Source organism: Desulfovibrio litoralis DSM 11393, assembly GCF_900143255.1.
In the GTDB taxonomy this organism is placed as follows: domain Bacteria; phylum Desulfobacterota; class Desulfovibrionia; order Desulfovibrionales; family Desulfovibrionaceae; genus Frigididesulfovibrio_A; species Frigididesulfovibrio_A litoralis.
This window is the reverse complement of record NZ_FRDI01000010.1, coordinates 1-57,671: the sequence shown is the minus strand read 5'-3', so window position 1 is coordinate 57,671 and position 57,671 is coordinate 1. Positions and strand designations below refer to the sequence as shown.

General features: G+C 37.8%; 49 protein-coding genes and 1 rRNA gene (1 of these 50 running past the window's edge). 21 read left to right on the top strand and 29 right to left on the bottom strand.

What is annotated here, in order from left to right:
• The 10 genes from BT999_RS09540 to queA form a co-directional block, all read right to left on the bottom strand.
• Window positions 1-923 carry the 5' portion of a catalase gene (locus BT999_RS09540; protein WP_072697565.1) on the bottom strand. 508 nt of this gene lie to the left of the window's left edge, so the window shows 923 of its 1,431 coding nt (coding positions 1-923); its start codon is at window positions 921-923; the stop codon falls past the left edge of the window.
• Window positions 924-1,192: 269 nt separating this feature from the next.
• On the bottom strand, window positions 1,193-1,567 hold the full coding sequence (locus BT999_RS09535; protein WP_143145539.1) for a hypothetical protein: 375 nt from the start codon (window positions 1,565-1,567) through the stop codon (window positions 1,193-1,195).
• Window positions 1,568-1,747: 180 nt separating this feature from the next.
• A complete protein-coding gene (locus BT999_RS09530; protein ID WP_072697563.1) occupies window positions 1,748-2,437 on the bottom strand; it encodes a hypothetical protein in 690 nt (229 codons plus the stop codon).
• A 111-nt stretch (window positions 2,438-2,548) separates the two neighbouring features.
• Window positions 2,549-3,253, bottom strand: coding sequence for a hypothetical protein (locus tag BT999_RS09525; protein WP_143145538.1), 705 nt, complete (start codon window positions 3,251-3,253; stop codon window positions 2,549-2,551).
• Between the two features lie 178 nt (window positions 3,254-3,431).
• Entirely contained in the window at window positions 3,432-6,095 is a 2,664-nt protein-coding gene (gene alaS, locus BT999_RS09520) for an alanine--tRNA ligase (protein WP_072697561.1), read from the bottom strand.
• A 174-nt stretch (window positions 6,096-6,269) separates the two neighbouring features.
• The gene (gene recA / locus BT999_RS09515) at window positions 6,270-7,373 is read right to left on the bottom strand and encodes a recombinase RecA (RefSeq protein ID WP_072697560.1); all 1,104 of its coding nucleotides are present in this window, start codon (window positions 7,371-7,373) and stop codon (window positions 6,270-6,272) included.
• Window positions 7,374-7,565: 192 nt separating this feature from the next.
• Entirely contained in the window at window positions 7,566-8,717 is a 1,152-nt protein-coding gene (gene mqnE, locus BT999_RS09510) for an aminofutalosine synthase MqnE (RefSeq protein ID WP_072697559.1), read from the bottom strand.
• Between the two features lie 373 nt (window positions 8,718-9,090).
• Window positions 9,091-9,912, bottom strand: a complete 822-nt coding sequence (truA, locus tag BT999_RS09505) for a tRNA pseudouridine(38-40) synthase TruA (protein ID WP_072697558.1) — start codon at window positions 9,910-9,912, stop codon at window positions 9,091-9,093.
• Window positions 9,913-9,935: 23 nt separating this feature from the next.
• Entirely contained in the window at window positions 9,936-10,706 is a 771-nt protein-coding gene (locus tag BT999_RS09500; protein ID WP_072697557.1) for a ParA family protein, read from the bottom strand.
• Between the two features lie 166 nt (window positions 10,707-10,872).
• Window positions 10,873-12,033 carry a tRNA preQ1(34) S-adenosylmethionine ribosyltransferase-isomerase QueA gene (gene queA / locus BT999_RS09495; RefSeq protein WP_084650676.1) on the bottom strand — a complete coding sequence of 387 codons (1,161 nt, stop codon included), beginning with the start codon at window positions 12,031-12,033 and terminating at the stop codon, window positions 10,873-10,875.
• A gap of 340 nt (window positions 12,034-12,373) precedes the next feature.
• Here queA and BT999_RS09490 point away from each other — a divergent pair, with 340 nt between their 5' ends.
• From BT999_RS09490 to BT999_RS09445, 10 genes are all read left to right on the top strand, one after another.
• A complete protein-coding gene (locus BT999_RS09490) occupies window positions 12,374-12,910 on the top strand; it encodes a hypothetical protein (protein WP_072697556.1) in 537 nt (178 codons plus the stop codon).
• Window positions 12,910-14,145, top strand: coding sequence for a bifunctional phosphopantothenoylcysteine decarboxylase/phosphopantothenate--cysteine ligase CoaBC (gene coaBC, locus BT999_RS09485; RefSeq protein ID WP_072697555.1), 1,236 nt, complete (start codon window positions 12,910-12,912; stop codon window positions 14,143-14,145). The genes BT999_RS09490 and coaBC overlap by 1 nt, the downstream gene beginning before the upstream one ends.
• A complete protein-coding gene (locus tag BT999_RS09480) occupies window positions 14,127-14,954 on the top strand; it encodes a hypothetical protein (protein ID WP_072697554.1) in 828 nt (275 codons plus the stop codon). The genes coaBC and BT999_RS09480 overlap by 19 nt, the downstream gene beginning before the upstream one ends.
• A 135-nt stretch (window positions 14,955-15,089) precedes the next feature.
• Window positions 15,090-16,001, top strand: a complete 912-nt coding sequence (locus tag BT999_RS09475) for a cell division protein FtsX (protein ID WP_072697553.1) — start codon at window positions 15,090-15,092, stop codon at window positions 15,999-16,001.
• A gap of 60 nt (window positions 16,002-16,061) precedes the next feature.
• Complete coding sequence (gene purN, locus BT999_RS09470; protein ID WP_245791005.1) at window positions 16,062-16,811, top strand: phosphoribosylglycinamide formyltransferase; 750 nt, start codon at window positions 16,062-16,064, stop codon at window positions 16,809-16,811.
• 45 nt (window positions 16,812-16,856) lie between these two features.
• Window positions 16,857-17,693, top strand: coding sequence for a hypothetical protein (locus BT999_RS09465; protein WP_072697552.1), 837 nt, complete (start codon window positions 16,857-16,859; stop codon window positions 17,691-17,693).
• A 66-nt stretch (window positions 17,694-17,759) separates the two neighbouring features.
• Window positions 17,760-18,614 carry a hypothetical protein gene (locus BT999_RS09460; RefSeq protein WP_072697551.1) on the top strand — a complete coding sequence of 285 codons (855 nt, stop codon included), beginning with the start codon at window positions 17,760-17,762 and terminating at the stop codon, window positions 18,612-18,614.
• Between the two features lie 180 nt (window positions 18,615-18,794).
• Window positions 18,795-19,577: a restriction endonuclease gene (locus tag BT999_RS09455; protein ID WP_072697550.1), complete on the top strand. Its 783-nt coding sequence runs from the start codon at window positions 18,795-18,797 to the stop codon at window positions 19,575-19,577.
• Window positions 19,578-19,582: 5 nt separating this feature from the next.
• Complete coding sequence (locus tag BT999_RS09450) at window positions 19,583-20,635, top strand: DNA methyltransferase (protein WP_072697549.1); 1,053 nt, start codon at window positions 19,583-19,585, stop codon at window positions 20,633-20,635.
• Window positions 20,636-20,800: 165 nt separating this feature from the next.
• Window positions 20,801-21,892 carry a DUF3829 domain-containing protein gene (locus BT999_RS09445; RefSeq protein ID WP_072697548.1) on the top strand — a complete coding sequence of 364 codons (1,092 nt, stop codon included), beginning with the start codon at window positions 20,801-20,803 and terminating at the stop codon, window positions 21,890-21,892.
• A gap of 44 nt (window positions 21,893-21,936) precedes the next feature.
• On the opposite strand, the gene BT999_RS09440 is transcribed toward BT999_RS09445, so the two are convergent.
• Window positions 21,937-23,070 carry a glycerate kinase family protein gene (locus BT999_RS09440; protein ID WP_072697547.1) on the bottom strand — a complete coding sequence of 378 codons (1,134 nt, stop codon included), beginning with the start codon at window positions 23,068-23,070 and terminating at the stop codon, window positions 21,937-21,939.
• Window positions 23,071-23,244: 174 nt separating this feature from the next.
• On the opposite strand from BT999_RS09440, the gene BT999_RS09435 reads away from it, so the two are divergent.
• A complete protein-coding gene (locus tag BT999_RS09435) occupies window positions 23,245-24,489 on the top strand; it encodes an FkbM family methyltransferase (RefSeq protein WP_072697546.1) in 1,245 nt (414 codons plus the stop codon).
• A gap of 295 nt (window positions 24,490-24,784) precedes the next feature.
• On the opposite strand, the gene BT999_RS12545 is transcribed toward BT999_RS09435, so the two are convergent.
• The 13 genes from BT999_RS12545 to fliR form a co-directional block, all read right to left on the bottom strand.
• Window positions 24,785-25,993, bottom strand: a complete 1,209-nt coding sequence (locus tag BT999_RS12545) for a tRNA dihydrouridine synthase (protein ID WP_072697545.1) — start codon at window positions 25,991-25,993, stop codon at window positions 24,785-24,787.
• Window positions 25,994-26,065: 72 nt separating this feature from the next.
• Window positions 26,066-26,665 (bottom strand): HEPN domain-containing protein, encoded by a 600-nt coding sequence (locus BT999_RS09425; RefSeq protein WP_072697544.1) that lies wholly within the window; start codon window positions 26,663-26,665, stop codon window positions 26,066-26,068.
• Window positions 26,665-27,870 carry a DUF262 domain-containing protein gene (locus BT999_RS09420; RefSeq protein WP_072697543.1) on the bottom strand — a complete coding sequence of 402 codons (1,206 nt, stop codon included), beginning with the start codon at window positions 27,868-27,870 and terminating at the stop codon, window positions 26,665-26,667. The genes BT999_RS09425 and BT999_RS09420 overlap by 1 nt, the downstream gene beginning before the upstream one ends.
• A gap of 127 nt (window positions 27,871-27,997) precedes the next feature.
• Entirely contained in the window at window positions 27,998-28,420 is a 423-nt protein-coding gene (locus tag BT999_RS09415) for a hypothetical protein (protein WP_072697542.1), read from the bottom strand.
• A gap of 13 nt (window positions 28,421-28,433) precedes the next feature.
• The gene (locus BT999_RS09410; protein WP_072697541.1) at window positions 28,434-28,772 is read right to left on the bottom strand and encodes a hypothetical protein; all 339 of its coding nucleotides are present in this window, start codon (window positions 28,770-28,772) and stop codon (window positions 28,434-28,436) included.
• Between the two features lie 40 nt (window positions 28,773-28,812).
• Window positions 28,813-29,589 (bottom strand): flagellar basal body-associated FliL family protein, encoded by a 777-nt coding sequence (locus tag BT999_RS09405; protein ID WP_072697540.1) that lies wholly within the window; start codon window positions 29,587-29,589, stop codon window positions 28,813-28,815.
• A 116-nt stretch (window positions 29,590-29,705) separates the two neighbouring features.
• A complete protein-coding gene (locus tag BT999_RS09400; RefSeq protein ID WP_072697539.1) occupies window positions 29,706-30,086 on the bottom strand; it encodes a chemotaxis response regulator CheY in 381 nt (126 codons plus the stop codon).
• 24 nt (window positions 30,087-30,110) lie between these two features.
• The gene (locus BT999_RS09395; protein WP_072697538.1) at window positions 30,111-30,908 is read right to left on the bottom strand and encodes a FliA/WhiG family RNA polymerase sigma factor; all 798 of its coding nucleotides are present in this window, start codon (window positions 30,906-30,908) and stop codon (window positions 30,111-30,113) included.
• A 225-nt stretch (window positions 30,909-31,133) separates the two neighbouring features.
• Window positions 31,134-31,949 (bottom strand): MinD/ParA family protein, encoded by an 816-nt coding sequence (locus tag BT999_RS09390; RefSeq protein ID WP_072697537.1) that lies wholly within the window; start codon window positions 31,947-31,949, stop codon window positions 31,134-31,136.
• 62 nt (window positions 31,950-32,011) lie between these two features.
• Complete coding sequence (locus tag BT999_RS09385; protein ID WP_072697536.1) at window positions 32,012-33,196, bottom strand: flagellar biosynthesis protein FlhF; 1,185 nt, start codon at window positions 33,194-33,196, stop codon at window positions 32,012-32,014.
• Window positions 33,196-35,304, bottom strand: coding sequence for a flagellar biosynthesis protein FlhA (flhA, locus tag BT999_RS09380; RefSeq protein ID WP_072697535.1), 2,109 nt, complete (start codon window positions 35,302-35,304; stop codon window positions 33,196-33,198). Before flhA ends, BT999_RS09385 begins: the two co-directional genes overlap by 1 nt.
• A 68-nt stretch (window positions 35,305-35,372) precedes the next feature.
• The gene (flhB, locus tag BT999_RS09375; protein ID WP_072697534.1) at window positions 35,373-36,446 is read right to left on the bottom strand and encodes a flagellar biosynthesis protein FlhB; all 1,074 of its coding nucleotides are present in this window, start codon (window positions 36,444-36,446) and stop codon (window positions 35,373-35,375) included.
• A 37-nt stretch (window positions 36,447-36,483) separates the two neighbouring features.
• On the bottom strand, window positions 36,484-37,269 hold the full coding sequence (gene fliR / locus BT999_RS09370; RefSeq protein WP_072697533.1) for a flagellar biosynthetic protein FliR: 786 nt from the start codon (window positions 37,267-37,269) through the stop codon (window positions 36,484-36,486).
• Between the two features lie 255 nt (window positions 37,270-37,524).
• Here fliR and BT999_RS09365 point away from each other — a divergent pair, with 255 nt between their 5' ends.
• The 5 genes from BT999_RS09365 (at window position 37,525) to BT999_RS09345 (ending at window position 43,296) form a co-directional block, all read left to right on the top strand.
• Complete coding sequence (locus BT999_RS09365; RefSeq protein WP_072697580.1) at window positions 37,525-38,121, top strand: IMP cyclohydrolase; 597 nt, start codon at window positions 37,525-37,527, stop codon at window positions 38,119-38,121.
• A 145-nt stretch (window positions 38,122-38,266) separates the two neighbouring features.
• Window positions 38,267-38,614 (top strand): polysaccharide biosynthesis protein, encoded by a 348-nt coding sequence (locus BT999_RS09360; protein ID WP_072697532.1) that lies wholly within the window; start codon window positions 38,267-38,269, stop codon window positions 38,612-38,614.
• Window positions 38,615-38,621: 7 nt separating this feature from the next.
• Window positions 38,622-40,274 (top strand): lipopolysaccharide biosynthesis protein, encoded by a 1,653-nt coding sequence (locus tag BT999_RS09355; protein ID WP_072697531.1) that lies wholly within the window; start codon window positions 38,622-38,624, stop codon window positions 40,272-40,274.
• Window positions 40,275-40,304: 30 nt separating this feature from the next.
• On the top strand, window positions 40,305-42,146 hold the full coding sequence (locus BT999_RS09350; protein ID WP_072697530.1) for a triose-phosphate isomerase: 1,842 nt from the start codon (window positions 40,305-40,307) through the stop codon (window positions 42,144-42,146).
• The gene (locus tag BT999_RS09345) at window positions 42,139-43,296 is read left to right on the top strand and encodes a pseudouridine synthase family protein (protein WP_072697529.1); all 1,158 of its coding nucleotides are present in this window, start codon (window positions 42,139-42,141) and stop codon (window positions 43,294-43,296) included. Before BT999_RS09350 ends, BT999_RS09345 begins: the two co-directional genes overlap by 8 nt.
• 424 nt (window positions 43,297-43,720) lie before the next feature.
• Here BT999_RS09345 and BT999_RS09335 read toward each other — a convergent pair whose 3' ends face one another.
• Both BT999_RS09335 and BT999_RS09330 read right to left on the bottom strand, forming a co-directional pair.
• The gene (locus tag BT999_RS09335) at window positions 43,721-43,981 is read right to left on the bottom strand and encodes a DUF3795 domain-containing protein (protein ID WP_072697527.1); all 261 of its coding nucleotides are present in this window, start codon (window positions 43,979-43,981) and stop codon (window positions 43,721-43,723) included.
• Between the two features lie 28 nt (window positions 43,982-44,009).
• Entirely contained in the window at window positions 44,010-48,287 is a 4,278-nt protein-coding gene (locus BT999_RS09330) for an AAA family ATPase (protein ID WP_072697526.1), read from the bottom strand.
• A gap of 472 nt (window positions 48,288-48,759) precedes the next feature.
• Here BT999_RS09330 and BT999_RS09325 point away from each other — a divergent pair, with 472 nt between their 5' ends.
• The 5 genes from BT999_RS09325 (at window position 48,760) to ade (ending at window position 56,380) form a co-directional block, all read left to right on the top strand.
• Window positions 48,760-51,228, top strand: coding sequence for a DMSO/selenate family reductase complex A subunit (locus tag BT999_RS09325; RefSeq protein ID WP_072697525.1), 2,469 nt, complete (start codon window positions 48,760-48,762; stop codon window positions 51,226-51,228).
• Window positions 51,229-51,318: 90 nt separating this feature from the next.
• On the top strand, window positions 51,319-51,936 hold the full coding sequence (locus BT999_RS09320) for a DMSO/selenate family reductase complex B subunit (protein ID WP_072697524.1): 618 nt from the start codon (window positions 51,319-51,321) through the stop codon (window positions 51,934-51,936).
• Window positions 51,936-52,730 (top strand): dimethyl sulfoxide reductase anchor subunit family protein, encoded by a 795-nt coding sequence (locus BT999_RS09315; RefSeq protein WP_072697523.1) that lies wholly within the window; start codon window positions 51,936-51,938, stop codon window positions 52,728-52,730. Before BT999_RS09320 ends, BT999_RS09315 begins: the two co-directional genes overlap by 1 nt.
• Window positions 52,731-52,748: 18 nt before the next feature.
• Window positions 52,749-53,429: a TorD/DmsD family molecular chaperone gene (locus BT999_RS09310; protein ID WP_072697522.1), complete on the top strand. Its 681-nt coding sequence runs from the start codon at window positions 52,749-52,751 to the stop codon at window positions 53,427-53,429.
• 1,232 nt (window positions 53,430-54,661) lie between these two features.
• Complete coding sequence (gene ade / locus BT999_RS09305; RefSeq protein ID WP_072697521.1) at window positions 54,662-56,380, top strand: adenine deaminase; 1,719 nt, start codon at window positions 54,662-54,664, stop codon at window positions 56,378-56,380.
• Between the two features lie 184 nt (window positions 56,381-56,564).
• Here the strand turns inward: ade and BT999_RS12615 are convergent, their stop codons facing one another.
• The 3 genes from BT999_RS12615 to rrf all read right to left on the bottom strand — a co-directional run bounded on the left by BT999_RS12615 (window position 56,565) and on the right by rrf (window position 57,519).
• Entirely contained in the window at window positions 56,565-56,837 is a 273-nt protein-coding gene (locus BT999_RS12615) for a hypothetical protein (RefSeq protein WP_218587512.1), read from the bottom strand.
• 65 nt (window positions 56,838-56,902) lie between these two features.
• Window positions 56,903-57,160, bottom strand: coding sequence for a PQQ-binding-like beta-propeller repeat protein (locus tag BT999_RS12610; protein WP_218587511.1), 258 nt, complete (start codon window positions 57,158-57,160; stop codon window positions 56,903-56,905).
• Between the two features lie 244 nt (window positions 57,161-57,404).
• A 5S ribosomal RNA gene (gene rrf / locus BT999_RS09295) occupies window positions 57,405-57,519 on the bottom strand.
• Between the last annotated feature and the right edge of the window lie 152 nt (window positions 57,520-57,671).

Here is a 57,671-nt window from a genome sequence, read left to right as displayed (position 1 = left end):
ACTTCTGAAAAGTAATTTTCCGGATTGCGATTTAGCTCTAACACTCCGACTTCCTGCAAGGGAGCATCACTATGAAACCACACTTTGGTCAAGTCAAAAGGATTATATGGTAATGTTGCGGCCTTTTCTTCTGTCATAATTTGTACGAACAACTTCCATTTTGGGAACTGTTTATGCATTATGGCATCATAAAGGTCTCGTTGAGAGCTTTCCCTATCTTGTGCGATAATATGTGCGGCTTCTTCATTAGTTAAGCACTGAATGCCTTGTTGGGTTTTAAGATGAAACTTTACCCAAACTCGCTTATTTTCTTTAGAAATAAAACTAAAAGTATGACTGCCAAAGCCGTGCATATGGCGATATGATTTTGGCAAACCACGGTCTGTAAAATCAATGGTGAGTTGATGCAAAGCTTCCGGCAAGTGAGAGAAAAAGTCCCATTTATATTCTGCGTTGCGTAGATTTGTGCGTGGATCACGTTTGACTACATGATTCAAATCAGGAAACTTAAGCGGATCACGCAGGTAAAAAACAGGAGTGTTATTGCCTACTAGATCCCAGTTACCTTCCTCTGTATAGAATTTAATAGCAAAACCACGAATATCACGCTCCGCATCGGCGGCACCACGTTCACCAGCCACTGTGGAAAAGCGAATAAATAAATCGGTTTTCTTCCCTATTGCTGAAAACAACTTGGCAGAAGTAAATTGAGTAATGTCATGAGTTACCGTAAAAGTGCCATACGCACCGGAACCTTTTGCGTGCATACGACGCTCAGGAATGACCTCTCTGTCAAAATGGGCGAGTTTTTCTAATAGCCAGATGTCTTGTAAAAGAACCGGGCCTCGTGGTCCGGCTGTAGCACTATTGTTATTATCCGGAACAGGTACGCCTGCTGCCGTTGTAAGCTTCTTGAGAGACATAGGAACCTCCAATAGAAAGTGTTACAGGTGTTGCATACATACTATATATATTTATATATAGATAGCTTTATCAAGGAAATGTGTCAACACTTTTACTACGCTTATATCTCTTGCTTGCTTATATAGATAACAACCATTTATTTTGTAAGCATTTAATTAAAACAATATTTTTTTGTAGCAAGGTTGATAATATTATTCAGAGGCAACACAACGAATTCTTTCCATTTATATGCCATGTGACACTATGTTAAATAGACTATTTAATATCATTATGCCCCGCTACTACCCATTCTCCTTGCCTTTATCTTCATCTTTATCTTGTTCCACAGCAAAGGCAGGAATATAAACCACTGAGCATAACCGGCAGCAAAAAAGACCACCCACATCACAGAAAACACCACATAGTTTGATTCGAGCAAGCTAAGCAAAGGTACCCCAGAGTATTCCTCAAGCAATATCAACAAAGCAAACAACCACGCAACAAGGATACCGATTGGGAAGGACAAAGACAACATGCCATACATAAAGACAATGTAAACGTCGTTCGATTGATTCGGTTCAGTATAAACAAGCGTTATTGCTAAGACTGCCAGCGAACAGAGAATCCAAAGGATTTTTAGAACTTTTACCAATATACCTTTCATATATCCCTTCTTTGGGTCTTTTTTTCGATAGTTATGCAACACATGATGAAACACTCTTGGCAGTGTGTTTTTAACCATTTATTTGGTAAGCATATCCTTCACGGAATATTATAATCTGATCAAATTTAAAGGGTTCATAATAGCCTTTAGTGTTTTTTAATATGCTTATTTATATTTAGCTTATTTTTTTATGCGTTTAAGCTTTGCTCTAGATACGCCTGTAGGCAGTTTATCTTGGTAATAATACTCATCATAAATTTCACCATCTTTCATTCTGTGTCTTTGTCCGCCCTCATAACAGAACCCACCTGTGTACATTATCTTTCCGGGATATTCTGTATCGTTATCACCGCCTACAAATAGCCACATTCCTTTATTATAAGGCGGAGTTATGTATATATGTTCTATCCATGCCTTTGTTCTCAGGTGTATTCGTGCATATTCCTTAAAGGGACTGTTATAACCCAGTGCCAGCACATCATGGCGATTTCCACCAAAGCTCCCATAAATAACCAAAACTTTTGAATCTTTACCGGCACAATCTACATAAATGCTATCAGCATCAGAATAAGACTTTCCAAAGTCTCGCTCATCAGAGCTATTATAAGGTAAGAACTTGCCTAAAGGTTCTATTTTTTCACCTGTTTTAATGGCATAAAAATGACCTTTATAAAAGGGATCACCACGCAGAAGCGAGATAGTCTGTTTTTTAGTTGAGCCGACTTTACACTGAAAGACTACGGAATATTCGGAAAAATCACCGTGATACCCCTTAAAGCTGTCTAGCTCCATACCAACGCCATAGCTACTTGTTGTCATACAACCAACAAAAAGAACAGAGAATATTATAGTTTTAAATAAATTTATCATAGCACCTTGCTCCTTATTATAAGACCATTGAAAAAATTCGTTTTGCGTTCTTTTGTTATTATTTTATACTTTGTTTGCATGAGTATAAACGGAAAAGCTAAGCCCAAATCTTTACTTCTTTTTTGTGGGTGGAAGCATAGAATCATCCATACGAGATACTACACCCACACCTTCTGCTGTAGGCATAAAACCGGATTCTGTGGGTTTAAGAAATGTCATAATAGAATATTTGTCTGTTATTTTATGCATTGCCTGATAAAAATATTCACAATCTTGACTATATTCACGACACGAGTCTTCAGCATCGGCTTTTATGCGAAAAAACTTAGCATTATTCTTCGACCCAAGGGGTATTAAATCCATTGTTCCATCTTCCAAATAAGGTCCATGTGCTTCATATCGCTTATATCCAACCAAAAGATTATCGTCTATAAAAAACGCTGAAAATGATTCAGGCTCAGCCCAGTGATCACCATCGAACCACCCACCTTTAGGTAAATCATCGGGTAATATAAAACCTTGCTTTAAAAAACATTGCCCCGAACCAGCTATATTTAGTATAACCCCATCAAAAAGATTCAAAGAAAGTGTAACATTTTCCCCACTTTTCAAATCTTTTCCTTCAATTGTCCACTGTTCTTTGCCATGGAAACCTGCACTCATTGTGATGTTTTCAATTTTTAATTTGTTTTCGGCAATACTCAGGGTTTTTGAACTCATATCAATAGTCAATTCCTCATCAGCAAGGAATGCCTTCCATTTTCCGTCTAACTGGTGAGCTTCGGCAGGGGTGAAATTGAAACAGCATAATAGCAATAAAAATACTGTAGTTATAAAAAGAGAGTTGAGCTGACGAATTTTGAACATACTTTTACCTCATTTTTATTTAGCAATTAAAGACCCTTGAAAAACTTCGCTTTGCGTTCTTTGAGACTATTGTACAATAGTCTCAAAGTGGCTTCACTTGTTTATTTTTTAAATTAAAAGCATTCCGTTAGCCTTTAATCAAGCCTTTTAGTTTTTCAAAGCACTCTTCTTGTCCACTTGGATTATTTCCGCCTGTTTGGGCTTGGTCGGGTCTACCGCCACCACCGGACGCACCAATAAGAGGAGCAAGTTCTTTAATTAAGCTTGGAGCGGTAAAACGCTGATGTAAATCAGGCGAAACAAAGAGAATTAAATGCACTTTGCCCTCTTCTTCCGCTGTTAGACAGATCACGCCAGAATTAATTTTAGAACGCACATCGTCCATCACCTTGCGTAAGGTAGGTACGTTATTCGCCCCTGATTTAATGGCTAAAACTTTCACTCCGTTAATTTCAACAGCTTCATCAACAAGATTTTTTCCTGCTGACGAAAGCTTTTGATCCGCAAGCTTATCGATATTCTTACGCATTGCACGCAGTTCTTCTTGCAAAGCTTGCACTTTTATACTGCTTTCGCCCGCTTTAGCTTTAAGCAAGCCAGAGATTTCCTGGGCTTCTTTGCGTAGTTGCTGTAAATAGTGTAAAGCGTTTAAACCCGTAGCGGCTTCAATACGTCTTGTACCTGCCGCCACTCCCGCCTCAGAGAGAATAACAAAAGAGCCGGCTTCTCCGCTAGACTTAAGGTGAGTTCCGCCGCATAATTCGGTGGAAAAATCCCCCACTTTAACCATGCGTACTTTATCGCCATATTTTTCGCCAAAGAGAGCCATCGCACCATTTGCCACCGCATCATCATAACTGGTTTCACGGCTATTAACAGGCGTATCCGCTAGGATTGCTTTATTTACAAGCTCTTCTACTTTTAATAATTCATCAGCGGTCAGGGCTTGAATGTGAGTAAAGTCAAAACGTAAACGCTCAGGCGTAACCAAAGAACCCGCTTGTTTAACATGAGTCCCTAAAACAGAGCGTAAAGCAGCATGTAATAAGTGGGTACAAGTATGGTTTCGAGCTGAAGCAATGCGTTCGCCCTCTTCTACTTGTAGTTGCACTTCAGTATCTAAGAGGATTTCGCCTTCAATTACTTCAATTAAATGTACAGTCATTTCAGTGGCTGGCTTAAGGGTATCTAAAACCTTTGCCTTTCCTTGAGCTGTTTGAATTAGCCCTAAATCTCCGCTTTGTCCACCGCTCGCACCATAAAAAGGTGTGCGTCCCGCCACTAAATAGCCTTTTTCTTTGAGCTTGAGTTTTTCAACAGGCTCTGTCTCGCTATTCATTAAACTAATTATACGACTTTCGTCATTTAATTGGGTATAACCGGAAAATTCACTGCGTAAACCTTCTTCTAACAAGGTTTGGAAGCGTGAACCTAAATCAAGTTCGCCTGAACCCTTCCAAGCAGCCTTAGCACGTTGTTTTTGTGCATTCATCTGTTCTTTAAAGCCATCTTCGTCTACGCTAAAGCCTCGTTTACTGGCTAAATCGTTCACAATATCTAATGGAAAGCCATAAGTATCATACAATTTAAAAGCCACTAAACCGTCAATACAAGTTTTGTTTTGAGACTTTAATGCACTAAATTCTTCTTCTAAAAGGGCTAAACCTTTATCAAGGGTTTTGCTAAAGCGTTCTTCTTCTTCTTTTATCACTCGTGCCATGAACTCAGCACTACTTGTAAGCTCGGTATAATCAGCACCCATCACTTCAACAACTTTGGCAGCCATGAGATACAAGAAGCACTCCGGCATACCAATTAAGCGACCAAAACGATAAGCACGACGAATTAAACGACGTAAAACGTATCCACGCCCTTCATTAGAGGGCATAATACCGTCGGCAATCATAAAAGCCGCCGAACGAGAATGGTCAGCGATAACTCTTAAAGCGGTATCAATATCATTGGTATCAGGGCTACTATGGCTATATTTCAAATTAGCCTTAGGGGCTAAAGTACAAGCATATTGAATGATTGCTTGGAATAAATCGCTATCAAAGTTAGAATGCTTATTTTGGCAGACAGCAGCGATGCGTTCAAGCCCCATGCCCGTATCAATACTTGGATTAGGCAGAGGAGTGCGTTTACCTGTTTCATCTTGGTTGTATTGCATAAACACAAGATTCCAGATTTCTAAATAACGATCGCAATCACATTTTCCAATTCCGCAGTTAGGGCCACAAGTTAACTCTTCGCCTTGGTCGATCAGGATTTCGGAACAAGGACCACAAGGACCGGTGTCCCCCATACTCCAAAAGTTATCTTTTTCGCCCATGCGAAAAATACGCTCAGCAGGCACTTCAGTATGCTTTAGCCAAAGCTGTTCGGCTTCGTCATCATCTTGGAATACTGTAGCGTATAATTTTTCTTTCGGCAGTTTTAAGTCTTCGGTTAAAAAACGCCAAGCAAATTTAATGGCATCTTCTTTAAAATAGTTACCAAAAGAAAAGTTACCAAGCATTTCAAAAAAAGTATGGTGTCTTGCAGTACGCCCAACGTTTTCGAGGTCATTATGCTTTCCGCCAACACGCAGGCACTTTTGTGAAGTCGTTGCCCTATTGTAGGTTCTTTTTTCTTGACCTAAAAAAACTTTTTTAAACTGTACCATTCCGGCGTTGGTAAACAATAAACTAGGGTCTTCTCGTGGAATTAAAGAAGATGAGCGTACTATTTCGTGTCCTTGGCTTAAGAAAAATTTTAAAAAGCGAGAGCGTATTTCACTGGCACTAAGCATACTAATCCTTTTTTAATGCTGGTTTTAAAGGTAAGGGGCGTTTATTGTTTTTATATTTTGATAAAAGAATAAACTAAATCCATTACAGCGGTTAAGGTATAAAAATATAATATTTATTAATTCAAGTATTTTGTATTATAACTAGCACTAATAAATATTATATGTAATTAAAAATTAATCTTCGTCAGGGGTATCAGCATCTGCGATTGGGTCAACACCATCTTCATCAAGGTCTGGTATCCCTTCTTCTAAGAAAACTTCAGGGTTCATTCCAAGGTGTTTAATAACTTCTGCTTCTATTGCCGCGCGTAAAGTATCATCTTCTTCGAGTAAGGCTCTGACTTTTTCTTTACCTTGTCCGAGTTTTTCCTTGCCAAACGCATACCATGAACCGCTTTTTTCAATAACCTTAGCTTTTTCGCCAAGGTCAATAAGTTCACCTGTGCGTGAGATACCTGTTCCATAAATAATATCAAATTCAGCTAAACGGAAAGGTGGAGCAACCTTGTTTTTAACAACTTTTACTCTGGTACGGTTACCGATTGCTTCTTCTTTTTCTTTTAGAGTTTGAATTTTACGAATATCTAAACGAACGGAAGAATAGAATTTAAGAGCGTTACCACCTGTTGTGGTTTCTGGGCTACCGTAACCGGTCATACCAATTTTCATACGTATTTGGTTAATAAAAATTACCGCAGTACGAGATTTATGGATTGTTCCGGTTAATTTACGCATAGCGTGAGACATTAAGCGAGCGTGTCCGCCAACTTGGCTTTCGCCCATTTGTCCCTCTAATTCTGCTTGAGGAATTAAAGCCGCTACGGAGTCGACAACAACAAGGTCAACAGCGTTAGAACGCACTAAAGTATCTGCAATATCTAAAGCCTGTTCGCCATAATCTGGCTGAGATACAAGCAATTTATCAAACTGAACACCCAAACGCCTTGCATAAGTTACATCAAGGGCATGTTCCGCATCAATAAAAGCGGCAGTTCCACCGGCTTTTTGACACTCAGCAATGATATGCAACGTTAAGGTGGTTTTACCAGATGACTCAGGTCCGAATATTTCGCTAATACGCCCACGAGGAATACCGCCAACGCCCAAAGCAAGGTCAATAGAAATTGAGCCCGTCGGGATAACCGGGATATTTACTTTAGTATTATCTGTTAAACGCATAACGGAACCTTGTCCGTGTTTGCGTTCTATTGTGCTAAGAGCAGTATTTAGAGCTTCTAGCCTTTGTTCTGCCGGGGTGAGAGTAGGTTTTTTTGCCATTTTTAAAGAACTCCAAACGGTAAAATATTAAATAAACAAGCCTTAAAAGCCTGTTTATAGTTGTTTTTTCTTTTTGAGACTGAATTAAATTGATGTTTGCATTTCTTTTAAATTCCTTAAGTTCTCTGTTTTGGCTTATCAAAAAGTAACTTTAAGTGCAATCTTAAAAAAAATTTAATTTTATCCTATTGTTTATTGTGCTGTTTTACGAAAAAGCGGATCACGAGAAACAGGCGTTAAACCTGAATCTTTAATCATTTGCTCAAGTTCTGTGCGAGTTAAAGCTTGGCTTGAATTTGCCCCTGCCATATGCCCGATATGTTCTTCGACTATTGTTCCATCAAGGTCATCAGCCCCAAACGCCAAAGCCGCTTGAGCCGTTTTAACCCCGAGCATAACCCAATAAGCTTTAATATGTGGAATATTATCAAGCATTAAACGCGCAATAGCGATAGTACGCAGACGCTCTAAACCCATATGCACATCGCTATTATTTTTAAATTGTGCATTATCAAAGATTTTTGCCAGTTTTTCCTGATATTCGCCGCTCAATTCATTATTTTGAGGCAAATAAGGTAGGGGAATAAAACAAACAAAGCCACCGCTTTTATCTTGCTGTTCTCTTAGACGACAAAGGTGGTCAACACGTTGTGCAAAGTTTTCTATATGCCCAAAAAGCATACTGCAATTTGACTTTAAGCCAAGACTATGAGCCGTTCCATGAATGCTTAAATATTCATCGGCACTGATTTTATTAGGACAAAGATATTTACGCAAGACAGGTTCAAAAATTTCAGCCCCGCCACCCGTTAACATGCTTAAACCAGAAAGCTTTAAACGTTCTAAAACTTCAAGCACAGAGCATTTTTCTTGTTTGGCAAAATAGGCTATTTCCATAGCTGTAAAGGCTTTTATAACAGCTTTGGGACGAGCGATAAGAATTTTTTTAAATAATTCTTCAAACCAACTTAAACGCAAAGTCGGATGACAACCACCGACGACATGCACTTCTGCAAAAGGGATTCCATCATCAGCACAAACTTTTTCTAAAATAGTTTCATGCGTTTGGGTAAAAGCCCCCTCTTCGTTTTCTTTTCGCCTAAAAGCACAAAACAAACAGTTAATTAAACAAATATTGCTATAATTAATGTGGCGATTCCGCACGAAATATGTATTTTTACCATGCAACCGCAAACGCATTGAAAAAGCCAACGCCCCAACGGCTAAAGGGTTTTTGCATTCAAACAGACGCATACCGTCTTCATAACTTAAACGTTCGCCATTTTGTACTTTCTCATATATATCGCTTAAACCAAATTCAGCGTATTGTTTAGACCACAACATAAAAATCCTGTTTCAATTTGTTATAATAAAGAAATTTGTTGAGCGACTATACCTGTTCTGCCTGCTTAAATCAAACATTTTCAGCATAAAAAATAAGCTCACAACCTGATTAAAGACCATTGCAAAACTCTGTTTTGCGTACTTTTGTCATCGTTTTATGCTCTGTATGCACATAGCATAAAACGTCTTAAGTCACAAAACCCACTCATTTTACAGGAAAATTAAATTTTCCCTTTGTTTCGGGGGATTCCCCCGAAGCCCCCAAGTTCCCCAATCTCCATGGCAGGCAAAGCCAGCCTAGTGTCCTTATTCGTGGTTTTTGGAGTGTCTTTCTGACGAAAGCCACTTTGAGCCTATTGTGCAATAGTCTCGATTAATAATACACTTTATGTAAAAACAAAGCGTGGGCAGGAGCTGTTTTCGCTGATTGCTTGCGATCTTTAGAATTTAAAATATCTACAACTTCTAAGGGGCTGATTTTTTCTTTACCAACCGCCCACAATAACCCCATAATATTACGCACCATTTGCTTTAAAAAACCATCGCCTTTAAAATGCCAAGATTGAAGCTTGGCGCTGCAAAGGTCTTTATCACTTATAGTCGCAAGCTCAAGCTCAGAAAGACTTGTACAAATATTGTTAGGTTCAACCAGATATAAAGTGCGAGTAGAGTCCGAAACGTTACTGCCTTGATTTTGAAAGCAAGAAAAGTCGTGTTGCCCCAAAAGATAAGTGGCGGCTTCTTGCATAGCACTTAAGTTTAAAGTTCCGGTTGTCCAAACAAAAGGAGCTAAAAAAGGCGGAGTATACGTTTGGTCAAGCCAAAGATTATAAAAATAACTCTTGGCAACGGCATCAAAACGAGAATGAAACTCGCTCGAAACAAGCGTAGCCTCGACTATTCTTATATCTTGGGGCAAAAGGCGGTTGAGCGTTGTTTTCCAGTCAAAACTTTGCGTCTTTGAATCATCGTCAAAATGTGCAACTTGACCCTCTGCATGAACTCCGGCATCTGTGCGTCCCGCTCCATGTAGCCTAATTTTTTTATCAACAAGCTTTGAGACTACAGCCTCTAACTCGCCTTGTACACTGCGTTGTTTTTTGTGCTTTTGCTTTGAATGTTCCGTTGTTGCCTGTAGTTGCCAACCGTAAAAGCCCGCTCCGTTATAAGAGATTGTGAGTTTTATCCTGTGCATAACCTATTCAATTGTAAACGGAGTTACTTGGTTTTTGGGCGGCGTAAAATAACTTCTTTTGCCAAAGCCAGATATGACTCTGCCCCTTTTGATTTAATATCGTAATGAATAATACTTTTACCATGACTTGGAGCTTCGGAAACTCTAACGTTTCGAGGAACAACCGTCTCAAACAAATGATCGGGAAAACACTTTCTAACATCTGTTTTTACCTGTCTTGAAAGGCGATTTCTCACATCATACATGGTTAAAACAACGCCAAGCAAGTTTAACTCAGGGTTTAAACGTTTTTTTACAAGATCAAAAGTTTGTAAAAGCTTAACAATCCCTTCGAGAGCAAAAAATTCGCATTGCAAAGGAATTAACAGCTCTTTCGCCGCACAAAGAGAGTTTAAAGTCAACAAGCCCAAAGACGGAGGACAATCAATAATAATATATTCAAAACTTGGAGCGAGTTGATCAACCACTTCTTTAAGATAATATTCTCGCCCTATTTTATCCACAAGTTCAATTTCCGCCCCGACTAAATCGGTAGAAGCCGGCAAAAGCCAGAGAAAAGGAGAGGTGCTTATAATTGCAGAATGGGGATCTTCTGATTTCAACAAAACACTGTAAAGGTGTTGGTTAATCTTTTCCTGATCTTGTCCAAGCCCGCTAGTGCTGTTTGCCTGTGGGTCGCTATCAATCAATAAAACTTTCTTTTCCATAACAGCCAAAGAGGCAGCCAAGTTAATTGCGGTTGTTGTTTTTCCTACTCCGCCCTTTTGATTTGCTACGGCAATAATTCTAGTCATGCTTCGTCCCTTATGTTCATACTAAATTAAGCGAATACGTTTTTAGCCCATAAAAATATTATTAACTAACAAATCAGATTTAAAATATCACAGGCTTTGTGTCAACAAGCAATCGCAAAAAGGAATAAAAAAACGAAATTTTCTTTCAAATGTTTCACGTGAAACATTATAAAATTAACATAGCATCACCATACGAAAAAAATCTTAACCGCTCTTCAATCGCTTTTTCATAAGCCGAGAGCAAACGCTTTCTTCCGACAAAGGCAGACACCAACATTAAAAGAGAAGACTTGGGGAGGTGAAAATTTGTAATCAGGTGATCAACAACTTCTATTTTCTTTCCGGGATAAACAAAGATATTTGTCGTATCAGTACAAGCTTCTATTTTTCCCCGCTTTGCAAACACACCCTCAAGAGTTCTCGTCGAAGTAGTTCCTATAGCGACAACAGGTTTTTTATTTGCTCGCTGATTATTAATTAACTCTGCACTTTTTTCATTGATTTCAAAATATTCCGAGTGCATCAAATGTTCTCTAATGTCTTCACTTCTCACAGGGCTAAAAGTTCCATAGCCAACATAAAGAGTAAGCTCTGTCCAACTATGTCCCTTTGCTAAAAGTTCAGCCTTTAACGCAGGCGTGAAATGTAACCCGGCGGTTGGGGCTGCTGCTGACCCTATTTTTTCATCTTTTGCAAAAATTGTTTGATAACGTTCCGTATCGCTTTTTGTAAGCTCTCGTTTAATATAAGGAGGAAGAGGCAAACTACCCTGTTCGTTTAAACGTTCTGTTAAAGGAGCTTCCCATTCCAAGTTTACAATGCAACGACCGAATTCTTGTTTTTCCAAAATAGTAAACTTAAGCTTTTCGTTGAATTGATAGGTTTCGCCAACTTTAAATTTTTTAATGTTACGCATTAAACCTTCAACTCGTGCATTAAATTTTCCTTGTGTTGCGTGAGAATTATCTATTAAAGGTAATGGCGTGAGCAATAAAAACTCCAAACGTCCGCCACTTTTGGTAACGCCTTTTAAACGTAAAGGTGCAACTTTAACATTATTGGTAACAATTAAACTTTCACTTGGCAAAAAACTTGCTAGTTCATTAAACGAACTAACTATAAGCTCGTTATTCTTTCGATCTAAAACCAAAAGTTTTGAATTGTCTCTTTTCTCATCAGGCGTTTGAGCAACTAAAGATTCAGGCAGGTTAAAATCATAGCTTGAAAGTTGAAAATCTTCCGCATCAATTTCTAAACCATCTGTGTGAACACAACTGTTATCAAGTGCAATTTTTTTTAATCGCTCGTTTCTAAAATCAATAGCCATCAAAGCAAACCTCTTTTAATATGATACGAAACTGCTTTTATCTTAATTTTTAAATTTAATAAAGTTTTTCATAACATCAATATCACTACAAAAATATGTTTTGTGTTTCGCCCTTGTTTACACAAAAGATAAAAATTTTAAAACACAATTTTTTCAACTTCACCCAAGACAAAAATCAGCAATTAAAAAGTCTTGATAATCGCGGAAAAACACGCTAAAAATAAAAAAACACAAAAACTCTAGACTTTTTCAAAAACCAGTCGATAAAGACTAAGAAGAGACGCCTTTCTTTTATAATACATATTTTGGCCTTAACATATAAATTTTTCAGGAGACAATAATGAGACAATTATACAAACTTTGTGCTTTGGTATTTTTAACTGTGCTTTTAAGTGCTTGTGCGGGAATTATGGGAAGCGACACTCCCGGAGCTGAAGGTTATTATTACGGTGAATTTCCCGATATTCCAATTCCTAATGATTTAGCGGAAAAAACAGGTGATACTTATATTACTTATATCGCCGGCGGAATGAAAGCAGGACAACAAATTTTCCAAGGGCGCGTAGAAAAAAATTCCTTGGTAACAGCGATGAGACAATATATGTCTAAAGAGGGTTGGTCTCAACGAGCCGCCTCTTATTACGGAAATAAAAGTATCTTAACTTATGAAAAAGGCGACAGAATAGCGACCTTAATGATTGCTGACGGAACGATCTTTGTTACAATGCAAATTAATGTTGCTTCTCGCTTAAGCGATTCTGATGTCTTTTCCGATCCAAGTGTTATAAATGCAATGCCAACAGGCGGAGCAGAAGTTTCTACCTCTTATGGTGGTTCAAGCGGCGACAACCTTCAGGAAAAAAGATTGGATCAATAATGCACCCTCAATTAAATTTTGACATATTAAAAGGGAAACAAATCCACTTAGCTGTTTGTGGGTCTGTTTCTCTTTATAAAACTCTTGATTTAATGCGTTCTTGGCTAAAACAAGAAGCAGAGGTTTCGGTGGCGTTAAGTAGCTCGGCACAAGAATTTATTCGCCCGCTGTTTTTTTCTGCTTTGGGGGCAAATAAAGTTTATACTCAAATGTTTTCCCAAAACTCTGAAGAATTTATGCTACATTTAGAACCGGGGCAAAGAGCCGATGCCTTTGTTATTGCCCCGGCGAGTGCGAATATTTTGGCAAAACTTGCACACGGTTTAGCCGACGATTTAATTTCGACTCAAGCTTTGGCGTTTGAACGACCTTTGGTTATTGCTCCGGCAATGAACTTTCGCATGTGGCAAAATCTGGCAACTCAAGCGAATGTTAAAATTTTAAAAGAACGTGGACATATTATTGTTCCCCCGGCTTCAGGAAAAATGGCTTGTAACGAAGTCGGACAAGGACGTTTAGCAGAAATTGAAGAGCTTCATTGTGCGGTTTTAAAAAATCTTTCACCTCAAGACTTAGCCGGAAAAACCGTTTTATTAACAGCGGGTGCAACTCAAGAACCTTGGGACGCCGTTCGTTACTGGACAAACCCCTCAAGCGGTTTAATGGGGGCTTGTTTAGCTTTGGCGGCTTATTTAAGAGGTGCAAAAGTTCACGTTGTTTCAGGGCCGCAAATACCTTGGCTACCTAATGCGATTCAACACAGCAAGGTAAAAACCGCCAAAGAAATGTATGAGCTTGTTTTAGATCAAGCCGATGCCTTTGATATTGGAATTTTTACCGCCGCCGTCGCTGATTTTTCTCCCCTACCTTTTGGAGGAGAAAAGTTTAAAAAAGATAAGGCAGTTTCAACACCTGAAAATTCTTCGGCACTAACTATTGAGTTTAAAGCAAACCCCGATATTTTAGCTACAATTGGCAAACAGAAAAAAAATGGGCAATTACTTGTCGGCTTTGCGGCGGAAAGCAGTAACCTTGAATTTGCCGTTAAAAGTAAGCTTGAACGTAAAAATTGCGATCTTTTGGTAGGGAATTTGATTAATCAAGAAAATTCGGGTTTTAAATCAGAAAATAACAGTGTTTTTATGCAAGATCGTTTTGGTAAAAGCGAAAGCCTAAATAATTTACCGAAAACAGAACTTGCTTGGAGGATTTTAAATTGGCTGGTCGCCCTTTAAAGCTTAATCAAACTCTTTCGCCCTTTTGGCACTTAGGTTTACGCTTTATTCTCGAAGATAAAGAGGTAAATTTTTTTGAAACGAGCTTAAAAAACGAAGCTCTTGCCCCTAACTTACCCGAAAAACAAAACACGGTTCAAGCTCATTCAGCAAACAATAGTCAAAATATCCAGCATATTCCGCCTACAATCAGGATCAATCAAGCAAAAGACACAAATGTCAATACGCCCTTAAAAACCCCAAAAACGAACAACACACAGGCTGATACCTCCGCGACTATTCAGCCTGATTTTAAAGAGTGGGGGCATATCTGGCAAAAGGTTTTTCTAAAAGGTGCACCAAAACCCTCGCCATTGGTTTGGAGTTATCAGGAGCTTGGCCTAGACCTTTTAGGTGGCGGCGATACACAAAGGCGAGATTTTTTTAAAGAAATTATCAAGGAACTAGCTTGCCCGAAAGGAACTCATGTTTTTTGGGGCGGAGCAGTTCCTAAAAATTATAGCGACACAGAGCCAAACGAAACACAAACGCATGAATATGTGTTTAACCCTCAGATTTTTGAAGCCGGAATAAGCTATATTCGCCCAAGACTAATTATCGTCTTTGATAAAGACTATTTATTAAAAATTTTATCCCCCGAACTGATAGAAACAAAACCTGAACTCAGAACTTTAAATAATTTTCAACATTTGCTTGCCTTAAAAACAAAAATCATTTTACTACCCGCTTTAAAAGATTTACAAAACGATCTCGCCAAAACTCGCAGCACTTTCTTGTTTTTACAAAATGCGTTAAGGGGAGTATTATAAATTCACTTGTGTTTTTGTTCGGTTTAAACTTAAATGCACATTGAAAGTTAAAGAGCTATTTCCTACCCTAAAACACTTTTAAAGCGACGGGTAGTTTTTTTATTATATTACGCTTTTGTTGTTATTGGAGTTTTTATGTTTATACAAATTATCAAACTATCCGTTAAAGGTTGTAAGGCATTGTTGCAAAACCCTTTGCCCAAGTTATTGACCTTGAGTGCGGTAACTTTGGTGGCGTTTTTAACAGGTTTATTCCTAATGGGTTTAAGCACTTTTGACAAACATTTGAATACAACTCACGGCGAATCTGTATATCAGGTTTATTGGCGAGTCGGAACACCGGAAAGCGACTTAAAAACACAATGGAGCGAAATTTCGTCCCTTCCGGGGTTTAAAGAAATAAAAACCTATACACCCGCCGAAGCGTTAGAGGCTTTAACTCAAAAGTTACGCCAAAACACGGCTCAAAAAATAGAAATTCCCAATTTACGCAACAACAATCCCCTTCCGCCCACAGCCTTGGTTACTTTTATTGACCCATCGAGCCTTACAGACAACACAATAAACTTTGATACATGGACAGCGGAAATTCAACAACGCCTGAAAAATTTAAAAGGCGTGGAAAGAGTCGCCGTTACTCCCTTAAGAGACGAGCTTGGCAAACTTTGGCGAAATGTTAGCCACTTTATCTTTTACCCCATTGTAACATTTTTATTTTTAGTTTTGGCTTTAGTCGTGGGAAACACGGTTCGCCTTTCGCTTATAGAAAAAATACAAGAAGTCGAGATTTTACATTTAGTCGGAGCCTACGCTTGGTATATCAGGCTTCCGCTCTTGGCAAGCGGAGCTTTACTTGGCTTTATGGGCGGTTTTTTGGCGTTAATCTTATTATATTTGGTCCATTTTCAACTAAGAGACATCTTAAATTTTGCACCTTTATATATGACGCTTTCGTTTATCACTCTTCCCGTTTGTATTATTTTAGTTCTAATTCCGACATTTATGGGGATTTTAGGAACTTGGCTCGCCACCAGAAAAATTATTTAGAGACTATTGCTTCTAGCGTTTTCATTTCAACAATTTTTAAATAGATAAGAAGGTTTTCAAATGACTCATAAAATGCCCGCTGTTGTCTTAGCCTCAGGAAACGGCAGCAACCTCCAAACTTTAATCGACCTTAAGAGTGCAAATAAGCTCGATTTAGATATAAAACTTGTCGTAAGTAACAACCCCGAAGCTTTTGCCTTAGAACGTGCAAAGAATGCAAAGATCACTACTTGGGGCAAGAGTCATAAAAGTTTTGAAAGCCGTGAAGCTTTTGACCTTAACGTTATTGCCGAAATTGAAAAAGCCGGTATTTTAAGCAACCAAAAACTTATCGCAGACGGAAAAGATATTACAAAATCCTCTCAAGTTGGTTGTATTATTTTGGCAGGTTACATGCGTTTATTGTCGACGGCTTTTATTCAGGCGTTTTCAGGGCGTATTTTAAATATCCACCCCGCTCTCTTGCCAAGTTTTGCCGGTGCAAAAGGCGGTTTGGACGCTTTAAATTATGGAATCAAAATAACGGGCTGTACAGTACATTTTGTTGATGAGATTATGGATCATGGTCCTGTGATTATTCAAGCGGCCGTTCCGCATAAAGCCGGCGAAAGTTTAGACGAATTAATGCAACGCATTCATAAACTTGAACACAGAATTTATCCACAGGCGGTGCAATGGCTCGCCGAAGACCGTTTATCTTTAAAAGACAGAGTCGTTTATTTAAAGGAAAACTCTAAAAGCGAAAAACTCGCCAGTTTGGGCAACCAAGAACTAAGCTTTTTGGTTTCGCCTCCTTTAGAAAAGTTTTAGTTAACTTCACTATTTTAATATTGAAAAAGAAACATCAGGTGCAAAATGAGCTTGGACGAATGGGTAGACTTTGCTTTTATTTGTGGAATTATTGCTAGTTTGATCTGGGGTGCGATTGATGCTATAATTAATAATGGAAAGAAAAAAGAAACAGTATATTTCACACAGCAAGAAGAAGACTATAACGCCTTAGTCGATTTTAAAGACAACGAAGAATTAAAATTGAAAAAAGCGGAATCAGCCATTAAAACCATAAAAGATATAGGCTATTTAGGCACATATAAAGATGAATTTTCGCCTAGAGCCGAAAAAATGTATGAAGAAGTCAAAGCTCTTGGCGAAAGCGAAAGTTTAAAAGCGTTAAGAGCAGACTTGGCGAGTGCTTTAATCTCTTTTTATGTAAATATTCCAACAGAAGAAAATGCCGTTAAAGTAGAAAAAATATATCAAGAAACAAAGGGCTATCTGATAAACGATGATGAGCTAAGGGTAAAAATCGCAAAGTTGGCTGAACCTTTAATCAGCTTTTATTTTATGATGCTCTTTAAAAACACGGAACAAGACGCATACCCTAAAAATATTATAACCAAAGCCGAAACGATCTATAAAGAAGTTAGAGAATTTGGCTCTTTTAATGACATTAAAGATAATTTAATCGAGTCTTCTCTTCCTCTGTTGCGATTATATCGAGAAATTAAGGTAGCAGACCAAAGCTTGGTCAACAGTGCCAAACACATTTATGCCGAACTTTTTAGTTTAAATAATGATGCACAAATTCAACCCATGAAACAAGCGGCAGAAAAACTTGTGAAAGAAATCCATGCGAACTTTATTGCCAATTTGCCTTATAAAATACCCAATAGTCAAATAGTCAAGTTTTAAGTAGCGTTTAAATCTTTTGTTCCGATTAAATATTTTGTTTCCATAAACCATATCTTGGAGTCGATTATGCCGTTTTTAATTTTCTTTTTGTTTTTAGTAATTGCAATTATTTTGTATCTTGCTTTTTTTAATGAAACTAAAGACAGTGCCGAAACTTTTGCCGCAGAGAGTGCCGAGTTGCAAAAAACTTTTGCTTTAAGTATTGCTGAGGCTGAAAAAAAATATCAAGCAATAACAAATACAGAAGATGAAGAATTAAAAACCGCAAAAGTACAACTCGCATTAGAACTTTCTTTGGCTTATCGCGACTTAGAAAAACTCGGCGAAAAGGAACTTGCTATCCTTGACCAAAGATATGAAGAAATAAAACAACTGGGCGATGATGACGATTTAAACGCAGTCAAAGTCATTTTGGCAGAAGACCTTATTGCGATTTATACCAGAGCGGGAGCAAACGAAGCTTTAATGGAAAAAGCGGAACAGCTTTATCAAGAAGCAAAGTTTTTTGCGAAAAATAACGCCAATTTCAAAGAAAGTGCAATGGCATTAGTCAGCATTCAACTATTTGGTTTTTATACAAGTTTTGGCTTTATTAATTTAGAAAAGCAAAGTCCCGATAAAGAATTAGTGGAAAAAATAGAAAGAACTTATGCGGAAGCAAAAGAGTTTGGCTTTACTCAAGACACCAGACAAGAAGAGATTTTAAGCTCTTTAGCCCTACTTTTCTTTTATAATTACATAGAAAAACCCGATCAGATTATATTGAAAAAAGCTGAGCGTATTTATGAAGAAATTTTTAATACACAACTTGAACCCGAATTTATCCCTATAAAAGAACAAGCTCAAGAAGCAATAGAAACGCTTCAAAAAAAATATACTTCCAATATATCTTATGATATACTAAAACCGATAAAGAGGTAGTGAGGTTTCGGTTAAGCTGTTGTCGCTCAAACCAATAAAAAAGGAGCAAACTTTACGCTTTTAATTTTTTCATGATTGCGATATGATGTATTGGAAAAATAAAAAAATAATTACATATTTCTATTAGACCATTCAAACACAGCTCGTTATTAACGTAAAAATTATTTCATGAGTATCACAATGAATTATTGGACAAATTTAAGCATTGAATATGCCAACCAAAAATCTTATCTTGATGATTTATTTCAAATATATCCGACAATACCAGATGGAATAAGAGATATAAATACGGTCTATTGGAATGATATAGAAGGTGCATTTGATAATAAAGACAACAAACGCTTAATAACCGCCCTGTTACAACTAGACTTATTTCCAATAAAAGATAGCTATATAGCATATTTAAAGAGAGATAAATCTTCTATTGAACGAAACCCCAAAACGATCAACAGAATTTGTGGAAGACTTTATGAAATGGGGATTAGCAAAATTTATGAAAGATGCAGTGAACCGAAAGAAACCAACAGACAAATAGGTCCTATGTTTAGAAATTGGTTAAAGAAAAAAAGCTTAGGGATACAACCTGTATGCTCAGAAACCTTTTTATCAAATCAAAATGATGCAATTCTTGATGCTGGAGACTCAGAGTTAATGAAATTTGCTAAGGAACATCTAGGCTATAACCATAATAAAGGTTTAGATTTTATTGCTCGATTTAATAAAAAATACGTAATTGGCGAGGCGAAGTTCTTAACAGATTTTGGCGGACATCAAAATGCACAATTTAATGATGCAATTAACACAATAAAAGCAGACGGCGTTAATGCTATTAAAATAGCAATATTAGATGGTGTTCTATTCATAAAAGGTAATAATAAAATGTACAAAGAGATTACGACGACTTATAAAACCTATAACATAATGAGTGCTCTTGTTCTGCGAGAATTTTTATATCAACTTTAATTATTATGAAAAATTTACTTATACATGCTGACAATTTACTGGGATTAAACTATCTTTTAAATGAAAAAGAATTAAAAGGGGCGATAGATCTTGTTTATATTGATCCACCTTTTGCAACAGGCATAGACTTTACAATAACCAAGGGTAGAACATCTACTATAAGCACTGGAAAAAATGGAACTCTTGCCTATTCTGACAAACTGGTAGGTAAAGATTTTATTGCTTTTTTAAAAAAAAGATTACTTTTACTACATAAACTTTTATCAGAAAACGGTTCCATATATTTACATATAGATTACAAAATTGGACATTATGTAAAAGTAATGATGGACGAAGTTTTTGGAATAGAAAATTTTCGAAATGATATCACTAGAATAAAGTGTAACCCTAAAAATTTTAATAGAATTGGCTACGGAAACATAAAAGATTTAATTCTTTTTTATTCTAAAACTAAAAAGCCTATTTGGAATGAACCCAGAGCAGAATATTCAGATAAAGATTTAGAAAAGCTTTTTCCTAAAAAAAATGCTACTGGCAGACGTTACACGACAGTGCCTATTCATGCCCCTGGCGAAACAATCAACGGAAACTCAAACGCACTATTTAAGGGAATGAGTCCTCCAGAAGGCAGGCATTGGAGGGTCGATGTCACAACTCTTGAACAGTGGGATCAAAAAGGTCTACTAGAATGGTCTGCAACAGGTAACCCAAGAAAAATAATTTATGCGGATGAAAAAGATGGTAAAAGAGTGCAAGATATTTGGGACTATAAAGATCCTCAATATCCTATTTATCCAACAGAGAAAAACAGTCGCTTGTTAGACTTAATTATAAAAACTTCGTCAAACCCCAAAAGTATTGTGCTTGATTGTTTTTGTGGTTCTGGAACAACCTTAAAATCTGCACATCTACTTGATAGACATTGGATAGGTATAGAACAGTCAGATCTGGCAATAAAAGCAACGCAAAATAAAATGAATACAATTAAAGCTAACTTATTTATTTCACAACCAGAATATGATTTTGTATCAATGACAGACACAGAAGAAAAAGTATAAAAAACAAGATGAATAAAAAATACAGTTAGCGTTGACATAAACTTTTTGGACTGATATTGGTGCAACTATCTTTCATCTATACCTATATTCCAACAGCCATAAGCAAAAGTAACCCTAATATATCAATCGGGTATCATCTTTATTTAACATATAGGAGCCAAAAAAATGAACAAAAAAAACTCTGTGCGGACTCAAACCCCCGCCTTATCTTTCTTCCGAACAATGCCCAAACTGGTGCTTTTATTAGCCCTAGGCAGTTTTACTATTGGAGCGTTAGGTTGCTCAAGCGATAGTGAAGAAAAAAGCGGTCAAGAAAAAACAGCCTCCCAGGCAACTCAGCCTGCCGGCGGTAACACAGACAAAAAATCTGCGTCTCAAGAAACAGATAGCAATCTCAGCATTGAAAAATGGAATGCTTATATTGCCTTAACCAATGAAACATATAACATTTATTTCAAAATGGTCGAAACTTATTTAATCGCTTTCGGGCAAGGTGAAAAACCAACCGAACCTAAACACAACAACGACCGCATAGATTTCAACAATTCTACCCTTAACACCGGTAATCTGGAAAAAGCCATCGACAAAACGTTGGAAGTTGCCGCCCAAAATCCCGATGACTTTGACCGCATAGCCACTGAAGCTGCTAAAGCACTCAAAGAACAGTTGCCACTTTTGGTTAAACTAGGCAAATATTCACGCAATAAAGGCTATATTGACGACAAAGGGGCTCTTGCCATAGAGTTACACCCTCAGATCATTAAAAACTTCCCTATTGTCGATGCATCTTTTGGTCAACTCGATAAAGCCATTGGCGAACAAGAAAAACAACGGCAAGCAGAAGACCTCAAGCATCTTAAAGCCGAAGGAATGGAAATTTCCGCTACAGCTCTGGAACTTTACATTGCAGCCACCGATATTCAAAAATATATGAGCGAGAAAGAAGTAACACGAGATAATTTTAGAAAAGTCATTAAACTAGAAGAGCTTCGCAAACTTTATGACAAATTGCCTCCGCTTATGGCTAATTTGGAAAAGTTATCCACTAACCTCGAACAAGTCAAAAAAGAAGGCTTAAGAGAAAGCGACCCGACTAGTTTTCTAGATTCTGCCGGAGATTTTAAAGTTGAAGTTGCCAGTTTGATTGAAGTTTTGGAAAAAAGCAGTGGTGGAGCAAGCACTTCTTCCTTGCCACAACAAATAGCCAACAATTATAACCGCCTTGTCAACAGTTACAATAGAGATATCGCTCACTAAATATAACAACACAAGATCAAGCGGGAACGATTCGTCGCTCCCGCTTACTTTTTTAAACTCTGTATAAACCTGATGATATTATCTATTGTTAAACGCAAATCATCTTTACTACGGTTTTTTGACTCGTCAAACGGAACAGCAACTCGATTAATGCTGAAAATTCCGCTAATACCTTCGTTATAAGCCGCTTCGATATTGTCCCCGATATCACCGACAACCGCAATTAAAGGAACGCCGGCTTTCTTTGTGCGACGAGCAACACCAATCACAACCTTTCCCCTCAGCGATTGAAAGTCGATCTTACCCTCTCCGCTAAAAACTAAATCGGCATCTTTCAATAGCTCATCAAAACCTACCGTGTCTAAAATCGTTTCAATCCCCATTTGTAATTTAGCACCCAAAAACGCTACCATTCCACCGCCCATACCGCCTGCGGCACCTGCTCCCGCCAAATCGCAAATATCTTTTCCCAAATCAACTTTAACAACTTTGGCTAAATTTAAAAGACCCGCATCAAGCAACTTGACCGTTTCGGGGTCTGCTCCTTTTTGCGGTCCAAAAACATGAGCCGCTCCGTGTATTCCACACAAAGGGTTGTCAATATCACACATCGCAACCAGCTCTATCTCTTTAAGTTTCGGTAAAAGCCCTGAAACATCAATATGCACAATATCTTTTAAAGTTCCGCCAACAGGAACAAAACTTTCACCCTTACTGTTTTTAAATTTCACACCAAGAGCCGCCGCCGCTCCCGTTCCGCCGTCATTGGTCGCACTTCCGCCAAGTCCGATAATAATTCTTTTACAACCCGCTTGAGCCGCATGGGCAATTAATTGACCAACACCGTAAGTTGTCGTTTTGGTTGCTGATTTATTATTTTCCACTAAAGGTAAACCCGCACAAGCCGCCATTTCAACAATCGCCGTTCCATCAGGCAACAGCCCATAAAAACTATCTATTTCTTTAAAATAAGGGTCTTTAACTTTTACGTTCTGTTTTATTCCGCCAACAGCCGAAAGAAAACAATCAACACTCCCCTCTCCGCCGTCAGCTACGGGAATAGAAACAACTTTAACCCCAGGTAAATGTCTATGAATCGCTTGTTCCATAATAGAACAGATTTCACAAGAACTCATCGTACCTTTAAAACTATCGGGAATAAGAATTACTTTCCGCATATAGCACTCCTGATGAAAAAATATTGCTAACTTGTTTAAAACAGCATACTATTAACGGCTAAGAAGCTCAAGAACCTCTTAATGTTCATTTAGATTTAATATCAAACAATAAACTATGTACATTCATGCTTAAAATCGAAATATATATTATAAATCAATACAATAGAGGTTAATATGTCGCAATATTTAAATAACGTATTAGAAGTAATTAAAATTTTAAAACAGATACAAAGTACAGCAAATAACCATAAAGCTCCTTTTTACTCCGAATATCCCGGCGACACAATTCTTAAACTGCTTGGCAATTTAGAACAATTAGACTTTGCGAGAGCCTCTTATTACACAGATCAAGAATCACAAAAAGTTTTTGACTGGGTATTACAATATAAAATGATTATGAGCTTTTATGGAATGCCAATTCCTGTTGAGTTGCCCAATACGCCCTATCCTCAAACCAAGTGGTTAAAGCTTATAGACGAGGCTAAGGCATTTGTAAAAAATAACCATGTAATTCAAAATGCTACTGATGATTTTTTAGATATTATTGATACATGGATTTTAGAAAGCTATGCTTTAAGCGGAATTTGCGAAGCTAAAACAGGTGATATCGTTTTTGATTGCGGAACTTTTACCGGAAACACAAGCCTCTATTTCTCTCAAAAAGTAGGTGATTCAGGACACGTTTATGGCTTTGAAGCCGGACCTTCCACTTTTAAAACCTACAAACATAATACTCAAAGCGTAAAAAATCTAACCCAAATCAACGCTGCCGTGAGTGATCAGTGCGGAGAGATGTTTTTTGCCAATGATGGTTGTGCGGGTGGCGGTTTGAATAAAGACGGGCAAATTAGCGTAAAAACAATTAATCTTGATACTTTTTATCAAGAAAATAACTTATCACGAGTAGATTTTATAAAAATGGATATAGAAGGTGCCGAGGAAGCCGCTCTAATCGGAGCAGAAACAATTATTAAAAAACACAAACCTCAAATGGCTATCTCGGCTTATCATAAAGACACAGATTTAACCGACCTTCCGAAACGCATCTTAACTATTTGTCCTGATTATAGTTTTCAGTTACGCCACTTTTCTAATTGTGTTTATGAAACTGTATTATTTTGCATTCCCCAAACCGCAAACAAACGCTCGCAAAGCAATCAAAATCAAAGCAATTGTCAAAATAATGCAAACAATAATGAGCAATACAAAACCGTGCTTTTGACTTTAATGCCTTTATTACATTCTGCTCTCTCAATTTTTTATGAACAAAAAAGGGAACAAGAAACCAACTTATTATTTAACAAAGCTTATCAACTCTTACAAATCAGCGAAAATACCTTAAACCAAGTCAAAGCCGAAAACCAAAAACTCAGCGTGGAAAACTTTGCCCTAAAAAATATCTTAAAGAAAAAAGGTTAAAGATAAAAAGATGTTTTTAGATTTGTTTTTACCTAAACAAGCTTAAGATTTTACCTCTGGTTGGTTATAGTAGTTAACAAATCTATAGCTACAAAGGCAAAAGAGCCATAATGGACTGAGAAATATTTAGTATACTTTCTATAGGAGGAAGAGCGTTTAATAACCCTGTAACAAATGTTTTGTTTGGGGTATCTCGCTTAAATGCCTTTCTGAGTTCTTCAACTACTTCTAAAAGCTCTTGTTTATTAATGATGAATCTTCAATCGCATTAATTGCGTTTTTCAGTTTTTCAAGCTCATTGTTTATCTGATAAAATCTCAAACAATTCTTCCCAGCTATTAATCTTAATTAACCGAGACCGAAGCTCTTTGACTCCGCTAAAATGGCGTACATATTTAGGCACAAAAGTACGCATTTTTAACAAGGCGATACGACTGGCAGTATTACTATCCATCGCAGGCATAAATGTTTGAACAAGGCGAACATGACGCTCTACTAAGTTTAAAATAAACGTTTTAAACGCCTGAGTTTCGTCGTCTAGATTTATTTCCGCTTGCGTTCCATGCTTAAGAAGCTGTAAATAATCCTGAAAAATATAAGGAGCGTGCATGGCACCACGAGCAAACATAACGCTATCCACCCCGGTTTCTTTAACGCAATTAACGGCACTTTGTGCATCTAACAAATCGCCACTCGCAATCAGCGGAATAGTTAAGACTTTTTTTAATTTTTCTAAGGCTGTCCAATCTGCCTTACCCGTAAACGCCTGTTTCGCACTGCGAGGGTGAAGAGTGATCCAACCGGCACCAGCATCTTGCAACGCCAATGCGAGATCTAAATAAGTATCACTCCCGTTTAACCAGCCTAAACGCAACTTAAAACCGACCGTTTGAGGACTCGCCGCATTGATCATAGCCTTAGCAACGTCTAAAGCCAAAGCAGGCTCTTTTAATAAAGCCGCTCCTGCCCCTGCTTTAACCACTTTAGGGACGGAACAACCCATATTACAGTCAAAATAACTATAACCTAACTCTCGTAAAGTAGCGACCGCACGCCCCATATATTCGGGTTCAGCACCAAACAATTGGACAACTAAAGGGTTGTCATTATATTTTTGCAACTCATCAACATTAATTGGGTGTGTTAAATTTATTGGTTGAGTCAAATTTGTAGTAGTTGCCTCGGAGCTATTTAACTTATTTTCCAGACCTAAAACACTGCCCCCTGAAATACTTCCCGTTAAAACACTACCAGTTAAGACACTTTCATGCGGGAAATGCCAAGCTTTTTTAGCTTGAGCGGAAATTTTAGGCAAGTTTGGGTGAGTCGCCAGTAAAGCCATACTCGCTTTTGAGTTATAAAACAAACCCTTAGCACTAACCATTTCGGTAACAGCCACAGCCGCACCATAGTGGCGACACAACAGGCGAAAAGGTAAATCAGAATAGCCCGCTAAAGGTGCGAGCCAAGGTTTATCGGGAGTAATTATAAGAGGTTGAGTCATAAAATAAATATTAAAATAGAAATTAGTTCCTAAGTAGTTATCAATAAATTGTACTATAATAATATGAATATATCATTTTTTATTCATATCTATTTTTATTTTCTTATCAAATACTTCTATCTCAGCTAATATATTATGAATCTTAGTGATTAAGTCAGTAGGAGATATCTGCGTGCGTATTCGAGCAGATTTATGAGCGTGATCACCGCGTAGTTTACCATACAAGTCTAGATCATTAAGAAATGAGTCTCCAAAAAAATCCTTATAACAACCTAGATCGTTATATATCCGCTTTATGTCATCTTTCTTAATACCATGATTACCCTGAAGTCCACCCTTTTTTCTATGACACACTTCACTTATAAGAGCACTCAATTGCCGATCTTCTTGTAAAGGCGAAATATCAGCTTTCAGCAAATAACCTAAGCAATGGGTAATTCTCTTACGCATTTCCCATTCCTTTAAGCATTTGTCTAATACACTCACAGCAATACTTTCAAAATAATGTTCAAGTTCTGCGTGAGTTAATAAGCAAAAACTAGATATTTTATCCTTTTCTTCGGAGTTAAATCTGCCTGATAAATTACTTACAAGGCTAGTAGGCAATAAAGTAGTCCTTAAAAATTGAATGCGTTTTTTTAAATCAAAAAAATACTTTGTATTCGTAGCCATTATTTTTTCACAACAGATAATTTCTTGTTATCATGAGATATATGGTTAAGAATAATGGCTTGAGAACAAGAGTCTCTAATAATATCTTCTATTATGTTAAATCTATAAGTTACTCTCTCTAAAGTTTTTGTAGATAATTCAAGACTGTTATTAAAATCAGGATCATCTTTGCTTTTTTCGATGAAATTGTCTCTAAATTTATCTTTGTTTTGTTCAACCTGCCTTCTCACACTCGGATCCGAAAAATAATACGCAAGTGGATCAAATAAAGCTCTATTAAATCGATTGGAAAACGTACCCGCTTTCGGATTATACCTAGAAAAAGCATTATTACCAAAAATACCATTACATAATGTTATGGCGTTTTCTAATTCTAAAAAAATATCTTCATACTTCTGAGAATCCCAACCATTGTTTGATTTTTTACATGTATTATCTAAAAAGTTTTTTAATTTCCCATCATAAGATGTTATATATAACTTAAAAGCATAGTATCTAACAATAATTTCCGCATCACGCATTCTAGAGTCGGGTTTTTTTAAACCAAGCATATTTTTTACTATTGTAGACGAATCACATTTTTTATCAATAAACTGTAGGAACTCCCCCGGGTGAAGTGCTTGTCGCAATTCTTGAGGCGATAATTTTTTACTGCCAGTATTTAAACGTAAAAAAATAGAATATAATGCTTCTTCTTTAGCCCAATTTTTCAACACAATAGTTCTTATAGTTTGGTTCAAAAAAGAAGCCATATCGTCGACATAGACTATATCTGATTCTAAATCTGTATAGCTTTTACCATTTAGTTCCGGACGCACCTCCAATTCTTTCAAATTAAAAGCTTTGAATACATCTCCATTATCTGCATGTGTTGCACAAAATTGCATAATCGTTGACAATCGTTGTTTGCCATCAATTACAATAAATTTACCTTTGTTATTACTATGTTCTGCCAAAATAATTGGAGGTATAGGTATATTAAGGAATAATGATTCGATAAAACGACTCTTTTCTGCTATATTCCAAGCATCGCGACGCTGAAAATCAGGCTGTAAATCAATATTACCTTTTTTAATTTGGTTAATGATCGTTTCCACAGTCCAATCAGTTCCCCATACAACTATATCACGAAAATCCTTAGCATGAATGGAATAATCAGCTACATCTTCCTCGCCTATATCTTCAATTTTATCATTATTTTCCATTGTTCCTCCATTGCTATAAACATGAGTATGTTACTTACAGTGTTACAATAATATAATACCACAATATGATAAAAGTAAAAGATTTAAGACTATTCACAGAATATAGCAGTACGAACCTATATTCCCTCTACCCAAGTTCACCGTCAGAGAGTAAAAGTTCAACTTCGTCAAGAGAAAGACCGGTAGCACGAGCAAGTTCCATTGGGCTTTTCCCTTGTTGGTGTCCCTTGCGAATAACTTCTCTTAAAAATTGTGGGGAACGAGTTAAGTTTGTTGCCTGATCTAACAGTCTTTTTAACTCTTCCGCACGCACCTGCAACAAGCCATCAAGATGTCTTAATTCTTGTTGGCGTGCCGCAAAAGAGTTAACCAGCTCTTGTTCAAGAGAGGCGTTTTCCGCAAGACGAATCAGCATATCTTCTTGATTTGCCTGTAAATTACTGAGTGCGGTTTCAGAGCGACGTAAGCGCCAAAAAAACATTAAGATTAAAAAAAGGAGTAATAACTCCATAACGCTGACAAGAGCCAAAAGCCAAACTATCGGTTGCATGTAGTCTCACTGTTTATATTTTTCGATTAATTATATTCCCTGCCCAAGGGTTGCGTTCGTCTGTTTCAGGGATATTTTCGCTTAACTCGTCATTTTCGTTATGCGTAACAACCTGTTGAGCCATCTGTTTTTTACGGGCATGTTTGTTTTTATTTTGTTGTTTGTCTTTAACTTTTTTACCGGCATCAGACTCTTCACTGCCTTCAACCTGTTGTTTTTGGTGTTGTAAAAAATCTAAGGCGGCCTGATGGTTTAAAGCTTGTTGCACGGCAGGAGAATGCTCTTGAGCTTGAGCAATATTTTCAACATATCCTACCTGTTGAACAATAAGGGGTAAACTTTCTATTGCCATGTTTCACCAATTTTTTACAAGAATTAAAACAGTTAAAAAGCTATTTAATCAGATAATTTTCAATTAAAATATCTTTTAATTCTCCGTGTTGCAATTTTTCGTTAATAACGTTTAACAATTCTCTTTTCAAACCGGATACGGCAGTAGGATCACTTAAATAAATAAGTTCTTTGTTTTCAAGAAAAAAGAAAATCGCATCACGCAAAATAACTTTTTTAGAGTTCATTTCGCTTAAAAGTTTTTGGTCTTCGGTTGCAACGGTAAATTTAGTATAAAGAAAAACAATTTTACCATCACGGTCTTTTTTTTCTATAACAAACGGCTCCCACTCCATCAGAGAAAGCTCGGGCTTGGCGGGGGTGCTTGAGTTTGTTGCCGGTTTATGTTCAGCCGGGGCTTTTCCATGTTCTTTGGGTTGAGGTTCGACAACAGGTTGATGAAGCTCTTTTGGCTCTTCTGTTTGTTCTCCTCCACTCAAAAAAAGAAATAAGCCAACGCCAACAAGCAATAAAACAACGACAGCCCCGCCGATAATAATAAGCTTTTTGCGTTTAGACTTATTATTAACGTCGCTTTCAGCCTGTTGTTTTTCAGGTTGTTGCATACTGACTTTTTCTGCCGACGGTGGCGACGGTTTTTTTTCTTCTTGTTTCGGAGCTTTTTCTTGCTCTAAAAAAGGTGCATCATCAAGATCAAGGGCAACCTTGGCGTTATTGCTCTCAAGGTCAAGATCAAGGTCAGGAGCTGCGGTTTTTGTTGGTTCTTTAGAATCAAAAGACCCTAAATCGCTTAAAAAATCTTCATCTTTATCAGGCATATTTATTAATCCGAACTAAAAAGAATAAAAACAAAAGACGAGGTTTACCCCCACCAAATACACAAAAAAACAAGTAAAAATAAAAGACAAAAAACTTAAACAAAAAGCAAATATAATTAAGGGAAAATCTTATCTATTTTTTGTTTTAAAGTATCCGCAGTAAAAGGCTTAACGATATAATTTGAAACCTTGGCTTGAACGGCTTCGATAATATTTTCTTGTTGCGCTTCGGCGGTAACCATTAAGAAAGGAAGATCAGCAAATTCTTCGCTTGCACGTACTTTTCTCAAAAGGTCTATACCGGTCATTTGTGGCATATTCCAATCAGAAACGATAAAATCAATTTTATCTTTATTTAAAACATCCCAAGCTGTTGTTCCGTCATCAGCCTCAACCACGTTATTCATGCCCAGTTGGCGTAAAATGTTTTTTACGATACGACGCATTGTAGAAAAATCATCAACAATCAAAATTCGCATGTTTGGATCATAACCCATAGTAAAAACTCCTTAAATATCAATTTATAATTCTAACTTACCAAATTTTTGTAAAAAACTTTTACGTAATCTTACCAACGCCTGAGAGTGTAATTGTGAAACTCTGCCTTCGGTAATATCAAGGACAGAGGCAGTCTCACGCATATTTAACTCATCTGTATAGTACAAAGATAATACCATTTTCTCACGTTCTGTCAATTGTTCAACAAGCCCCGCAACCGCATCTATAAGCTCTTGGTTAGCAGTTATTTCAAAAGGCTCATCTTCGGTTATACTTTCTTTTGAGGGAATAAAACCTTCTTGCAGGGCGTCAAGAGAAAGACAGCTTTGGTTTTGCATGGCTTCAAGCCCTTCCCTTACCTGTTTTGTAGATAAACCGGTAAGTTCTGCCAAAGCCTCTTCTGATGGTATTTCCCCTGTGGTGTTATGAGACAAGCGTTGCATTGCCTCGTCAAGTTGGCGAACTCTGTGTCGTAAACTACGCGGAAACCAATCTAAACGACGAAGTTCGTCTAACATGGCACCACGAATACGATTTTCCGCATAAGTTTCAAACTTAATTCCCAAATGGGGTTGAAATTTACCAAGTGATTCGATTAACCCCAAAGTTCCGGCACTAACCAACTCGGATAATTCTATATTTTTAGGCAATTTTAATCTTAAACGGTTTGCAAGGTATTTAACTTTCGGTGCGTAATGTCTAACTATTTTTTCTTGAACTCTGGGCGGAAAGTCGTTCCAAAAAACAGCACCACTCTCTAACTGTTCCCAAGGGGGAATCAGAGTTTGTGCTGTGGTATTATTTTGTTGATGACTAGACAATTAAAAAACCAACCGAGGCTAAAATAGTTATTGTATAAAAATGAAAAAACACAACTGAATATAAAGTTAAAGCTTATATAATATATTTTTGACAATAAGTCTAAACTTTTTATAGACAATAAGCCACAATATTTCAATTTAGTCAAATAAAATAATAGGCTTTTAAGCGTAAACATTTTTTATTAATTTATACAATATATTAAAACAAATAAAAAACATCTGAAATTAAGAGCGGAACAATAGTTTTTTCCAGAAAAATTTAATATTACCATCAAGATTTGACGCAATATCCCAACCTTGAACAGTTCTTGCCAAGCCTTTCATAGCACTGCAAGCAAGCCCCTTAGGCTCAACCAAACAGAAAGGTTTTTGTTCCCTAACCGCTTTACGAACACCCGGGTCTTTTGGCAAAAATCCGATTAAGTCTAAAGAAACTCCACTTAAAAAATGATCACAAGCCCGATGAAGGCGAGTAAAAACTTCTTTGGCAGAAGCTAAATCAGGAACCATATTTACAACAACCTTAAAGTGTTCTATCCCATGATCGAGCTTCATTACCTTAATTAAGGCATACGCATCGGTTAATGAGGTTGGTTCAGGGGTTAAAACCACAATACGTTCTTGAGCGGCAAGGTTAAAATAAACAACGTTGTCGTTAATTCCGGCACCGGTATCAACAATCATATAATCAACAGAATCTTCAAGTCCGTCCATAGCTTCAAGCAAATCAAGTTTTTGTGCAGTTGTTAAAGCAAGCATCTCACTCACCCCCGAAGAAGCGGGCAAAACTTTAAAACCATAAGGCGTATCGCAAATAATATCGGTTACCTTTGCATCTTCATGAAACAAATGAAATAAATTTAACTCAGGCATAAGCCCTAAAATAACATCAACGTTTGCAAGACCAAGATCAGCATCTAACAGTAACACCCTTTTTCCAGCTTGGGCTAAACTATATGCTAAATTTACCGAAATATTGGTTTTTCCGACTCCTCCCTTACCGGAAGTAATTGAAAAAACTAAAGGCAGATCTGTAGCCATGAAAAACTCCTATATACGAACCTATACTGTTAATTAAACCTAAATTATACACAAAAAAAATTTTAAGACGGAAACTGTTTTTTAAAGACCAAACGCCACAACATAGCATCATCAGCAGGACTTAACGTATCCCTTAACCCAGAACCGTAAGATAACGCAGAAATCGGTAAGCCGGTAGACGAACTAACGTTAACCAAAGCTCCAAAAGACGAAGCTTCATCAAGTTTTCCCCAAATTATACTTCCACTTAACGGAGAATTATAACGTTCGGTGAGTTCCGTCAACTGAGCCTGACCAAAAAGCGGAGATAAAACCAGATGAACCGCCATATCTTGAGTATCAAACGAAGTGCCTGTTACCCCTTGTTCGTTAAAAAAGTTCATCAAGTTATGGTTTCTATCAAAAGAAGGTAAATCAACCAAAACCAAGTCAAAATTTTTCTTTGTGTTTTGAGATAAAAAGTTTCGCCAGTCTGCCGCTTGCCCCGCTTCGAAATATTGCATACCTGAAAGGTCGGCATAGTGTTTTAAGAGTAAACGCCCGCCTGTTCTTACGCTGTCGGCATTAACCAAAAGCACTCGAGCCCCTTGGTTCATACGTCTAAAGTGTAAAGCCAAACGAATTAAAGTACAAGTTTTGCCTATTCCGTAAGGACCGGTAATCATATGACAATGTTGATTCCAACAAGACCCGCCCCAAGCCAAAGTAGGCACAATTTCTGTCAAAGATGCTAAGACAGAGGCATTTTGATCACGCAACAAACGACGATAAATTTTTAACATTACAGTATCTTCAACACCTTCTCGCTGAAGATATTCCAACGCCAAACGCTGCCTTGGGCTAAGTTGATCAAGCCTTAAAGACGGCTTCATCAAAGTCATCAGGCTTTCTTTAATACAAGCCCACTCTTCATGCCACTTTGCCCAGCCCGGAGGGGCGTTGCTTTCTATTTCAGAGGCATAAAAAGAGCCACCGATATGTTGTTTGGCAAGGTCTAAAACAGAAGCCGGATTATTTAGCTCTAAAATATCGTTACTTGTGCCTGCTCCGCCAAAGCCTTGAGTAAGGTTTGACTCTTGGTTTTGGCTACGACCACGTTCTACCCCTGCGGTCATTTCAACCCAAGGATTTCCGTTTTCGTCTTTTCCTTCGCGTTTACTTAAAATAACCGCATCAGAACCAATATCGGCTTTAATTTGTTCTAAAACCGCTTTGGCGGTTGTATCTATATAAGTTTTTAACTGCATTATTCAAACACCACATTACCTACTGATGAAAGGCGAATATCCGGAGGAATTTCAGCCTGAGACAACACAGGGATATTCGGTAAAAACCTCATCACCACTTGTGCCAAATAAGGACGAGAAATAGGGCTTGCTAAAATAACGGGTTGTCCGTCTGTTGCAACCGCATTTTCGATTACGTTATTTATCTGTTGAATTAAACGCTGAGCAGAGCCGGGGTTTAAAGCAAGATAAGCACCATTTTCAGTATGTCTAATAGAATCTTGAATTGTTTTTTCCGCATTCATATCCAAGGTTACAATCGGTAAACCGCCGTTGCTGTCTAGATAAGGCTTAACGATAGAACGTGCAAGCTTTTCTCTCGCATATTCCGTCAACATTTCCGGACTTTTTACGTTTATGCCATAATCTGCCAAGGTTTCTACGATAGACAACAAGTCTCTGATTGAAACATTTTCTTTGACTAAATTTTGCAATACTTTTTGCACAACGCCCAGAGACATAACTCCCGGAACAAGGTCTTCGACTGCTTTCGGAGCTGTTTTTGAAAGATTGTCGAGTAAGCCTTGAACTTCTTGACGACCCAAAAAGTCAGACAAGTGGCGTTTAAAGACTTCGGTTAAGTGAGTGGCGATAACCGTAGACGGGTCAACAACGGTATAACCTGCGAGCATTGCTTCTTCTTTTCGCCCTTCAGGAATCCAAAGTGCCGGCAAGTTAAAGGCAGGTTCGCGAGTTTCAACGCCTTTTATGCTGTGTTTGGCGTTACCCGGGTCCATTGCCAAATAATGGTCAATTAAAATTTCCGCACTCGCAACTTGATTACCCTTGATCAATAAGCTGTATTGCCCGGGCTTGAGTTGCAAATTATCTCGTAAATGTAAAGAAGGAACAACAACACCCATATCAAGGGCAAACTGCCTACGAATTGAGCGAATACGAGACAATAGGTTTCCGTTTTGGTCTTCGTCAACCAAAGGAATTAAGCCATATCCAACTTCAAGTTCTAGCGTATCAAGAGGTAAGAGAGCTTGAACCTCTTCGGGCGTATCCATTCCCTCGCCTTTTTTCTTCGCCCCTCTACCCTCAAGTTGGGCAGCTTGGCTTAAGACTACTTTTTGGTTTGATTCAGAAATCTTTGCGACAAAAAATAATAAAAGTGCAAAGAATAAAAATGGAGCCATAGGCATTCCCGGAACCAAAGAAAACAAAGCAAGCACACCGGAAACAAGTTTTAATGCTTTGGAGTGATAGGTTAACTGTCCTAAAAACTCTTCGCCCATCTTTGCTTCAGAAGCCGCACGAGAAACAATAATACCGGCAGCAGTAGAAATAATAATCGAAGGAATAGTGGCAACCAAACCATCACCAATGGTCAAAAGGGTGTAGGTACGCATAGCATCCATCCACGCCATATCTTTTTGAAAAACCCCGATTAATACACCACCGATAATATTAATAATCAAAATAAACATACAGGCGTTAACATCACCCTGTACAAACTTTCCAGCACCGTCCATAGCACCGTAAAAATCAGCCTCTTTACGCATTTTTTCACGGCGTTTTGTGGCCTCTTGTTCATCAATCAAGCCCGCATTTAAGTCGGCTTCGATCGCCATTTGTTTACCGGGCATAGCATCTAAAGTAAAACGAGCGGCAACTTCGGCGATACGAGTTGTACCCGTTGTAATAACCATTTTATTTAAAACAAATAAAATTAAAAAGACAACCGCACCGATAACATAGTTTCCGCCAACAACAAATTCTCCAAAGGCTTGGATAACTTTACCCGCCGCGGCTGTTCCGTTTTCTCCGTTCATTAAAACCAAACGAGTTGTGGCAATATTTAAGGCTAAACGCAAAAGTGTGGTTACCAGCAATAAAGACGGGAAAATAGAAAATTCCAAAGGCGATAAGATAAACATTGAGGTAACTAAAATAACCAAAGAAGCGCTAAAACTTAAAGTTAACATTAAGTCTAGAATAAAAGTCGGCATAGGCACAAGCATAACAAACAAGATAGTTATGACTCCACCAGCCAACAGAATATCACCCTGTTTTGCGAAGCGTTGATAATTTATATTAGAGAAAGAATTTTGATCTGTAGCCATTTTTTTGACAACCTCGAAACAGTGAAAAACATAAAATTACGTCAAGATTATGACGATATTTCACATGGTTATTGTTGGTATTTACCTTTCATTTTCCATATTTGAGCCAGTAACGACGCTACTACCTTGTATAAATCTTCGGGAATTACGTCGCCAATCTCAACCTGACTATACAAAGCTCGTGCCAGAGGTTTATTTTCTCTAATAGGAACTTTGTGTTCGCGTGCAATTTCTTTAATTTTTTCGGCTACTCTGTCTGCTCCTTTTGCCACAACTATCGGAGCCGGAGCTTCTTGTTGATCATAGCGTAAAGCAACGGCAATATGGGTCGGGTTAGTAACAATAACGTCTGCTTTCGGAACTTCCTGCATCATACGCTTTGCCATTGCCTGCATCATTTTTTGTCTTTGTTTTGATTTAATAATCGGGTCGCCTTCCGACTGTTTTCTCTCGTCTTTTATTTCGTCTTTGGTCATTTTAAGTTGTTCAAAATAGTTCCAACGTGTATACCAATAATCAACGGCGGCGATAATAATCATCGGGACTAAAGCATAAGTAACCATTTTTTTTGACATATCCAAAAGATAAGAGGCAACCCCGGCAGCCGTTGAATAATATAAAGTAATAAACGAATCCATCTCTTTACGAATAACAAGCCAAGGAGCAATTCCGATTACTATCGCTTGTAACAAACTACGCCCCAAACGAATAAAGGTTTGAGACGAAAAAAACATACGCTTTAAGCCACTAAGTACATTAAATTTTGATAATTTCGGAACAAATACTTTTGTGGTCCAAAGCGACCCAACCTGCCACCTTAAAACAAGATAAGCCCAAAAGCCGATAAAAAGAATAATCGGCAAGACAAGTTTGGCGATTTCCCAAGAAAGCCATTCGCCCATAGCCGTCATCTCTTGGAGAGTAGGAGAAAACTTTAAAGTCGGTGCGGTGAGAAAGTGGCGAAACAAGCCCTCAAGCTCGCGCCCCATATAAGGCATCCAAAGAATAGCCCCCACCAAACCCGCCAAGACCGTGATTGCCTTACTCACTTCTTGTGATTTAATAACGTTCCCCTCTTGCCTTGATTTATCTACTCGCTTGGGGGTTGCTTCTTCTGTCTTACTCGGATCTGACTGTCCCATATTATTTTTTTATCACTTTTTTTAAAATTAAGTCGAACTAAAAAGGAGACATGGAGTGAATAACCGCAGCAAAGTTATTCGGTAATATTTCCACAAAGTTTTGAATATGATCAGAAATAATCGTAAATAAAACACCCATAAAAAAGAAACCAACGGCTATCTTAACCGGGAAGCCAATCATTAACAAGTTCATCTGCGGTGCGGCACGCCCCATTAACGCGAGGGCAAGCTCAACCGTAAATAATGCAACAATAACGGGGGCTCCGATATGAAGAGCCAAAATAAACATATTGCCCGATAATTCGAGAATAAAATCTAAAAGTTCAGGACGTATCAAAAGCGAGCCCGGTGGAATAAGAGTAAAACTTTGACTTATTCCATATAACATAACCAAATGACCATTAAAGATAAAAAATATTAAAACGGCAATCATATATAAAAAGTGAGAGGTTATCGCGGTTTGTCCGCCGGTTAAAGGGTCTATCGCCGTAACCATTGTAAAACCCATCTGAAAACCCAAAACCTGTCCGCCGGTTTGAATTCCGGCAAAGACAAACTGTACCATTAAAGACAAGGTTAAGCCCACAAAAATTTCGCCCAAAATAAAAATTGTCAAGCTCCAAATATTTAAAGGGAACGCATTACCATCAAGAGCAATCGACGGAAACAAAACAAAGGTAATAATCGCCGCCAAATAAGCTTTTATTCTCATCGGAACACTATCGCCACCAAAAATAGGCAACAGAAATATAACAATACTGACTCGAACAAAAGTCAGTAAAAAACCTAAAAGTTCTACATAGTTAAAATTAAAAACATTCATTTAAGCCAACTAATATTCACAAAATAGTGAATTTTCTCTTACGCTCAAGAGAAAAGCAAAGTTAAAAACAAGGTTCAATCATTACAGTTCAATTATTGACGCTTAATTATCTACTATGGCAAAAACTCTAAATTCTGTAAAGTAAGATAATTAAGCGAGTTCAGCTTGCCAATTTGCTTTAACATGTTTAAGTTAATTCACAAAAGCCAAGCTTTAAACAATGCCTTGCAAAAACTAGACTCAAAGGAGCCTTTTGTGGATAATTTATTGATTAAAAGAGCAATTTTAAGTGTTACCGATAAAAGCGGTCTCGTGCCGTTTGCCACTTTTTTGGCAGACAACAATGTTGAACTTGTTTCAACGGGCGGAACGGCAAAAACGCTAAAAGAAGCCGGATTAAAAGTTACCTTAGTCGAAGAAGTTACGGGTTTTCCCGAAATTATGGGCGGAAGAGTAAAAACTCTTAACCCACATATTCATGGTGGTATTTTAGCCGATAAAGACAACCCAGACCACCTTGAAACATTGGCAAAACACAAGATTAAAACTTTTGATTTGGTTTGTATCAATCTTTATAATTTTGCCGAAGCCGCAAGCAAAGGGCTTAAGTTAAAAGAGGCTATCGAACAAATAGATATTGGCGGTCCTTGCATGCTCAGAGCGGCTGCAAAAAATTTCTCAAGCGTTTTGGTGGTTCCGGAAACCTGTTATTATTCGGAAATTCAAAAAGCTTTAAGCGAAAATAAAATGCAAGCAGATATAAAACTTAGGCTTAAACTAGCGACAAAAACCTTTGAATTGACTTCAAATTATGACGCTATGATTACAAAATATATGAAAAGTTTTATTTAAACTTAGCTTTTTTGGCGTTTTGGGCGTATAAAAACGCTAAACACGCATCAAAAACAGCAATTATCAAAAAAATAAACCTACTTAAGCCGAAGTGCCTGCTCCCACTTCGGTTTGATCTTAACATATCCAAGCAAATGATTAAACAATGAAAGAAAGTTCTCTCGCTAAACGCTATGTTTTTAAACTAATAGCCAACTTTGCCGCAATTCCGATTTATTTGGTCATGGAAGCTCTTTTGCCAAGAGCATTGGGACCGGCAAGTTATGGGAATTTTAACTTTATTACGGCTCAATTTTTACAAGCCACCACTTTTTTGGATATGGGAAGCTCCACCTGTCTTTCTATTTCCATGTCAAAACGCCTTTTTCGGAGTTTTGGGCGTATAAAAACGCTAAACACGCATCAAAAACAACCGATTATCAAAAAAATAAACCTATTAAACCGAAGTGCCTGCTCCCACTTCGGTTTGATCTTAACATATCCAAGCAAATGATTCAACAATGAAAGAAAGTTCTCTCGCTAAACGCTATGTTTTTAAACTAATAGCCAACTTTGCCGCAATTCCGATTTATTTGGTCATGGAAGCTCTTTTGCCAAGAGCATTGGGACCGGCAAGTTATGGGAATTTTAATTTTATTACGGCTCAATTTTTACAAGCCACAACTTTTTTGGATATGGGAAGCTCCACCTGTCTTTCTATTTCCATGTCAAAACGCCCTTATGAATTCGGATTACCTAGCTTTTATTTAAGAATTTCATTTTTTGTCTTTTTATTGACTTTGGGTTTGGGCTTTCTCTGTTTATATCCACCTGTCGGAGTTTTGGTTTTGCCTGATGTTCCTTTATATCTAGCACCACTTGGGGCATTGTGGGCATATTTAACCTGGACGGGACGCATCTTAAGAGGCATGAATGATGCCCTCGGCATTACCGTTTCAAGCGAAACAGTACGCATGAGTTTTAGCATGATCGGAGCTGTTACGCTCTTTTTGCTTTATCTAAGCGGAATCTTAAGTTTAAGCGTCTTATTTATTCAACAATATTTATTTTTATTTTTGCCCGCCTTAGGCTATGCCTTGGTAATGCGTAAGTTTTGGAGCAACAACGCAAAAAACAACGCAAATAACAACACAAATAACAACACAAACAGCAACACAAGCACCACACAAACCGAAGAAATACAAACAACTCGTTCTGTTTTTTATCTTGATAAAACAGCTCAAAAAAACTACGCAAAAGAATTTTGGCACTATTCTCACCCTTTATTTATTTTGGCTCTTATTTCCGCTTTGAGCCTAGGCGGAGAACGTTGGCTTTTACAGTTTTTTTCAGGTAGCGAAGCCCAAGGATATTTTTCACTCGGACAAAAAGTGGGTATGGCGTGTTTTTTATTTGTTTCGGCGATGGTTCCTTTATTTATGAGAGAACTTTCCAAAGCTCACGGAGAAAATAACTATCAAGCGATGGGAGCTTTACTCGATCGTTATGCCCCGATTTTATATGCCGTTGCGGCACTTTTATCGGCGTTTGCTTGCATAGAAGGAATATTTTTAACAAAACTTTTTGGCGGGGAAAAATTTTTGGCGGCCGGCCCCGCCGTACAGTTAATGGCTCTTTACCCTGTTCACCAAGCCTACGGGCAACTTGCCGGTGCGGTTTTTCACGCCAGTTCGGAAACAAGAACCTTGCGTAATGTTTCAGTCGTGTTTATGTTCTTTGGGTTGATACTTGCCTTTTATTTGTTAGCCCCAAAAGACAACAGCGAAAGCACAAATGTTTTTTTTCAACATTTCAGCGGACTGGGTTTGGGAGCTTATGGATTAGCCTTAAAAACCATAGGTGTACAAATTTTATCGGTTACCACTCTTTTATGGGTTTGTAGCCGTAAAGTTCCTTTTAACTTTAAACGCAATCTTTTACATCAAGTTGTTTCTTTAAGTACTTTTCTAACAATAGCGTTGATTGCCAAACAAAGTTCTTTGACTTTACTCGGCTTTTTCTCTACATTCAACTCTGAACCGATACGTTTTATCCTTTCGGGTTTCATTTATCTTATTCTCAATTGTGTTTTTATTTTTATCTTCCCTTTTTTAATCGGGCTTAACAAAACAGATTTAAACAAGATATTTCATAAAATAAAACAATTCTTTTAAGTCATTATACCAGTCAGCAGGAGACTCAACATGAGTATTATACAAAACAAAAAAGCCAATACTAAATATTTATTGCAAAATCGAGACGAACCTGAATTATATCGTGATATGTTTCCTTACACAAAAGTAAGCCGTATCCCTTTTGACGATATTTTTGTTATGCCCCGCCCCGCAAACCCTATGTTTATTACCGACACAACCTTTAGAGACGGTCAACAAGCTCGCCCGCCTTATACGGTTAAACAAATTGCTCATATTTTTGATTTAATGTACCAACTCGGCGGACGTAGCGGTTTAATCAGGGCTTCGGAATTTTTTATGTATTCAGAAAAAGATCGTAAAGCCATCGAAGCTTGCCGAAAAAAAGATTATAAATTTCCACAAGTTACAGGTTGGATCAGAGCTCATATCGATGATTTGAAAATCGCCAAAGATATGGAGTTTACCGAAGTTGGTCTTTTAACCAGCGTATCTGATTATCATGTTTACATGAAACTTGGCTGGGATAGAGAAAAAGCCATGGAAAACTATGTCGGAATAGCCGCCAAAGCTTTGGAATGGGGAATTACCCCACGTTGTCATTTTGAAGATATTACTCGCGCCGATATTTATGGTTTTTGTATTCCCTTGGCAATAAAACTTATGGAACTTTCCAAACAAAGCGGAATGCCCGTTAAAATTCGCCTTTGTGATACTATGGGGTATGGAGTCCCTTATCCCGGTGCGGCCCTGCCAAGGTCTGTTCCTCGCTTAGTGCGTGCTTTTACCGATGATGCCGGAGTTCCCGGAGAATGGCTTGAGTGGCACGGACACAACGACTTCCACAAAACCTTGGTCAACGCTTCAACCGCTTGGCTTTATGGCTGTAGCGGCGTTAACGGAACTTTACTTGGTTTTGGCGAACGCACGGGTAACTCTCCGATTGAAGCCTTAGTAATCGAATATCTTTCTCTCACAGGGAACGATGATGCCGCCGATACAAAAGTAATCAGTCAAATTGCCAAATATTTCCAAGATGAACTCGACTATAAAATTCCCGATAACTACCCCTTTGCCGGAAAAGACTTTAACGCAACCAGTGCCGGTATCCATGTTGACGGTTTAGCCAAAAATGAAGAGATCTATAATATCTTTGATACCAAGCTCTTGCTTGATCGCCCCGTTCCTATTATTATAACCGATAAATCAGGTAAAGCGGGCGTAGCATATTGGATTAACCATAACTTTAAGTTGGAAGGCGACAGCCAAATTTCCAAAAATCACCCGGCAGTTACACAAGTCTATAATAAAATTATGCAAAGCTATGAACAAGGGCGTAACACCTCATATTCTCACAAGGAAATGCTTACTTTGGTGCGTCGTTTTATCCCTGAACTCTTCTCATCAGAATTTGATAAACTTAAAAAGCTTGCCGGCGAATTGTCCGCACACTTAATCACGCGTCTTGCGGAAGAATGTCAACTTTATACAGACAAGAACACAGCAGAACAAAAATACCCTTGCATGAAAGATTTTGTGCAAGAATATCCGTTTATCCAATATCTTTATATTACGGATATTAAGGGGCACTTGTTATATTCCGTTATTACCAATGATACCTATAAAAGCGTTTATGAACAATTACCTCTCGGCTATGACTTTTCCGGGCGTGAATGGTTTATCAAACCGACTCAAACAGGTAAACTGCATATTACCGATGTCTATCAATCTCACTTTACTCGCCAGTTAATTCTTACCGTATCAACACCTATTATTGACGAAAATGACAATGTCGTTGGTGTTATCGGGGCAGATATTCAAATGGAACAACTTTTAAAACGTGCTGAAGCCTTGGAAGAAGAAGTTGCCGAAGAAGTTGAACAAGATGAATAAAACTGATCTGACTGAGCAAGAGTGCTTAACTCAAACTTGTTCAGACCAAAACTTCTCGGAAGCAACCTATCTTGTCAGTCATGACGAGGTTGGCTTACGTCTTGATGCTTTTTTAAGGGGAGTAAGCGAAACATACAGCCAACGCACGATAAAACGCTTACTTTCTCAAAACAAAATCACAGTCAATAAAAAAAGACCCAAAGCCGCACAAATGATGCGTCTTAATGACTGCGTAAAAATTATTCAAGAAGACGAAGGTAACTTATTGGAAACCTATCGAACACTTTATGATAAAGTGTTTTTAATCAAAGCCCAAAATGATTTTTACGCTTTTGCAAAACCCACAGGTTTACATACCGTCAAGTTAAAAGGGATAGCAACGCCCAGCCTTGAGCTATATATTGAAAAAGCTTGGTCAAAACTTTGGGAAGACCGAGAAGAAGCCAGACGTTCAAACTTAAAGCTTTATCCTTATGAAAACGATGAGGCGGGTTCAAGTTGTTGCGAAGACTCGGCGTTTACCCTGCCCGCTTTGCCTATTTTGTTAAATCGCTTAGATTTACTAACTAGCGGAATAGTGCTTGGCGGAACTTATGAAACAAAAGCAAGCTACCTTAAACTCGAAGATCAAGGGCTTATCAAAAAGAAATATTTTGCGATTGTATATGGTGAATTTCCTGAAAAACGTACCATTTCTTATGCGTTATATAATGATAACAAAATTAAAATGGAGGCAAGGTCGATAGACTCGGCAACAAAAGAGATATCTCCCTTGCGACAAACCATAGTCAGCCCGATAAAAAAACTTCTTGTCTCAGATTTAAAACAGCTCAAAGGCTTTACGCCAAAGTTAGAACAAGAAATAAAACAGCGTAATATAGAAACTTTTACCTTAGTTACGGCACAAATTGCCAAAGGTGCAAGACATCAAATAAGAGCTCATCTGGCTGAAGAAGGCTTTCCTATTCTTGGAGACAGCCTCTACGCAACAAGCTCTTTACATGCGGAAACAAGAAAAGGGCAATTACCTGAAACAAAAGAAGAAACCTTATTTTTGCACCACTATTCCATTGAGTTGCCAAACTTTCAAGCCGAGTTTTTTCCTGATTGGGCAGAACGTAGTTTTTTTAATAACGCCAATAATATATAAAAAAATATTTTTGACAATGCAAGTATTACAAGAGCTTAGGTTGCTTGTTTTTATCAACAAAGAAATATATTAAACTGACGGCTGAGGATAGAAGAATCATAGGCATTAAATGAACGAACATAATCCATACCGTTAGAAGTGAGTTGTCATCTTCGCCACTAAACATAACAAAATCAAACACAATAGCTGGAATAAAACATAAAAGATATGATGATATCAGTATAGAAGGTTTTAAATTATTACGCCTACAAATCCATAGAAAAATACAATATGTTGATAATAATATAGCGGCATTGAAGTAAAACTCAGTTATGTCAAAAGTAAAAAACAACATAAAAATAAATACAATAATATTTAATAAAATCACAACGGTACTTTTAATAAATCTCATGGAATGACACGCACCTATTTTTTATTTATCGCCTTACGATACGCACCATTTTTTGCATTGCAAGATACGCTTTCCATTATCACCTTGCTCTTTGTCATAAGCAAATTGCATAAGCAAGGCACAAGGAAAATCATTACACAATCCACAATGTGCAAGCTCTTTCTGTTCACAGCAACTTTTAACAGGACAAACTTCGCCCCAAAAAGGCTTATTGATGTTTATACAGCCTTTACAGTTCATTTGTTCTCTATAATCACATTCACTACAAACTAAACCACATCTCGATTCAACCACTTCAAATACTCCTATTTAAGTAAGGCTCTTAAACCGCTTTAAAAAGCCCTTTTTCCAAATGTAAAAACTTGGCATCAGGGTTAAACTCTCTTAAAAGTTCAGCCGTTGAATGATGGCAAGTAAAAAAGAAAAGCTGTTGAGCGTTTTCAGAGGCTGATAACGTATCAGCCTGATACAACGATTTTCCTTGGCTAAAGTTATTTAAAACTTCCGCTGTTTTTCTCGCACGATAATGGTCAAAATTTACCAAAATATCGTCCATAATAATAGGTAAGGTTTCTTTGTGCTTGGCGTGTTCACGGATATAAGCAAGACGTAAAGCAAGATAAAGTTGTTCTTTTGTCCCTTGGCTTAACTCTTCTTGTTTTAAACGCAGACCATTTTTATTTACCACAACAAGATGTTTTACGCTTAAACTCGTTTCGCTCATGGAAAGATTTATTTGAGTATAAGCCCCCTCAGTAAACTCAGAAAACAAAACTCCGGCTTCTTTGATTAAAGAGGGCATGCGTTCTTCTTCAAGTCTTTGTTTCGTGCTACTTAACAAATGATAGGCAATATTCAGCTTTAACCATTGGTCTCTATGTCTGGTAAGCTCTTCTTTTATCTCACTTTCTTTTACACGATAATGAGCGATCATATCTTTTGTATTCAACTGTTCAAGTTGTGCCTTTAACTCGCCTTGTCTGGCGGTTAAGTTCATTTTTTGCGTATTTAATTCGCTTAAATTAAGTTCTAAAATATCAAGTTCTTGTTGTATTTGCTCAAGAGTTTTGCTTTGTAGAGTTTCCGTTAAAACCTCTATTGCCATTTCGCCTTTATTTTCACTCGGCGTTTCTTTTAACTCTTTTTCAAACAAGCTGTTGTTTATACAGGCAACTTGAAGTTCCGCCTTTAACTTGAAAAGTTCGGCGTTTGAGCTTTCCCATTTTTTAAGATTGCCAAAAACAACTTTAAAAGCTTCAATACTTTCAGTTTCCGCCAACGCCAAAAGGTCTTTTAACTTTAAACAAGTTTGTTCCAAACGTTCACTTTCATTTTTAAGTTCGCCTAAACCGTTTTGATAAGCTTGCGTTATATTTTTATATTCACCAATAACTGTCTTAGCCTGTTCCAAAGCCTGCCTTAATCTGTCAATTTCTGTTAAAAGCTCGGACAAATCGCTGTTAAGGCTTAAAGTTCCGCCGTTAAAAGCATTCAGTTGTTCCAAAAATGCCAAACGTTTATTGTTGAGATTTATTATTGCCTGTTCTTTATCTTTTAACAAAGATAAAAGCTCACACGCTTCTTGAACAAGCTGTAAACTTTGTTTTGCAACGCTTTGAGAAAAGTCTGGGCTGAAACCATATTTTTTAAGTTGGTTTTGCCATGCCTCAAGGCTTTGATTAAGTTTGTCTTGTGCTTCTTTTTCAAGCGTTAAATCATTATTCTGTTGTTGCTGTTGTTTTTGATATTCATTTTGATAAAACAATTGTTGATTAAATAGCTTATGATATTCTTGCGACAAATCGTTTAAAAGCTTTAAAGCCTTACCCTGCTTTTGCATAAATTCAAACAAAACTGCAAAATCAACAGCCGTTCTACACAAATGGGCAGAGTTGTTTACACTCAAAGTCAAAGCGGAAATAACAGAAGCAGGCAAACAGCTTAAAACTTCCGTTTCAAAGTCATTTAGATTACGTTCTTGGCTAGAGCTTAAGGCTTTGAGTTTATAAATTTCATCAAGCTTAGAACGCAAACTCAAAGCTTCGTTATAAATATCCAAAACACTTTCAGGCGTTAAATCGAGTGTTAATTTAAACTCACTTAAAAGTTCGCCCCATAATATTCTGGTTTTTTGCAACTCGTTATTAATATTGCTTAATCGTTCTTGAGCCACATTTAACAAAATCTTGTTTTTATTAGCTTCATCTTTTAACGGCAATAATTCATTCAGTAATTTATCTCTTTTATCGGCTTGGTCAAAAAGCTTTGCAAGGCGTTCATATTCTTTTTCCAACTCTAAAAAAGAAAGTTCATCAAGACTAAAAATATTCAAACCCGAATCGCTCAATAACTCGGAAAAACCGTCTAAGAGCCTGTCTATATTTTGTTTGGTGTTATTTCTTTCTTCGATAAGTAGGGTTTCTTTTCTGTTTTTTTGTTCTAAAGAGGCTTGATCTTTTCTGGGTTTGGAGGGATCGATAAAATTAAATCCATAAAAAATAGTCGCAATCACGCCAACACCAATACTTAAATAACTAAACAAATCTTTGGCTAAAAAAAGACCTAGACCCAATAAACCTAAAGCAAGCACAGTAAAAAAAAGAGCCAAACTTAAAATCTTGTTAATCTTCTTCCACCACGGCAACTGTAGCTGCAACGCCAAGCTTTGTTCTGTTTGCACAAAATCAGAAAGTTCCGTTTCGGCTTTTTTATATAAACGCCTTGATTCTTCAAGCTCTTTATAGCGTAAATGTAACTGTCTTAAAGCACTGCGTCTTAATTCCAGTTCTTTGCGTTCGGGCAATTCGGAAAATTCTGTTAACAAACTTTCAATTTCTTTGATTCTTTTTTGTTGCCCCAAGTAAATATCGTGATTTAGATTAAACGCTTCATTGGCTTCATGCTGTTCTTTTTCATCTTCTCGCAAGGTTTTAATCAAGTCATTTAACGCTTGTCTTTTAGCATGTGAAAAATCAAAATTCGCCAAAAAGTCTTCCGACCATGCAGGGCTAATCGCTGGTAAGCGTTGTTTTAAAAACAAAGTATTTTCTTCAATAGCTCTTAAAGTCTGTTCTTTTTGAGCTAAAATATTTTCTATTGTTCCCTGTTTATTACATAACAATTCAAAGTGTGCTTGCTTTTCGTTTTTTACTAAATATTCATTTAAAAATTTAAAAGACTTTCGCCCAAGCGTTAGTGAGTCTATTCCCTCTTCCGGGTTTTCTCGAAGAATATTCGCTTCGTAAAGGGCTGAAAAATCAAAACCCTCATCAACAGCCAAAAGTTTTTTCAACTCTGTGGTCCAAACGGCCGATTCTTGAGCCTTAATTTGAGCTTTAGCATTTTCCAACGCTGTTTTTAGTTCTAAACAGGCTTTTTCACTTTGTAAAACCCTGTCTTGAGCTTTTTCAAGTTGAAGCTTTGATATATTTAGCGTTTCCGCCTGATTGTCTAATTCTTGAGCTATATTTACAGAAAAATTAAAGCTTGCTACCTTTTCCAAACTCCAATCAGAACCTAAACTTTTTATCCGTAAATTTAAGCGCTCTTTTAAAACCAAGTTGTCTTTGTGTAATAGGTTTAACTCGCTATAATTATTGCTTATACTTTCTTTTGCTTCTATAATGCGTAAAATTTGTGCTTCGTCTTTAATTAATTGTTCTGCCTGTTCTTTTTTTGCTTGAAGCTCATTAAGACTCAAAGCAAACCGCTCAAGGGTTCTTTGTTTAGAGCTTACACTAAGTTCTTGTTCTTCTTTTTGGCTGTTTAGCCTTTCCAAACGCTCAACAGCATCATCGGCAAGTTCAAACTCAGGTTTTTTAAAACTTTCCAATTCGGTTTTTAAAGTACAATATTCCAACCACTTTGGCTGAATTGAACGCAATAAAGATAAGTTTGTTTTTCCTTTTAATAAAGCTGATTCTTCTCTTTGTAAGTTTTCAAGAGTTTCGCTCAAACTTGCCTGTTCTTCCGTATATTCAAAATAACGCGGTAAACTTGGACCAAGCTCGGCGATATATCCCTCAATTTCTTGCAACTCTTTAATTTTATGATAAATTGTTCCGCTGTTTGATTTTCCGAATAAAGCTTTTTTCTCATCAGCTATCTTTTTTAAAGCTTCGGCGGGCGAAACCTTGCCAAGCCCCGCCATAGCACCGCTAAAAACCCTGACTAATTCATCATTTTCAAACGATTGGATACTTTGCAACTCAGCTAAACTAAAAGCATAAATATTATCAAAAAGGCTTGCGTTTACGCCTTGTAATAAGCGTCTTAAATCTGATTCACCCAAAAGTTGTTCATTTATATCAAATAGTTCAGCATTACCGCCATGAGTTCCCGGGCGACGAAGCAAACTAACTCTTCCAAGTTCTCGGCTGTTAATAGTTAAAGAGCCGCCGCCTTTATTCGGAGTTGCATTAAAATCAAGCTTTCTTGAGCCTCGTTTATAACCAAACAAAAGGGCTTGAAAAAACTTTAAAGTTGTCGATTTTCCGGCTTCGTTTAAACCAAAAACAATATTCAAATTAGGGCTTAAATTATCTATTGTTTGTTCTTTTAACGAGCCAAAACGCTCTACGTTAAACGACTGAATATACATATTTTATTCTTGCCTCATTGTAACGCCTAATAATCACCTAACGAAAACTTATCGAAAAATGACCGTTATAACATTATAAAAATTTAACCCAAGCGGCTCATGAACGTTTGTAAGCCATACACATAAAAAAACAATATTTTCCGTTAAAATAGAACTTTGCGACTATTGTACAATTGCCTTAAAGAGGCTTCCTTCATGAATAATCTCCCAAAAGCACGAATAATGGTCTTACCTTGGTGTAATCAAACATTATTACCATCTTATAAAACTTATGGTCAAGCTTAAAAACCAAAATGTCCACAGAGTTTAAACTTGATAAACTTAGGCAATGTGTTATAGTTAGGTAAATATTGTTAGACATCATACTAATTTGACATAATATTATATCAAATGTATATCCTTGCGTACCGTGGATATTATAAACCCATAAAAATCATACTAACCAACACTATAGACTCTAGAGGAAAAGAGTATGAAAAAACAAAAAACAGACCAAAGTCATTCTAAACTGACCCGTCGCCAATTATTAAAGCTAGGTACAGTTTCATGTGTCGCAGCATCTTTCGGCGGATTGGGGCTAGAAAGAGCCTTTCGTCCACTACCCGCCAACGCCCAACCCAAACCATTAGAAGAAAAAATTTTAACTTCGGCTTGTCTAAATAACTGTGGTAGCTCCTGCGTATTAAAGCCTGTTGTTGCAGACGGCAAGGTAATTCGCATAGAAACAGATAACGCCATTCCCGATAACTGGGAAGAAGGTTTATTCCAAATTCGCGCTTGCCCCAGAGGGCGTTCAATGCGTAGGCAAATGTATGCGGAAAATCGCCTAAAAAAACCCATGAAACAATTTGGCAAAAGAGGCGACCCTTCAGGCTTTAAACCCATTCCTTGGGATCAAGCCCTTGATGAAATCGCCGCCAGCCTAAAAAAATGTATCGATACTTACGGCAACGAATCCATCTTAAGCATTTACGCCTCCGGTGTTCAAACCGGTATGATGCAAAGACGCGAAGCTTTTTATCGTTTAATGAACCTACTTGGCGGTTTTGCTTTAGGGCGTAGTGATTACAGCTCTGCTCAAAACCAAGCAGGTTTAACATATTTATATGGTCAAGCCGGATATTCCGGTAACCCGGTAACAGAAATCGCCAATACTAAACTTGCGGTATTTTTTGGTTTAAATACTACAGAAACCCGCATGAGTGGTGGTGGGCTACAATTTGAAATTCTTAAAGCAAAACAAATCAGCAACGCTCGCCTGATCGTAATTGACCCACGCTATAGCGAAACCTGTGTTACTGTTGCCGACGAATGGATTCCTATCCGTCCGGGAACTGATGCGGCTTTAGCTTCGGCTTTGGCTTATGTTTTAATCACTGAAAATATGCTGGATAATGAGTTTTTAAAGACCCATGTTCAAGGTTTTGATGCGGATACAATGCCCGAAGGTGCCCCTGAGAACTCCGCTTATAAAGATTATATCATGGGAACAGGCTATGACAAAATCGCCAAAACCCCTGAATGGGCAGCACAAATAACCGGAATTCCCGTTGCTCGAATTATTCAGCTGGCTCGTGAAATCGGCGGGGCAAAACCCTGTTTTATTTCACAAGGTTGGGGGCTTCAACGTCAAGCCGCCGGCGAAATGTCTACGATGAGCGTCGCCGCTCTTGCAACTGTCACCGGTAACGTCGGTATTCACGGTGGTGGCAACGGAGACAGAGACGCTTACTATCCCGGATTTTCTCCTCGTTTACCAAGGGGCGATAATAAAGTCAGCATAACCTTTCCTACCTTTTTATGGTTAAGAGCCGTAGAAAACGGAAAAGGCATGACCGCAACCAGAGACGGCGTCAAAGGTGCAGACAAATACCCTACTGATATAAAATTTATTTGGAACTATGCGGGAAACACTCTCGTCAACCAACACTCGGATATTAACGAAACAAGACGCATACTTGGTGATAAATCAAAATGTGAAATGATTGTAGTTATGGATACTCACGATACAGCCAGTGCTCAGTGGGCGGATATTCTCTTACCTTCTACTTCATATCTTGAACAAACCGATATTGTCGGGCCTAGTTATGCCATGAACATAGATTGGCTTGGTTTTACAACTCCTGTAACTCCTTATGAACAATCTCGTCCTGTTTATGAGGTTTGTGTTGAACTCGCAAAACGCCTTGGAGTAGAAAAAGAATTTACCGAAGGCAAAACTCGTGAACAATGGCTGGAATGGTCTTATGAAACCCAGTGTCGTCCATTTATGCCTGAATTACCTCCAACCTTAGAAGAAGCAAGAAAAGTGGGTGTATGGCGTAAAGCAAAGCTCAGAAGCGACCTGCCTATTCCTTTTAAAGCGTTTAGAGACGACCCTCAAGCCAATCCATTAAAAACACCTTCAGGAAAAATAGAGCTATTTTCTCCCGCCCTTTTAGAATTAAGTAAAACCTGGGAGCTGAATAAGTTTAAAGGTGATGTCATTCCGCCTACTCCTCAATATGTTTCCACATGGGAAGGATATGAAGATACCGAAACCAAAAAACTCTTTCCGCTTCAATTAATCGGCCACCACTATAAAGGGCGTACCCACTCTCACTATGCGAGTGTAGATTGGCTACTTGCCGTTATGCCTCAAAACCTCTGGATAAACCCCATTGATGCTAAAGCCAGAGGCTTAAGACACGGTGATACGGTAAAAGTATTGAACAAGCGTGGCGAAGTGCATATTAAAGTTAAAGTAACAAAACGCATTATGCCCGGCGTTGTTTCTATGCCTCAAGGTGCTTGGTATAACCCTGAGTCAAAGAATCTTGATCAAAATAAAAACCCTATCGATCAGGGCGGTTGCGTTAATACGCTAACTTTATACAGGGCGTCTCCTCTCGCTAAAGGAAACCCACAACACACAAACCTTGTCGAGGTTGTAAAGCTGTAATCCCCTATCGTTTATTTGTATGTTTTTTAATCTAAAAATAACAAATTACTCCCGATAGAGTACCATTATTTTTTAATAAGGGGTTCTTTTATGAACAGTAAATATGCTTTTTATATGGATTCAACAAAATGTATGGGTTGCAAGGCCTGTATGATAGCCTGCAAGGACGCATACAACCTACCACTAAACGTAAATTATCGCAGAGTGGCGGAGTGTGTTGGTGGAGATTGGTTTATCCAGCCTGATGGAACATATTCGCAAAATGTCTTTGCTTATTACTTAAGTGTTTCCTGTAACCACTGCAACGACCCAAAATGCGTTGCAGCCTGTCCTACCGGTGCAACACACAAAAATGAAAATGGCTTGGTGGTTATTGATGCGTCCCGCTGTGTCGGTTGTAAAAACTGCTCTTGGAACTGTCCATATTCCGCACCGCAATTTAACGAAGAAAAACAACATATGACCAAGTGTGATTTTTGCGCGGACAGATTAGCTCAAAACTTGGCTCCGGTCTGTGTTTTGTCGTGTCCCGCTCGTGCGCTTGATTTTGGACCAACAGAAGAACTTATCGCAAAATATGGCAGGGCAAACATTGCACCTTTACCGCCTTCTCACATTACTCAGCCAAACTTAGCGGTAAACCCCCACCAAAATTCCGTAAAAGCAACGACTAACACCACTCTCTTGGCGAATAAGGAGGAAATGTAATGATAACAGTTCAATGGAGCCTTGTAGTTTTTACAGTTCTTATTCAGCTTAGTGCAGGACTAGCTTTACTTATTTGGTTAACCGGGCTTAAAAAGTTTCCTAAAACAGAAAAAGTCGCCTGGATAATTACTTTTTTAAGTGGCGTTATCGGATTTGGCGGTGCTGTTCTACACTTAACCATGTTGGCTCACGCCCCTTATGCTTTAACCCAAGTGGGTCATGCTTGGCTTTCTCGTGAAATTTTGGGAGTCAGCATTTTTGGACTGCTTGTTCTCTTGCGTGTATTAAACATTCTCAAAGCTGGCTTAAACCCCTTAATCGCTCTCGCCGGTTTAGGTTTAATCTTAGTTGTATCTCAAGTTTACCGAGTTGACGTTGTGCCTTTTTGGAACACAATCGGAACAGAAATCGGATTTTTTGGAACAGCCCTTGCCCTTGGTGGTGCTGTGCTTGCTATGTTGTCTAACTGCAACCCTGAAATTGCCGAAAGTTCAACCCCGTTTATTTCAAAGTGGCTTTGCGCTATCGGACTCTTTATGTCTTGCTGTCTCGTGTTATTCGGCTTGCATAATATGATGAATACCATTGCACCGGAACTTATCGCCGACACAACAACCTTAATCATTCAACTGGCCGTAGCTCATACTTTAATTGCCGGTCTTGGCTGTGCGTTACTTTTTGGAAATAAAAATCATACTCCCGTTATCGCCCTTTTTGCCTTTTTGGTTATTCTCGGCGGAGAAGTAATCGGGCGTATTCTCTTTTATCTCGCAAATATTCGCATAGGCATATAAATAAAAGGTATAAAAATCATGCAGACCATCGCCTCATATTCAAAACCCTTATCGACCCTGCTCCATTTTTTTGGCATGGTCTGCTATGATTTTAATTCATTAAAAACAAAAGACTTAGAGGCTTATCTTCCGTATTTTCCATTTTGGGAAAAGCTTTTTGAAGACACTCAAAGTACACAAACAATAAAAAATTTATATCAAGCACTGATTGAGCTATGCAAAGACCCTAAAAAGCTCGAACTTGCCACTTTTGAATATAACTATTTATTCCATAAACCAACACCGCTTGTCTCATTATGGGAGTCTGTCGTTCGCTCAGATGATAAACTGATGTTTGGCCCACACTCTTTTGCCGTACAAGAATGGTACAATGCTTTTGGTTTAGAACTTGCGAAACCTCATGAAGCCTCGGATCATATCGCTTTAGAAATCTTGTTTATGGCGAACCTAATAGAACGCATGGACACAAATATATCAGGCAAAAAAACACAGGATTTTGATCCAAAAATTGACAACAACGAAAGACACACAACGCCTGTTGCCGAAGACATAGTTTGGAGTTTTTGGAACGAACACTTAGGGCAATGGGGACCGGCTTGTATCCAAAAGTTGATACCTCATGCAAAAACAGAGTTTTGGATATATCTGCTTTCTAGTTGTTACGAGGTGCTTAGCATCATGGGAGAAAGCGAACAGTAAGGGATATATTTTACTAGTTCAGATATTTGCTGTCTTGGCTTTGCCTTTTTAATATTGATTTTTATTATAACTTTTTATTATTTAAACCCTATGCTCCCACGAAATTAACCCTCGTTTGGTCGTCTCCAATACCTATAATAAAATTCATTTTTATTAAACTCTATACTCTCACGAAATTAATTTTATTGGTCGCCTCCGGCGGGGGAAAGGGTTTTATGTGAAACCCTTTCCAAACCCCACATAAGGGGCTGGTTGCCCCTTAACCCCACTGCCGCAAATACATTAGTTGATGCCTAATCGGCATCAAAAGTTTGAACGCACTATGGTTTCTTTTAATGGCAACTTCGTTTTGCATATTACAACAAAAAAAATGACGTGAGCAAATTGATTTAACGGCGACTTCGTTTTGGCATCTTGCAACAACCGTTTCCCTTTTGGATAGCTTGTTTTTTATGTCAATTATAAGCGTAACTAGCTGGTTACATTCTAATTATAAACGCAATTTTATATGCAACGGTTATAATAAAAGGATATTTCTACTTAATTCAATGTGCCCGTGAACTTTAAGCTGCTGTTTTTTTACGATGTTTCACGCACTACCAACATTCACCCCAACGCATGATTTTAATTTGCCATTAAAAGAAACTATGGTGCGTACCCACTTTTGATGCCGATAGGCATCAACTAATGCGTGTGCGTTTGCGGGTACAGGGCGGCAGCCCTGTTGGCGGGAATGCAAAGGGGAAAACATTTTCCCCGTGCCCGCCGGAGGCGACCAATAAAATTAATTTCGTGGGAGTATGAAGTTTAAATATAATATAATAATAAAATGAATTTATTATATGAATAGTCGGAGGCGACCAAAACGAGGGTTAATTTAGTGGGAGCATAGAATTTAAAAAATATAATAATTAAATATAATTATTGTAAATAATCTGCGACGACCAAAGCAAGGTTAATTTTGTGGGAGCATGGGGTTTTAATAAAAAAGTTATAATAAAAACAAGTTTTATTATAGATATATGAGGCGACCGAAACGAGGTTTATTGCGTGGGGGTATGGGCTTGTAAGTCAATATTATAATAAATAGCCTACAAACCACCAAAATAATTCTACTGATAACGTTACTATTAAAAACTTGCTCTAAATAATTTCAATAGAATAAACTCAAGTTGCCATTCTCTTTGCAAAAGAGTAAATTATCGCAAAATACCAGACAAGAGAGTGATATAATGAAACCTATTGAAAGATTAGTAAACGTAGCGAATAAAAAAGATAAAGCCGAATTAGTTATTAAAAATGCTAAAATATTTAACGGCTTTAGCAAAACTTTTAAAATAGCTGATGTTGCGATTGATTCCGGATATATCGCCGGAGTTGGTGAATACAGCGGGCAGAACGAACTTGACGCTAAAGGTGCTTTGCTTACTCCCGGTTTCATAGATGGTCATGTGCATATTGAAAGTGGCATGGCATCACCTCTTGAATTTGCTAAAACCTTGGTGGCTAACGGAACGACAACAATTATCGCCGACCCGCATGAAATAGCCAACGTCGCAGGTATAAAAGGCTTGGAATATCTGCTTAAGGCGACCGATGACTTACCGATTTCAGTATATATGATGTTGCCGTCTTGCGTCCCTGCTACCCCGCTTGAAATGGGCGGTGCAAGCCTGAATGCCGAAGATTTAAAGCCTTTTTTAAAACACCCTAGAGTTTTGGGTCTTGGCGAAATGATGAATTATCCCGGTGTATTAAACAATGACCCTGAAGTTATGGCAAAATTGCACATGGCAGAAAACCATATAATAGACGGACACGCCCCCGAGCTGATGGGAACAGCCCTAAACGCCTATGCCACCGCCGGCATAAGAAGCGATCACGAATGCACGAAACCCGAAGAAGCCCTCGCCAGAATAGAAAACGGTATTGCGGTCATGTTAAGAGAGGGTTCAGCGGCTAAAAATTTATTGAGCTTGCTGGATGTCGTTAATGACAATACCGCTCCTTTTTGTTTTTTTGCGACTGATGACCGCCACCCCGAAGATTTAATAGAACAAGGGCATATTAATTATCTGGTTAAATTAGCAAGCGAAGATGGGCGAGTTAGCCTAGAAAATATCCTTAATTTAGCTAGTTTAAATGCAGCAAGACATTTTGGATTAAGAGAGCTTGGTGCGATTGCTCCGGGCTTTAAAGCCGATTTAGCTTTATTTTCCGATACAAAAAACTGGAAGCCAAGCCATGTTTGGAAGGCAGGAAAACTCGTTGTTGAAAATGGCGAGGTCTTAGGGGCTTATCAAAAGGTTGACGAAAGTGCCATAAGAAATAGTGTAAGATTACAACCGCTGACAGATGATTGTTTAAAGGTTAAAGCAACAGCCTCAAAAGTTAGGGTAATTGGGCTTATTCCCAACCAACTTTTAACAGAACACTTAATTATGCAATTGCCGTCCATAAACGGGGAATTTAAGGCTTTACCCGAACAAGACATTATTAAAATCGCCGTATTCGAACGCCACCGTAACAGCGGAAATATTGGCGTTGGCTTTATCAAGGGTTTAGGGCTAAAAAGTGGTGCAATCGCCTCAACAATAGCCCACGACTCGCATAATCTTGTGGTCGCCGGAGTAACGGACGCCGATATGCTGCTTGCCGTTGCCGAGATACAACGCATAGGCGGAGGCTTGGCGATCGTTGAAAACGGAAAAGTCTTGGCAAGTTTAGCTCTTGAACTCGGTGGGCTGCTTTCTGATCAGCCCATGACTGAAATTAAAAAACAGCTTGCTTTAATGCAACAAACAGTTCGAAAACTTGGTCTCACCGAAGGGCACGACCCTTTTATGACTTTAGCGTTTATGAGCCTGCCTGTTATTCCCTACTTAAAAATCACCGAAAACGGCTTAGTGGATATTACTACTTTTAGTGTTGTGCCGACCGTTGTGGAGTAGGGGAGGAATAGTAGAAGCAATAAAAACTATGGTTAAACATCTAAAAAATAAAACAGGATAACAGAAGGACACGATACACCAATGAAAAAGTATCATCTTTATAACATTATTGTAAGCCACTTCATTAGGAGCTTTAATTTTCTTACGCTATCTTAGTATACCCAATTCAACACTAACTAATATGCTATTTTTTTCCATGTGGTATCATGTTATTATCTGTATTCATATTACTTTCTATAATCATCTTCACTTTAGGTTCAGTAATAAAGAGTTCATAACCAGCCAATATTAATTCTGAAGCAGTATTTGCAAAACTCTCAGCAGCTCCAAACTTTCCAATTTTTTTAGTTGGAACAATAAACTTTTTTTCAAAAACAATTTGAGAAGTTTTAATATCAACAATTTTATAAATAATAGAATATTTAAGATCTACAGAGTATCCCAAATCGTCTGCCATAAATTCAACAACATCTCCATCAATACGTATAAGAGCATCATCTAATAATTTTATACCAGATTTTTCTAGCCAAGAGCGGTACCTCTTTTTACAAAAGCCGCTATATCCATATTAAGATATATCTGACCTGCTGCCGTGTTCTGCATCTGGTTTGCTTTTTGCACTTTGCCTTGCTCAAAAGGTTTATATGTAAAAGTACCTACCGTTGCATCGCCTGATATTTTTACATAGTTTTGTGGTGTATATGAATTTGTGGGTAATGTAACAGCACAACCTGATAAAAGAAAAATAGACAACAGACAAAATAAAAGATTTTTTTTCATTATTATCACTCCAAAATTAATGTTAATAGTCTTGACGATTAATACTTTATTCTTTCTTCTAATATATTATATAACAAATATCAACACACTATTATTACTTTAGAGAATACTTAAATGTACTTATTTTACTCATTACAAAATGATCATATTATTTCCCATATGTTTATATCTCCCCCACACAAAAAACACCAGACGCAAAAAAAGCCCCCAAAGTTTTAATAACTAAGGGGGCTTTAGAAGAAAGTGCAGGCATCGTCCTACTTTCCCACGCATGAATACGCAGTATCATCGGCGAATCAGGTCTTAACTGCCAGGTTCGGAATGGGGCTGGGTGTGTCACCTGATCTATGGACACCAACACAAATTCATTTATGTTTTGCGTGTCTTTTAGTTTTTATCTGCGTCAGGCTTGTTTTTTACTCTGGTCATGTACTATAAGAGTACACTCCCTCCGTAAAAAAGCTACGCCTTTCTTGTTAAAAACTAAAATGCTTCGCAAAACTAAGAAATT

Bases quoted from the DNA above. Each gene is read 5' to 3' on its own strand.
- BT999_RS09535 (WP_143145539.1), bottom strand. From the start codon at position 1,567: ATGAAAGGTATATTGGTAAAAGTTCTAAAAATCCTTTGGATTCTCTGT.
- BT999_RS09530 (WP_072697563.1), bottom strand. From the start codon at position 2,437: ATGATAAATTTATTTAAAACTATAATATTCTCTGTTCTTTTTGTTGGT.
- alaS (WP_072697561.1), bottom strand. From the start codon at position 6,095: ATGCTTAGTGCCAGTGAAATACGCTCTCGCTTTTTAAAATTTTTCTTA.
- recA (WP_072697560.1), bottom strand. From the start codon at position 7,373: ATGGCAAAAAAACCTACTCTCACCCCGGCAGAACAAAGGCTAGAAGCT.
- mqnE (WP_072697559.1), bottom strand. From the start codon at position 8,717: ATGTTGTGGTCTAAACAATACGCTGAATTTGGTTTAAGCGATATATAT.
- truA (WP_072697558.1), bottom strand. From the start codon at position 9,912: ATGCACAGGATAAAACTCACAATCTCTTATAACGGAGCGGGCTTTTAC.
- BT999_RS09500 (WP_072697557.1), bottom strand. From the start codon at position 10,706: ATGACTAGAATTATTGCCGTAGCAAATCAAAAGGGCGGAGTAGGAAAA.
- queA (WP_084650676.1), bottom strand. From the start codon at position 12,033: ATGGCTATTGATTTTAGAAACGAGCGATTAAAAAAAATTGCACTTGAT.
- BT999_RS09490 (WP_072697556.1), top strand. From the start codon at position 12,374: ATGAGACAATTATACAAACTTTGTGCTTTGGTATTTTTAACTGTGCTT.
- coaBC (WP_072697555.1), top strand. From the start codon at position 12,910: ATGCACCCTCAATTAAATTTTGACATATTAAAAGGGAAACAAATCCAC.
- BT999_RS09475 (WP_072697553.1), top strand. From the start codon at position 15,090: ATGTTTATACAAATTATCAAACTATCCGTTAAAGGTTGTAAGGCATTG.
- purN (WP_245791005.1), top strand. From the start codon at position 16,062: ATGACTCATAAAATGCCCGCTGTTGTCTTAGCCTCAGGAAACGGCAGC.
- BT999_RS09465 (WP_072697552.1), top strand. From the start codon at position 16,857: ATGAGCTTGGACGAATGGGTAGACTTTGCTTTTATTTGTGGAATTATT.
- BT999_RS09460 (WP_072697551.1), top strand. From the start codon at position 17,760: ATGCCGTTTTTAATTTTCTTTTTGTTTTTAGTAATTGCAATTATTTTG.
- BT999_RS09455 (WP_072697550.1), top strand. From the start codon at position 18,795: ATGAATTATTGGACAAATTTAAGCATTGAATATGCCAACCAAAAATCT.
- BT999_RS09450 (WP_072697549.1), top strand. From the start codon at position 19,583: ATGAAAAATTTACTTATACATGCTGACAATTTACTGGGATTAAACTAT.
- BT999_RS09445 (WP_072697548.1), top strand. From the start codon at position 20,801: ATGAACAAAAAAAACTCTGTGCGGACTCAAACCCCCGCCTTATCTTTC.
- BT999_RS09440 (WP_072697547.1), bottom strand. From the start codon at position 23,070: ATGCGGAAAGTAATTCTTATTCCCGATAGTTTTAAAGGTACGATGAGT.
- BT999_RS09435 (WP_072697546.1), top strand. From the start codon at position 23,245: ATGTCGCAATATTTAAATAACGTATTAGAAGTAATTAAAATTTTAAAA.
- BT999_RS12545 (WP_072697545.1), bottom strand. From the start codon at position 25,993: ATGACTCAACCTCTTATAATTACTCCCGATAAACCTTGGCTCGCACCT.
- BT999_RS09425 (WP_072697544.1), bottom strand. From the start codon at position 26,665: ATGGCTACGAATACAAAGTATTTTTTTGATTTAAAAAAACGCATTCAA.
- BT999_RS09420 (WP_072697543.1), bottom strand. From the start codon at position 27,870: ATGGAAAATAATGATAAAATTGAAGATATAGGCGAGGAAGATGTAGCT.
- BT999_RS09415 (WP_072697542.1), bottom strand. From the start codon at position 28,420: ATGCAACCGATAGTTTGGCTTTTGGCTCTTGTCAGCGTTATGGAGTTA.
- BT999_RS09410 (WP_072697541.1), bottom strand. From the start codon at position 28,772: ATGGCAATAGAAAGTTTACCCCTTATTGTTCAACAGGTAGGATATGTT.
- BT999_RS09405 (WP_072697540.1), bottom strand. From the start codon at position 29,589: ATGCCTGATAAAGATGAAGATTTTTTAAGCGATTTAGGGTCTTTTGAT.
- BT999_RS09400 (WP_072697539.1), bottom strand. From the start codon at position 30,086: ATGGGTTATGATCCAAACATGCGAATTTTGATTGTTGATGATTTTTCT.
- BT999_RS09390 (WP_072697537.1), bottom strand. From the start codon at position 31,949: ATGGCTACAGATCTGCCTTTAGTTTTTTCAATTACTTCCGGTAAGGGA.
- BT999_RS09385 (WP_072697536.1), bottom strand. From the start codon at position 33,196: ATGCAGTTAAAAACTTATATAGATACAACCGCCAAAGCGGTTTTAGAA.
- flhA (WP_072697535.1), bottom strand. From the start codon at position 35,304: ATGGCTACAGATCAAAATTCTTTCTCTAATATAAATTATCAACGCTTC.
- flhB (WP_072697534.1), bottom strand. From the start codon at position 36,446: ATGGGACAGTCAGATCCGAGTAAGACAGAAGAAGCAACCCCCAAGCGA.
- fliR (WP_072697533.1), bottom strand. From the start codon at position 37,269: ATGAATGTTTTTAATTTTAACTATGTAGAACTTTTAGGTTTTTTACTG.
- BT999_RS09360 (WP_072697532.1), top strand. From the start codon at position 38,267: ATGAAAGAAAGTTCTCTCGCTAAACGCTATGTTTTTAAACTAATAGCC.
- BT999_RS09355 (WP_072697531.1), top strand. From the start codon at position 38,622: ATGAAAGAAAGTTCTCTCGCTAAACGCTATGTTTTTAAACTAATAGCC.
- BT999_RS09350 (WP_072697530.1), top strand. From the start codon at position 40,305: ATGAGTATTATACAAAACAAAAAAGCCAATACTAAATATTTATTGCAA.
- BT999_RS09345 (WP_072697529.1), top strand. From the start codon at position 42,139: ATGAATAAAACTGATCTGACTGAGCAAGAGTGCTTAACTCAAACTTGT.
- BT999_RS09330 (WP_072697526.1), bottom strand. From the start codon at position 48,287: ATGTATATTCAGTCGTTTAACGTAGAGCGTTTTGGCTCGTTAAAAGAA.
- BT999_RS09325 (WP_072697525.1), top strand. From the start codon at position 48,760: ATGAAAAAACAAAAAACAGACCAAAGTCATTCTAAACTGACCCGTCGC.
- BT999_RS09320 (WP_072697524.1), top strand. From the start codon at position 51,319: ATGAACAGTAAATATGCTTTTTATATGGATTCAACAAAATGTATGGGT.
- BT999_RS09315 (WP_072697523.1), top strand. From the start codon at position 51,936: ATGATAACAGTTCAATGGAGCCTTGTAGTTTTTACAGTTCTTATTCAG.
- BT999_RS09310 (WP_072697522.1), top strand. From the start codon at position 52,749: ATGCAGACCATCGCCTCATATTCAAAACCCTTATCGACCCTGCTCCAT.
- ade (WP_072697521.1), top strand. From the start codon at position 54,662: ATGAAACCTATTGAAAGATTAGTAAACGTAGCGAATAAAAAAGATAAA.
- BT999_RS12615 (WP_218587512.1), bottom strand. From the start codon at position 56,837: ATGGCAGACGATTTGGGATACTCTGTAGATCTTAAATATTCTATTATT.
- BT999_RS12610 (WP_218587511.1), bottom strand. From the start codon at position 57,160: ATGAAAAAAAATCTTTTATTTTGTCTGTTGTCTATTTTTCTTTTATCA.